Here is a 46547-nt window from a genome sequence, read left to right as displayed (position 1 = left end):
CATACATTACTCACCCGTCCGCCGCTCGTCAGCGAGAAGCAAGCTTCCCCTGTTACCGCTCGACTTGCATGTGTTAGGCCTGCCGCCAGCGTTCAATCTGAGCCATGATCAAACTCTTCAATTAAAAGTGTTTGATGCTCAAAGAATTAAACTGTTAAAACAATCCGCTTCTGTTCGGCTAACTTTGTCGGCTGCGTTTCAACTCTCCTCGCCGTACCTAAGTACTGTCTCGGAAATTTTCAACTGGCCTTCGCGTTATCCTTCCACAATCGAATTGTTATTTGTTAATAGATATAAATATCAATTAACGTGTTAGTCACTCTTCAAGACTTTAACTTCAAATAATACATTTTTGATAGTGTCTTGTGAGTGCCCACACAGATTGTCTGATAAATTGTTAAAGAGCGCTGCAACTCATCTTTCGATGTCGACACTAAATTCTGTGAATCAGGTCGTTGTTGCGAGGAGCCGTATAATACGTTTTCCTCATGGAGAGTCAAGCTTTTTTTTCGCTTATCTTTTCAGATTCTCTCGCTGCCGTTTCAGTGTTCATCGCGCTTTGCGTTGTCTTGTTCCCGGTCAGTGGATGCGCATTATAGGGAGTCAGAGAATTCTAGCAAGTGTTTTTTTGAAAAACTTTTTCAACCGCTGACTTATTACCCAAAACGCCTATTTTTTGATTCTTTTTAAAGCTTCTGGTAGCTCTGCGATGCTATTTATAACAATATCCGCACTCGAAATTGCTTCATCAGTTATTTTTTGACCACTTTTAACCAGTACAGTCGTACCGACATGTGCTGCTTTCCCTGCTTGTATATCAGCAAGTTTATCGCCAACCATAATAGAGGCAGCCATATCGATATCTAAAACTGATTGTGCATCTAGTAACATACCCGGTTTTGGCTTACGGCAATTACACTCTTCTCGGTATTCTTCTATTGTTGCTTCAGGATGATGAGGACAAAAATAAATTCCATCAAGTTCTACGTCTCTATCTGCCAGCGACCAATCCATCCATTCCGTTAATTGCATAAATTGATCTTCAGTATAAACACCACGACCAATGCCTGATTGATTAGTGACTACAACGAGTGCATAACCCATTTTTTTCAATTCAGCCATAGCTTCAATAGCACCTTCGATAAATTGAAAGTCATCTATTTTATGCACATAGCCGTGATCGATATTAATTGTACCGTCTCTATCTAAGAAAATTGCTGGTATACCTTTACTCACCTGTTTGCTCCTCTAACTTGAATGTTTTTTAGTATCTCACGAAAAGAAAATAAATGAGAATAGAATAAATAGATCAAACTTTATTGACTTAGACGTCTAGACGCCTTAACATCCAAGTATATTAGATACACTATCTAAATAACTATTTTGGTAAAAGTCAGAAAACATAAATGATAAAGCTCTCAAATATAAATAAAGTTTTCCAGCAAGGAAGCCGTAACATTCAGGCGCTAACGAATATTAGCCTGCATGTACCTGCTGGTCAGATATATGGCGTCATTGGTGCATCAGGGGCTGGAAAGAGTACGCTCATTCGTTGTGTAAACATGCTTGAACGTCCAACATCAGGCCAAGTGATTGTAGATGGTCAAGATTTGACTGCACTACCTGAAAAATCAATAACAAGAGCGCGTCGCGGTATTGGCATGATTTTCCAACACTTTAACTTATTATCATCACGTACTGTTTTCGATAATATTGCACTACCTCTTGAGTTGGACAATACACCTAAAAATAAAATTAAAGAGCGTGTTAATGAATTACTTGAACTGGTTGGCTTGACTGATAAAAAAGACGCATATCCAGCAAACCTTTCAGGGGGACAAAAACAACGTGTTGCTATTGCTCGCGCACTTGCGAACTCCCCTAAAGTTTTACTCTGTGACGAAGCAACCAGTGCATTAGATCCTGCAACTACTCGTTCTATCCTTGAGTTGCTTAAAGATATTAATCGTAGATTAGGATTAACTATTTTACTTATCACTCATGAAATGGATGTTGTAAAACGTATTTGTGATCAAGTTGCAGTCATCAGTGATGGTCAATTAATTGAGCAAGATAAAGTCAGCGCAGTTTTCTCCCATCCGAAAACGCCTATTGCTCAAGCATTTATTAAATCAACTTTAGTTATTGATATTCCTGATGACTATAAAGAGCGTCTGAAAAATGAACCAGCTCAAGATTTATCACCATTATTAAAACTTGAGTTCACAGGCCAATCTGTTGACGCACCTTTAATTTCAATGGTGGTTCGTAAATTTGACATTGATATTAATATATTAAGCTCGCAAATTGATTACGCAGGTGGTGTCAAATTCGGCGTGATGTTAGCAGAATTACACGGCGTTAATGGTGGAATTGAATCCACAATTGAATTTTTAAAAGAACACCATGTAAAAGTAGAGGTTTTAGGGTATGTCTGAGGGAATGATTGCACTGCTTATATCAGGAACGATTGATACGATTATCATGACCATCGTTTCTGCCATTTTAGGCTTCATTATGGGTGTACCTACTGGTGTTTTGCTATTTATTACACGTCGTGGGCAAGTGATGGAAAATACGCTTCTTTATAGTGTCATTTCATCTGTAGTGAATATTTTCCGTTCCATTCCATTTATTATTTTATTAGTTTGGATAAGCCCATTTACCAAATTTCTTGTTGGGTCAGCTATTGGAATAGAAGGTGCGATAGTCCCGTTGACTGTTGGTGCAATTCCTTTTATAGCACGCATGGTAGAAAATGCATTATTAGAAGTTCCAAGTGGCCTAATTGAAGCTTCAAGAGCAATGGGTGCAACCCCATTACAAATTATTAGAAAGGTTTTATTACCTGAATCATTACCTGGGATCATTAACGCAGCAACGATTACCTTAATTATGTTAGTCGGCTATTCCGCAATGGGTGGTGCTGTTGGTTCAGGTGGTTTAGGACAAATTGCAATGCAGTACGGCTACTACACTTATAATCCAATGATTATGAATACCGTTCTTGTGTTGTTAATTATCTTAGTATTCATCATTCAATTTAGTGGTGAATATTTAATGAAGAAAGTGTCACATAGATAGTCTGTAAAAATAGCAGCGCCGTTAGGGTGCTATAAATGAAAGTGTTTATAGGGGTCAATTATGTCTATCAAGTTAAAATCTATTGCAGTAGTCGGCGCGCTATTAGGCTCATTAGTTCTTGTTGGCTGTGGCGAAAAAGAAAAAGATCCAAATAGTATTAAAGTCGGTGTGATTATGGGCAAAGAGTTAGAAGTTGCTGAAGTTGCACAAAAAGTCGCTAAAGAAAAATATGGCTTAAATGTTGAGTTAGTTGCATTTAATGATTTTGTTTTACCAAACGAAGCTTTAAGTAAAGGTGATATTGATGCGAATGCATTCCAACATAAACCTTATCTTGAACAACAAATTAAAGACCGTAACTATAAATTAGTGCCAGTAGGTAATACGTTTATTTACCCAATTGCAGCTTACTCTAAACAAATTAAATCTGTTGATGAACTAGCTGATGGAGCACAAGTCGCTCTACCAAATGACCCAACTAATTTAGGCCGTTCTTTATTACTGCTGCAACAGCAAGGCTTAATTAAATTAAAAGATGGCACAGGTTTGATGCCAACTGTTTTGGATGTTGTTGAAAATCCAAAAGGCTTAAAATTTGTTGAGTTAGAAGCACCACAACTACCTCGTTCACTTGATGACCAAAAAATCGCATTGGCAATCATCAATACCACTTGGGCAAGTAGTGCAACACCAAAATTGACTCCAGCAAAAGATGGTTTATTTGTTGAAGATAAAGATTCACCTTATGTAAACGTTATTGTTGCTCGTGAAGATAATAAAGATAGCGAGAATGTGAAGAAGTTTATTCAAGCATATCAATCAAATGAAGTAGCAAGTAAAGCAAATGAAGTCTTTGATGGTGGTGCAGTTAAAGGCTGGTAATCTTTTATATTGGTAAAAAACTGTTTAATATACTAGATGGCTTCGTGCCATCTAGTATTTTTTGTAATATAGATAAACTACATATAGCGAAGAAATTTTATAAACATATAAGAAAGGTATAATTTATGAGACTGTTATTGCTCACCTTAGCAGCTTTTGTTTTAGCTGGGTGTGGAATTAATCAATACACGAGTCCAGGGCAAAATAAAGGTTTCTCTAGTATGAAATTGTCTAAACCAGTGCCTAGCGTTACTAAAGCAGACACAGCCAATGTAAAACTAATGAATAGCCCTGAGGAATTGTTAGGAATGCCCTTTAAAGATTTAGGGGTTGTCTCAGGTGAATCATGCAGAGAAAGTGTTCAAAGCCCACCAGCAAACCTTAATTCAGCAAAAACAAGTATGCTAACTCAAGCAGCCTACATTGCTGCTGATGCCGTGCTATTACACCAGTGTCAAACCATGACTTCGCCAGGCTGTTATCAAGCAACAATCTGCGAAGGTAGTGCACTACAAATTGTTGAATAATCAAAAATGCAATCTTTCCAATTTAATGCCATTGGGCATATAGAGTCACCATATAAGGAAAAGTTTGCCATTCCACGCCAACCTGGACTTGTTCCAGGTGGCTCTGGACGACTACATTTACACCCTCCTTTCAATGACCAAAACGCAATCAGGGGATTAACCCAATTTAGTCATATTTGGGTATTATTTGTTTTCCATCAAACCATGGAAGGGGGTTGGAAACCTTTAGTTCGCCCGCCAAGACTTGGTGGTAATGAAAAGCTTGGCGTATTTGCAACACGTTCAACTTTTAGACCTAACCCAATTGGTATGTCGCTTGTTGAACTCAAGGGTGTTATTACAAAAAATAATCAAGTCATCTTAGAGCTTGGTAGCCTTGATCTTGTTGATGGAACGCCAGTCATTGATATTAAACCGTACTTGCCTTTTGCTGAGGCAATTACAACGGCTGAAGCTGGATATGCGCAAGATGCCCCATCAGATAACATGCACGTTATTTTTAGTTCTCAAGCACAAAAAGAGCTGCAAATATATCAAAATGAATATCCTGGGCTTGCGCAATTTATCGAACAAGTGTTAATGCAAGACCCTCGTCCTGCTTATAAAAAACAATCAACTGAAATTCGTGATTATGCAGTTCATCTACTCGATTTTAATGTTCGTTGGCGCGTCATTGATAGCGTGACTGAAGTATTCTCCATCGAACGTAATGAAAAAAACATTTAACCCCTTTTGACAATTCACCGTCACTGGTAGACTAGCTCTCTATAATGCTGCATAGCAGCCATAATTTATTTGGTAAGCACGCCGCCTACCAAAATTTGTTGTTCTAATGGAACCTATACAATGCGTACTAGCAAATATCTGCTCTCAACTCTAAAAGAGACCCCTGCGGATGCAGAAGTTATCAGTCATAAACTGATGCTGCGTGCAGGAATGATCCGTAAACTTGCTTCTGGTCTTTATGACTGGCTACCCACAGGTGTGCGTGTTCTGCGTAAAGTAGAAAATATCGTTCGTGAAGAAATGGAAAATGCAGGCGCTATTGAGGTGTCATTACCTGTCGTGCAACCTGCTGACTTATGGCAAGAGAGTGGACGTTGGGAGCAATATGGTCCTGAATTACTGCGTTTTGCTGATCGTGGAGAACGCCCTTTCGTTCTTGGCCCTACCCATGAAGAAGTCATTACAGATTTAGTTCGAAATGAAATTACGTCTTATAAACAGCTTCCTTTGAATCTGTTTCAAATCCAAACTAAGTTTCGTGATGAAGTTCGCCCACGTTTTGGTGTAATGCGTTCACGTGAATTTATTATGAAAGATGCATATTCCTTTCATATAAATCAAGAATCACTACAAGAAACTTACGATGAAATGTATGCGGCTTATAGCAAAATTTTCACCCGTATTGGCTTTGATTTCCGTGCAGTTTTAGCAGATACCGGCTCTATTGGCGGCAGTGCCTCTCATGAATTCCAAGTTCTTGCACAAAGTGGTGAAGATGATGTTGTTTTCTCAACAGAGTCTGATTTTGCGGCGAATATTGAATTTGCAGAAGCCGTTGCTCCAGCGATTGAGCGTGCAGCACCAACTGAAGAAATGCGTCTTATCGACACGCCAAATGCAAAAACGATTGCTGAACTGGTAGAACAATTCCAGTTACCGATAGAAAAAACAGTTAAAACACTGATTGTTCATGCAAAAGAAGATTCGGGTCATACATTAGTTGCATTGTTAATTCGTGGCGACCACGAACTTAATGAAATCAAGGCTGAGAAACATCCTTTAGTTGCCAGCCCACTGGAATTTGCAACTGAAGAAGAGATCAAAAAAGCCGTTAATGCAGGCCCAGGTTCTTTAGGCCCAATCAATATGCCATTACCTATCGTCATTGACCGTAGTGTCGCTGTAATGAGTGATTTTGGGGCCGGTGCTAATATTGATGGTAAACACTATTTTGGTATCAACTGGCAACGTGACCTAACATTACCTAGTACTTTTGATTTACGTAATGTGGTTGAAGGTGATGCTAGCCCAGATGGCAAAGGAACATTGCTCATTAAACGTGGTATTGAAGTTGGTCATATATTCCAACTTGGAACAAAATATTCCGAGGCTATGAAAGCGTCAGTGCAAAACGAAGAAGGCCACAACCAAATCGTTACTATGGGTTGTTATGGTATCGGTGTAACACGTATTGTTGCTGCCGCTATCGAACAAAGCCATGATGAGCGCGGAATTATTTGGCCAGATGCCATTGCACCATTCCAAGTAGCTATTTTACCGATGAATATGCATAAATCATATCGCGTTAAAGAAGTTGCTGAGAAAATGTACGCAGATCTAAAAGCACAAGGTATTGATGTGATTTTTGATGATAGGAAAGAGCGTCCAGGCGTGATGTTTGCTGACATGGAACTGATTGGTGTCCCATATACTATTGTTATTGGTGACCGTAATTTAGATAACAATCAGATTGAATACAAAGCTCGCCGTAGTGATGATAAAGAACTCGTTGGTCTTGATAATGTAGTGACTTTCCTAAAAGGAAAACTGGCCTCGTGCCTGAAAAAGTAACTGATTAACGATCTAAATTAATAAAATTAAAAAAGCCCGAACTCAAGATAATTGATAATATTTATCATCTATTAGAGTTTGGGCTTATTATTAAAGATCTAAATACGAACCAAGTTTAAAACCACGTTCTAAAATTTGAGCATTTAGCGCTGCTGACGTTAACACATCTAGTTCAATTAACCGCTGATAAGCATAATTACTTTTCAATAACGCATTATCAATATATGCAGGATGGCTCATCACTTCAATTGAACTATCTCCACGTTGTTTTGACTCATCAAGTATCTTAAGAAATAAAGATTCTGTAATTTCATCGCCATAAAAATCACTACTAAAATAATCCGTACTCGTGACCGAATAAGACATTGGTGGCCAATTTTTTTCTAATTGGCGATCAACCCGCAGGGCAATGCCTTTTTCTTGTGCAAAATTAACAACAATAGGAAAAATACCCGCGAGCATATGAACGTGGTGATGACTATCAATATGACTTGGTTTTCGACCAAACACTTGTACAAAATAATCATATTGACGATGTAATTCTTGCTCAATTTCGTCTAATGCTAATTCACTCGAATCTATCTCCCATAGCCACTTACCTAACATTCCCTCGCGGGTTAATGATGGTATCGATGATAATGGCGTTCCAGCAGTTAATACAAAATGCATACCAACTGCTAGCGTAGGATATTCATGGCTTAATTTAGCCGCATGGAATATACCAGGCATATTCATCATCGCACTTGTCGAATGAACAATACCATTTCGATGAGACTCAATAATGCCATAATTAACTGCCTGACATAGCCCAAAATCATCGGCATTAACAATCAATAACGATGTCATTATTATTTCCTTCTATTTACCCAGATAACTAGCTTTACCGCTAATAATCGTATTTACTTTTCTTGCTCAAGCTGCTTTATTGCTTTTTCAAATTTAGGAAGATGCTTTTTATGTGCAATTACCAACTCTTTTGCTATTTGACGAGCATCTTTGTCTGAATGTATTAAAGGATTAAGGTTCATTGCTAATAAAATATCATTAAAGTCGCCATTAGTTGCAGCGCGACTTGTCGCAATTTCAAAACCTTTGATAGTGTAAATAAGCCCAAGCACTTTATCATCAAAATGTGTGATTCTAGTGTGTGGTGTCGCACCATTACGCCCTAAAGTACAGGTCATTTCTACAGTCCAGTCTGCTGGAATATTATCAATATTACCTAGATGCGGAATATTTACATAATGTTCAGTATTTTTGTCATTGTAAATTGCATTAATAACTTCACAAGCAGCATCTGAATAATAAGCCCCACCTCGTAATTCTAACTCTTTTGGTTTCACATCTAGCGAAGGATTTTTATAAAGCTCAAATAACTGGTGCTCTATTTTTTGTACAATTTGAGCCCTTGCTCCACCTTTGTAATACTCACCAAGCTCAATCGCCAACATTTCTTTAGGTTTAAAATAATATAATAAATATGAGCATGGTATTAAATTTAATGAACGGATCAGCCCTTCATCAAAGGCTAAATCTGTAATATTTTTAACCGAGTTAGCACTTAATGTTCCCGATGCAATTCCATCTAATAACTCATTAAAACGTGATTTGCCATTAACAATAACGTCTTTAATAAAAACCATATGGTTTAAACCAAATAAGTCGATTGATAATTCGTCTTTATCCGTTAAATTCAGTACATCTGTAATAAACATTTTCATACCAATTGGAATATTACATACCCCAATAAAACGTTTGAAATTTGTATGTCGATAAACGGCTTCTGTGACCATACCAGCTGGATTAGTAAAGTTAATGATCCATGCGTTAGGACATATTTCTTCAACATCTTTTATAATGTCAAAAATAACAGGGATCGTACGTAGTCCTTTAAAAAGGCCACCAGCACCATTAGTTTCTTGCCCTAAATAACCATACTTTAATGGTATTGACTCATCGATTTCTCGCGCTTTTAATTGGCCAACTCGTAACTGAGTTGTCACAAAATCAGCATCTTTCAGCGCTTCTTTACGATCCAGTGTTTTATACACTTTTAATGGAATGTTAGCGTGCTTAACCATTCGCTGACAAAGGTCAAAGATAATATCTAACTTCTCTTTTCCCTCTTCGACATCAACAAGCCATAATTCAGTTATTGGAAGTTCATGATAACGCTTAATGAAACCCTCTAATAGCTCAGGAGTATAACTACTACCACCACCTATAGTAACAATTTTCAATTTTTTAGTCATATTAACTCCATATAACCTTGTATTTTAAGTATAGAAAAGCACACCATTTCTAATTAAAAATGGTTGTGCTCAAAAAATGTAGCTAATTAAAGCTAATTACATCAGTGAATATTTAACCGCCGACACGTTGTTCAACGCTAAAAAGATTTTTTCGGTAATCGCTTGGAGTTAATGATGTTGACTCTTTAAATTTCTTCACGAATAAGCTTGGGCTACTATATCCAGATTCAAAAGCAATATCTGTAATTGTATAATTTGTTATTTCTAATTGTTTTTTTGCAAAATTGATTCGAATATCATTAATAAGTTGCATTGGCGTTTTTCCATAAAAACGTTTAGTAACTCGAGTTAGATACTCTTGAGATTTACCCGTAATTGTAATCATGTTTTGTAATGCACTTTCGCTAAACATAGCAATATCATGCATTTCTTCCAATGTCGTTTTAAGCCACATAGGTGCATCATCTTGCAGGCTTTTTTCACGATAATGACGCAATCTGTTGACCACATTAAATGTCACTAACTCGACAAATTCATTAAATTCACTATCACGAAAGTTTAGTGATGCGATTACTGACTCAATATAAGCCATAAATTCATTTTTTAATTGATACCCTTGAGAGGCAACAAAGCAACTAGGAAGTAATGACAAATAATGTTTGTCAAAAAATGACTTACTTATTCCAACATTTAATACTCGCGTTGCACCAAACTCATAAGAGCTCATATGATTAGAGCCAATTGGTAAAAAAACAAAATCGCCTCTTTCCAATAGAACCCGTTTACCATTAATTATTTGATAGCAGCGTCCAGTTAAAACAATCATATATTCATAATAATCATGTTGATGTAACCCAGTGGCACTTTCAATCTTATTATAAATAACGACATGAAAGGTTTTATTATTAAAAAGCTCACGTTCTTGAACTAATTTAATATCCGCAGCAATGTCTGTTCTATTCATTAATATCTGCATTATAATCTCCTTTCTATCGGTTTGCTTTTTATCTGTTCAACCTTTTAACTATTTATTTTTCCATGAAGCTCAATTAACTCAGTAATTAACTCACGAGCTAACATCGCATTCATTAAATGGTCTTGAGCATGAACAAGCACTAGGCTAACTTTTACTCGCCCTTCACCCATATCGTCTTCAATTAGTTTTGTTTGTACTTTATGTGCTTCATTCAAAGCAGAATGAGATTGCTCCATTAAACTTTTAGCTGTAGCAAAATCACCTTCTTTGGCTTTTTTTAGTGCAGTATAAGCAAGACTTCTAGCTTGCCCAGCATTAATAATTAACCCCATAACAACTTCTTCTAACTCACTTACTGTATCGTCTTGAATATCATCTAATTCAAACATAACTTTATCTCTTTCATAATGGAAAAATATCTTTGTCATATGCAAGTTGCATGGTGATCTACTACATTTCATCACTCAAACTAACTTCGTTTATCACTAACATGCAACTTAACTTATTTTTTGATTAATTCCTCTAGCTTTAAAATTTCAATGAATTAGCAATATCTTCTTCACTTTCTTCTTCATCAATCGTGTTCTGTGCCTTATTCGAGATGACAACAAATGGTAAGTAAACTAGTACCGCAACACCAAGGTTAAACAAAGCAAGCAATAGAGCGGCAACGCTACCATTAGTGTTAAAGAATGCAGCTAGTCCTGTTGGCATTGTCCAAGGTGCAATATTTGTGATCGGCGGGATAATCCCTAAGTAATAAGCGGCGACCATAATTCCTGCGAGTAAAGGTTGAATAAGAAGAAATGGGATAAACATTACAGGGTTCATGATAATCGGCAGTCCAAAAATAATAGGCTCATTAATTTGGAATATACCCGCGGGTAGTGCCAACTTAGCAACTTGACGATGATCAGCACGTCGTGATGCAATAAAGATAGCAATAATTAACCCAAGCGTTGCCCCTGTACCCCCTAAGAATACGTAAGAATCCAACATAGGCTTAGCCCACATATGGAATGACTTACCCGCAGCGATTGCGGCATCTACCGAACCGTATTCAGCATATAAGGAGACGTTTTCTAATGCCCATGGCGTCATAATACCGCTATCAAGTGCCGTTAATGCCAACGAACCATGAATACCAAAAAACCATAATAGTGATGTGAATACCACATATGCCCAGCCGACAACGTTACCCATTGAGGCGAGTGGTGTTGAAACTGAATCCATGATTATTTGGTGAAAGTTAGTACTAATACCACTCAATGACCATGAAATTATCCCCATAATAGATAGGATAATAAAACCAGGAATTAATGCAGAGAATGAACGAGCAACTGAAGGAGGAACGCTATCAGGTAATTTAATGACCCAGTTACGACGCACTATGAAGGTAAACATTTCGGCCACAACTAATCCCAAAATAATACCTGAAATAATATTTGCACCACCAAGCCAATTAGCACCAACAGCATAAGCACCATTAACTTCATAAGGCGTTACGGTCATAAATGAAGCTATAGCAAGCAGACCTGCAGCGAGTGGATCAACCTTGCGTTCTTCAGCTAATGCCATCGCAATAAAAAAAGGTGTCATCAATGACATAATACCGAGGGTTCCGTTATAGACATTCCCCCCAATTCCTTTAAATCCATTAATTGTTTCTATCGTACTCGGTTCTAATCGAACCCCCATAGAATAGAAAAACGACCCGACATCAAAGCTAAGAAAAACGTTATTAATAAGAACAAACATTGCCCCAACTAAAGTCAGTGGCATAATACGAATAAAACCATTCTTTATTGCATTAACATGAGGCTGCTTTCCCAATCTTACCGCGAATGGGAGGAGTGCCTTTTCAAGCGAATTTATTGCGAGACTCATAAGAATACCCTCAATTTTTGAGTGTGCTCCATTTTCTAGTGACAACCCTGTAGTGATAGTCTCATAGTGATGGAGTCATTATTTAGTAGAGGTAGTAAGTAGCTCTCTAAGTTTAATTTGTCGTTTTATTTTTAATTGCTGCAACTGCGGCTTTTAATACACCAAGACCATCAACTTTCCCATACAATAACGAGTCGATAACCACAACAGGTTTACTCGGTAATAACTTTTGAATATCGTCTAACATCCAAGCAATTTGAGGTCCCAGTAACACTAAATCCGCATCAATACCTTTTTCAGCGGCCAAACTTTCTGGGAAGGCCTCAATATTGACTGGAACATCATATTTTTCTGCCTGAATTCTCATTTTGTTAACTAATAGAGAAGTAGACATTCCAGCAGAACAAAATAAGTAGATATTTTTCTTGTTCATTCTTTATCCTTAAGCAGTTCTAATTATTTTTTGGTTTCTTCTGTAATTTATAAATTTTTTTATAGACTTATGTTTTTTTGTCTTAAGCACATAAAGCCACTAAATTACTTCTAGTTGAAGGCAGTATACGTACATTCCCTATTTTTCGATATTTCATTGTTATCTATAATTGTCTCTCATTGACCTATCGCCATGACCCTCTTCACATTTATGCAAATATTTCGCGTCAATTAAAAAGTTATACTGATATCAAAAGCACATCTTTTTTGAAATAAGTAAAAAAATCAGAGTATTTTCATGAATTTTAATTATTTAAACGACAAAAAGGCCCAATGATATAAGCATTGGGCCTTTAAAATTTAGGAGAGTAAGGTTAGATCATTAAATTATTGGCAAGCAGCACTCTTATCAAATTTAGCTTTTCCGGTTGGAATAAGTGCTGAGTCAAACTGACCATCTTCCATAGAAGGGCGTACTGAATAATAACCTTCCACCTCAACGTATACAGGTGTGCCACCTTCTACACCTGTTTCACTATAGCCTTTTTCGAGTTCAATACCTGATACGGAATATTGACGGCCAGACTCACATTCAGTAAATACTGCCGCATCCGCCATGTAACGGTATTGCCCCACTTTTTTGCTTGGTGTGACTTGATTTAAGGTATAATTCATCTGTGTTTCAATAGGATTGCCTTCCAAATCAAGTAAAGTGACCGATTTACCATCTGCTGCTTTAGCAAAATAAGTTAGGTCATTTTTTTCATTCGTTAAGCGTAATTTTTCACCGTCCACATCCCATTTACCTGCATCATGGAATGCACGATTACCTTCTTTTGTACCCATATAAATCAACTGCTCGACGTAACTGCCATCTTGGTTAACTAACAGAGTTGCCTCAATACCAGAACAGTCTGCACAAGGGATAACGCCAGTATATGCATTATCAATTTGTGCTGTATTTGGATTTTTCGCTGCACTTTGACAACCAGCTAATGTAACTGTACCGACCGCCATTAAGACTAATAATAGTGACTTATTCATTATAATTCCCTTGTGAACATTCATGTTTAACTCTTTAACTAATAACAACATCGTATCATCTCGGGCAGCAAAAAGATGGGGCACATAAGATAATTAGGACATTACTGATAAAATACGTCATTCATTAATTTAATGAATAAGAATTGTCTTTTTCATCTAGCGCCGATTATAGTTATTAAAATTACTATGCTATTATCGTATTAAGCATGTTTTTGCTTGATACAAAATGTTCAAGGCGGCAATAACCGCCACTAACACAGTGGTGAGGGAATATGTCTACAGATACTGAATATCAACCTATCAATTGTGATGATTACGAATATCTAGAAATCGCATGCCAACGCCAGTTGAAGTTACAGATTAAACTTAATGGCGGAGAGAATATTGAAGGGCAAGCCAGTGATTTGCTTCTGCGTAAAAAAGTAGAATACCTGATTGTTGAAACACATGATGGCACAATGGAGCTACGTTTGGATTGTATTAATACCTTCAGTCATCCTGAAATCGGCACGATAATTGTCGACCACTCTCACTAATACTCGCAGTTGAGTTCTTCTATGCCCCTTATGATGGTCACAGTCATAAGGGGTTTCTCATTCTAGTCATTACAACGGTATTTGAAATTCATCATTTTTTTGCCAATCAATCGCAATACCGAGTTGTTCTTCGCCAATATAACCCGCTGGCGTCACAAAGCATCCTACCGCTGTAATTAACTCATCATTATAATAAACCAAAGGTGTCCGCTCACGCATCCAAGGTGCAATACCTAATTCCTGCCATATTTTTTTACTATTTCGAGAATGAGTACGGCCTACAATGTTAATAATTCCTTGTAAACCAAAGCGCACTGTCACTTTTTCATGTTGATATGGTGGACGGATTTGTCCCTGCCCTTGCATAATATAGAGCTTACCAAGGGATTCAGGCAAAATGAAACTTTCTGGATAATTCCAATCATATTGTTTATTCGCTAACGAACTAATACGCCTGACGATCCACAAAGCGCTTTGATAACGTCTTATTTCAACATTTCCTAACCGACAAATAGGCTCCGCATCTTGACGTGCTAATGCGACTTCCTGCCAAATACGCTGTAATTGGTTAAAAGGTGGCATCGGTAATTGATGTAAACCTATCCAACGACGAATTAACGCATTTCTTTTTGCGATTGAGCAATCATGCAAACTATCAATAAATAAGCCACCACGATAATCCATCATTTCATCGAGAATATCTTGCAATAGCTCATCAAGTAACGATTCTTGCTCGGCGCACAAAGAAGCGCTACGCGCTATCGCACTCGGGAAATGTGGCCAACGAGCTGATAATAATGGCATTATACGTAATCGAAGATAATTTCGATCATATTTATCGTCTTGATTACTGTCGTCTTCAACCCAACGTAATTGATTGTCTTGAACATAGTGTTCTAAATTAACACGAGCAATCGACAATAAAGGGCGCAGTAAATACGTTGTGCCGGCTGTTATAGCAAAAGGTAATAATTCAGGCATGGATGATAATCCTGCCGGGCCACTTCCACGTTTAAGCGCTAACATAAACGTCTCCGCTTGGTCATCTAAATGCTGCGCTGTAACAATAATTTCATCATCGAGTAACTCGTCTCGATAAGCTTGATAACGAGCCTCTCGTGCTGCGGCTTCCAATCCATTGTTGGCAGGATCAACCAAAACATGGCAACAAATAAAAGGGATATCCCATTGTTGACATAATAAAGCACAATGAGCCTCCCAAGAATCTGCTTTAATATTCAAACCGTGGTGGACATGAATTGCTCGAATTTGTAGTGATGGATGGCAAGTTTTTTTTATTTGATAAAGGGCATGTAGTAGGACAGTTGAATCAATACCACCGCTGAATCCAACGAGTATTTTTTTAAAATCGCCAATTTTACTGAATACCTGCTCAATAATGAGCTGTGATTGCTTATCCATTACTTGTCCTTACCCACTAATTTTTCTATTTTTTACCAAAACCAACACATAAAATCCCAGAGATGATCACTAATACTATTCCAATAATATATGCCATCTCAAAAGGGTCACTTAAAATTAAAACTAACCAAATCACCGATAATACTGGAGATAAGAAAACTATTGATGCAATTTTTGCCGAGTGACCTGTATTCATCGCCTTAAACCATAAAATATAGGATACTCCATTGATCAAGACACCGTTAATTATTGTAGGCCACAGCGATGCTTCTGACGGGAGTTGTATTTCGCTAAATAAAAATAATAAAGCCAGTGAAGTTAACGTAGAAAAAATAAATAACCAGACAGTACTAATATAAGGATCGATAGAATATCGGCGAGAAAATACAGACATCAAAGCAAAACAACATGCACCACTAAATACCAGTAAAAGAGCCGTTGGGTTTTCCACTTGTAGCTGAGTAATTTGTCCTTTAGTAAACGTGATGATAACAGCAATAAAACCAATCACCACGCCTATAATCTGCCGTCCTGCTAATTTGTCTTTTAATAAAAAAACCGATAATAAAATAATCACTAAAGGCCAACTATATTGAATAACAAGCACTGCAATGCCATTTTCAATAGAATAGCCATAGTATAAAAGTAGATAAAATAGACAATCAAGAACACCGAGAACAAATACTTTGATTAAAATATCAACAGAAAGAATGAATAATTTAGTTGGTTTATAGCCAGCAAGCAAAGCAACAAATATGACCGAAATTGCTGAAATGAGATTAGACCAAAATAAAAATTGAAAGCTATCCATACCATCTTGTCCAAAACGCGACACAATAGGGATAAAGCTCCATATTAGTACGCACACTAATGCATAGATCAAATAATTATATTGGCGCATTGCCAGCCCTTCTGCATGTGATTGCAAGCAAATAAAAAACGGGAGCTGGTAAAACCATACTCCCGTTTTTTAGTAGAATTAATTATTAAAAATCAGCAATAACCATAGTCCATCAGACGTTGGTAACGACGATTTTTTAATGCTTCTTTATCAAATTCATCAAGTGCATCAAGATCTTCAACAAGACGTGCTTTGAGTGATTCTGCAATAGCATCATAATTACGATGTGCTCCACCTAATGGCTCAGGCACAACATTATCTATTAATTTCAACTCTTTAAGGCGTGGTGCGGTAATTCCCATCGCTTCGGCCGCTAATGGGGCTTTATCTGCACTTTTCCATAAAATAGAAGCACAACCTTCTGGTGAGATAACAGAATAAGTACTGTATTGCAGCATATTCACTTTATCACCAACACCAATAGCTAAAGCGCCACCAGATCCACCTTCACCAATAACAGTACAGATAACAGGAACGGATAGGCGTGACATTTCACGTAGATTACGTGCAATCGCTTCAGATTGACCGCGTTCTTCTGCACCAACACCTGGATATGCGCCTGGTGTGTCGATGAAAGTAATAATAGGGAGATTAAAACGTTCTGCAAGTTCCATCAGGCGCAGTGCCTTACGATAACCTTCTGGTGCAGGCATACCAAAGTTACGACGGATTTTTTCTTTTGTTTCACGCCCTTTTTGATGACCAATAATCATGACTGGACGGCCATCTAAACGAGCCATTCCCCCCACGATAGCTTTATCATCAGCGTATGCACGGTCCCCTGCTAATTCCTGAAAATCAGTAAATATACGTGGAATATAATCCAAAGTATAAGGACGACGTGGATGTCGAGCGAGCTTAGCAATTTGCCATGCTCCCAGATCAGAGAAGATTTTACGTGTTAGCTCAACACTTTTTTCACGTAAACGTGCAACCTCTTCATCCAGGTTGATTTCTAAATTGTTATCTTGACGACTAACTGCAGTTAGGGAATCAATTTTCGCCTCTAATTCAGCAATTGGCTGTTCAAAATCAAGAAAATCCAGACTCATAATATTCCTATTTTAGTCAAATTCTAATTCTACCTGCTCATTACCCAGCAGAGTTCGAAGAGCGTTCAGAAGGGGATCCACGGGTGTCACACGCCAAACAACGCCAAATTTAAGTTTGGCTCTGGCATCATCCTTCTGATAATACAAATGAACTGGGATCGTTCCTGAACGGTGAGGTTCAAGAGTGCTGCGAAGCCGGTTCAACAATTGATCGTTAATTTGTTTATCTGACAGTGATATCGCAAGTCCGCGTGCGTATTTTTCTCTTGCTTCACCAAGATCCATTAATTCACGCACTGTCATTTTATTACCACCGTTAAAATCATCAAAGCTGACCTGACCGGTGACTATCAGGATATTATCTTTTTCCAGCATATGTTGGTATTTATCTAACGCATCAGAAAATAGCATAATATCCAAACGACCGGAACGATCATCAAGTGTACAGATACCAATTCTATTTCCACGTTTAGTTGTAATGACTTTAGCTGAAAGTACTAAACCTACCACAGTTGTCATTTGACCACGAGGGGTAGGGTTCACATCTTTTAATCTAAGGCCATTAGTGTAGCGTTCAATCTCACTTAAGTAGCGTGTTATTGGATGCCCTGTTAAATAAAGCCCTAATGTTTCTCTTTCACCTTCAAGTACAACTTGCTCTGGCCATTTAGGCACGCTTGCATATGAGCTTTCAACTTGTTCCGGTGCATCAGCAAGAACACCGAACATATCTGCTTGCCCAATAGCTTCCGCTTTCGCATGTTGATCAGCAGCTTTTAATGCATCTTCCAAGGAAGACATCAGCGCTGCACGATGCGGTCCTAAATGATCAAATGCACCCGCCATGATCAGTTTTTCCATCATACGGCGGTTAATTTTTTTAATGTCAACACGAGCACAAAGATCGAAAATCTCTTTGAAGATCCCACCTTCTTGGCGAGCCTCAACGATGGCCTCTATCGGCCCTTCTCCAACCCCTTTAATTGCGCCAATGCCGTAAACTATCTCACCTTCATCATTCACATGGAAGTGATATAAACCACTATTAATATCTGGCGGTAATACCTTTAGTCCCATCCGCCAGCATTCATCAACCAAACCAACAACTTTTTCTGTATTATCCATATCCGCAGTCATTACCGCAGCCATGAATTCAGCAGGATAGTGAGCTTTTAGCCACAAGGTTTGATATGAAACCAATGCATAAGCAGCGGAGTGAGATTTATTAAATCCATAACCGGCAAATTTCTCTACCAAGTCAAAGATTTTCATCGAAAGCTCACCATCAACCCCATTTTTGATAGAACCATCTTCAAAAACAGAACGCTGCTTAGCCATCTCCTCAGGTTTCTTTTTACCCATAGCACGACGCAACATATCTGCGCCGCCGAGTGTGTATCCAGCAAGTACCTGAGCAATTTGCATAACCTGTTCTTGGTATAAAATAATACCATAAGTTGGCTCTAGAACAGGTTTTAATGATTCATGTTGCCATTCGACATCAGGATAAGATATTTCTTCACGACCATGTTTACGGTCAATAAAGTTATCCACCATGCCTGATTGCAGCGGCCCTGGGCGAAAAAGTGCCACAAGGGCTATCATGTCTTCAAAGCTATCAGGCCGCAGGCGCTTAATCAGATCTTTCATACCGCGGGACTCTAACTGGAATACCGCCGTTGTTTCTGAACGCTGTAGCATATCGAAGCTTTTTTGATCCTGTAAAGGAATAGCTGCAATATCAATAGGTTCTAAATTTTTCTTACTACGCCGCGCGTTGATCATTTCCAACGCCCAGTTGATAATCGTGAGTGTACGCAAACCCAAGAAGTCAAATTTTACTAAACCAGCATACTCAACATCATTTTTATCAAATTGAGTAACTGGGTTTTTGCCTTCCGCATCACAATAAAGTGGAGCAAAATCAGTAATTTTTGTTGGTGCGATAACCACACCACCCGCATGTTTACCTGCGTTTCGCGTAACACCTTCCAGTTTACGCGCCATATCTATCAGCGCTCGAACTTCTTCATCTGCTTCATAAACTTCAGGAAGCTGAGGCTCAGCTTCAAATGCTTTTTCCAGTGTCATACCTGGATCAAGAGGGATCAGCTTTGAAATTCGGTCAACGAAACCATAAGGATGCCCAAGAACTCGTCCTACATCACGAATAACTGCTTTTGCGGCCATGGTACCAAATGTAATTATTTGTGATACCGCATCACGTCCATACATTTGAGCGACATGATCAATAACTAGGTCGCGTTTCTCCATACAGAAGTCAACGTCAAAATCGGGCATTGAAACACGTTCTGGGTTGAGAAATCGCTCAAACAGTAGGTCAAATTCTAATGGATCAAGATCCGTAATTTTTAATGCATAAGCGACGAGCGAACCCGCGCCAGAACCACGCCCTGGGCCTACAGGAACGCCATTATCTTTCGACCACTGGATAAATTCCATAACAATAAGAAAGTAACCAGGGAAACCCATTTGATTAATGACATTTAATTCAATTTCTAGACGTTCATCATATTCTTTACGTCTTTCAGCTCTAACTTTTTCATCAGGAAAAAGAAATTCAAGGCGTTCTTCTAAGCCTTTTTGTGAGCACATGACTAAAAAGTCTTCAGTCTTCATTTCCCCCGTAGGGAATTGTGGCAAAAAGTACTCACCAAGACGAATAGTTACATTACAGCGCTTAGCAATCTCTACACTATTTTCTAGTGCTTCAGGGATGTCAGCAAATAGCTCGCACATCTCTTCTTCAGTACGTAAGTATTGCTGAGGACTATAATTTTTAGGCCTTTTAGGATCAACTAACGTAAAACCATCATGAATTGCAACACGAATTTCATGTGCATCAAAGTCGCTACTTTCAAGAAAACACACTTCATTCGTCGCAACAACTGGCAAACCTTTTTTGGCGGCTAGCTCAACAGCAGCATGTAAATAGCTTTCTTCGTCTGATCGGCCTGTTCTTATTAATTCTAAATAGTAGCTATTAGGAAAATGTGCTTCATAAAATTCGAGGCATTCATCAACTAGAGCTTGATTACCTCGTAGTAAGCACTGGCCTACATCACCTTTACGTCCGCCTGAAAGTAGAATTAAACCTTCTTTATGTTTCGCTAACCAATCACGCTGTATTGTTGGGCCAATAGCACCATAACCTTTTTGATAAGCTTCAGAAATAAGAAGTGTAAGATTTTGATAACCTTCATTATTCCTAGCAAGCACTGTTAAGTGAGAAATCTCATCACCTAATAGCTCACTTTCAACATAAAAATCTGCACCAATAATAGGTTTAACACCTGCACTATGGGCTGCAGCATAAAATCGAACTAAACCACAAAGGTTAGTAAAGTCAGTAATTGCAAATGCAGGCATCCCCATTGCAGCTACTTTTTTGACTAATGGGCTGGTTTTAGCCAACCCATCTATCATAGAGTAGTCACTATGAACACGTAAGTGAATAAAACGAGGAGAAACCATCAACCTGATACCTACCCTTTCATTGCCAAAACAAGTCGCACAGGGGCGAAGCTTTTACGATGAAACTCAGTTGCCCCATGCAACGTCAGTTTTTCTAAATGATAAGCTGTCGGATAGCCTTTATGCTTTGCGAATCCATACTCAGGAAAAACTTTGTCAAGTTCAACCATCTCTCTATCTCTTATCACTTTAGCTAAAATAGATGCAGCACTAATTTCTTGTACTAAGCTGTCACCCTTCACTACCGCTTGCGAAGGCATCGGCAATTTAGGACAGCGATTACCATCGATTAAAACAAAATCAGGTGTGATTGATAATCCTGCAACTGCTCGTTGCATGGCTAACATAGTCGCATGCAATATATTGATATTATCAATTTCTTCTGGCTCTGCACGAGCAATGCTCCAACAAAGGGCTTTTTCTTGGATTTCAACAAATAACTTTTCACGTTTTTTTTCTGTGAGCTTTTTTGAATCTGCTAATCCAAGAATAGGATTATTAGGATCAAGGATAACAGCAGCAGTGACTACCGCACCAACTAAAGGCCCACGGCCGACTTCATCTACGCCAGCAATTAAGTTGGCTTTAGGGTATATAAAATCCATTATTTCCTAACCAAATCTAATACTGCATCCGCAGCTTGTTTATCTGCATCACAACGGATCAGTTCATGCAGTTGTAAAAAAGTTTGTTTTAATTTTTCCACCGGCTCCCCCCCCTCTAATAATGGGGTAAGCTGCTGAGCTAATTGTTCAGGTTGGCATTCATCCTGTAATAGCTCTTTCACAATTTCAGTACCCGCTAATAAGTTAGGTAGCGAAACATAAGGCGTTTTAACTAATCGTTTTGCTAACCAAAAAGTAAAGGGTTTCATACGGTAACCCACAACCATTGGACATTTAGTTAACATACACTCGAGTGCCGCCGTACCAGACGCTAATAACGTCGCATCCGCAGACATCATCGCATCACGCGCTTGACCGTCTAAAATATGAACATTGAGTTCAGGGGCAACTTCCTGCCAAACAGCATTAAATTGTTCACGCCGCTTTTCATTCACCAAAGGCACCACAATGTGTAAATCAGTAAAGTGCTGATGCAAAATCTTAGCTGTTTTTAAAAAATCAGCACTTAGCATTTCAACTTCAGAATGACGGCTTCCCGGTAACAAGGCTAAACATTTCGTAGATTCAGGAATATTAAGACGCGCCCTTGCCGCTTGTTTATCAGGATGAAGCGGTATTGCATCCGCCATCGTATGTCCAATAAAACGACATGGAACATTAAAACGGTCATAGAACGCTTTTTCAAAGGGAAGAAAGGCAAGTACTAAGTTAGTTGCACGGCCAATTTTAAACACGCGCTTCTGACGCCACGCCCATACAGATGGGCTAACGTAATGAATGGTTTTGATACCTTTAGACTTTAATCTTCCTTCAAGCGTAATATTAAAATCAGGGGCATCAATACCAACAAAAATATCGGGCTGTAATTGAGTGAATCGCTTGGTTAAATCTTTACGAATAGTCAGGAGACGAGGTAAACGACCAAGTACCTCAACAATTCCCATCACAGCAAGCTCTTCCATCTCGTACCAAGCTTCACAGCCTTCTGCTTGCATAAGAGGTCCTGCGACACCGACAAAACGCGCATTCGGTACCTGTTCTTTCAGTGCACGGATAAGCCCTGCACCTAAAATATCACCAGATGTTTCTCCGGCAACAAGGCCAATAGTAAGTGGGCGGTTGTTATTCACCGAAATTCGCTCCTTAATAAAGGCCTAATATCATTCCTATCTATAAAAATAGATATTAACGAATAATACCACGTTTAGACTGTGCTGATTCTTCTAAGAAATCACTGAACACTTGTACATGCGAATTATTTTTCGCCATTCCAGCAATTTCTTCGCGCGCTTCCTCTAAAGATTTACCTGAGCGATATAACGTTTTATAAGCGTTACGAATAGCATGTAGGGATTCTTTATCAAAACCGCGACGTTTTAATCCTTCGAGGTTCAAGCCAAATGGTGTTGCGTGGTTACCTTGCGCAATCACATAAGGAGGAACATCTTGTGCAACACCAGAACAGCCGCCAACCATGACGTGAGCGCCGATTTGACAAAATTGATGAACTGCGGTCATACCACCAATAATTGCAAAGTCTCCCAAAGTGACATGTCCACCGAGAGTACCATTATTTGCAATAATACAACGATTACCAATTAAGCAGTCATGCGCAATATGCACATTAACCATCAATAAGTTATCATCGCCCACTTTAGTTAAGCCGCCACCCTGTGTAGTTCCACGGTGAATAGTGACGCTTTCTCTAATACGGTTTCTATCACCAATCTCAACACGAGTTGGCTCGCCTTGATATTTTAGATCTTGGTTTATTTCACCAATAGAGGCAAACTGAAATACCACGTTGTCACGACCAATTTTAGTATGTCCGTTAATAACAATGTGAGATTTCAGTTCAGTGCCTTCGCCAATTTCAACGTCAGCTCCAATATAGCAAAAAGGGCCGATGTGAACATTGGCGCCAATAATAGCGCCATCTTCGACAACAGATGAAGGGTGGATATAAGCAGTTTTATCAATCATATCAGACCTCGCGACGACGGGCGCACATCATTTCTGCTTCGCAGGCTATTTCTCCATCAACTTTTGCAACACCTTTAAAACGCGCAACACCACGACGCTCTTTAATGAACTCGACTTCCAGGATCATTTGATCTCCTGGTAAAACAGGGCGTTTAAAACGCGCATTATCTATTGCTGCAAAATAATACAATTCACCCGGTTCTAATTTGCCCGAGCTTTTGAATGCTAAGATACCGGTAGCTTGCGCCATCGCTTCTAAAATTAACACACCCGGAAAAATCGGTTTGCTAGGGAAATGCCCTTGGAAAAACGGCTCGTTGAAAGAGACATTCTTTACTGCACGTAAAGATTTGCCTGCGTCAAAATCCAATACACGGTCAACCAAAAGAAACGGGTAACGGTGTGGAAGTAGTTCTAAGATTTCTTCTATATTCAGAGTATGATTATCACTCATCGAAATACTCTTCCTGTCTATTAATAAGATTTAATTAATGAATCGGCCTGCTTCAACCTCGAAACAAGGTCAACTGGCAGGCCGGAAAAACGTAACTCAGATAACTATTTTAGCCTGAATTACAAAATGTTTACTGTTTTTTTTGATTTTGGCTATCTAACTCACGCTCAATCGTTTTCAATCGCTTATTCATCTCATTGATATTTAAGACTAAAGCGGCTGTTTTACGCCAAGCTTTATTAGGCTGTAAAGGGATGCCTGAAGAGTATACTCCGGGTTCAGTAATTGGTCTCATGACCATACCCATTCCAGTTACCGTTACTTTATCACAAATTTCCATGTGACCATTGATAACGCTTGCTCCGCCAATCATACAGTAGCGACCGATTTTTAAGCTACCGGCCATAATAACACCACCAGCAACAGCTGTATTATCGCCAATTGTCACATTATGTGCAATTTGACACTGGTTATCTATGATAACACCATTACCAATAACTGTATTATCTAATGCACCACGGTCAATCGTTGTACTCGCACCGATTTCGACACGTGAGCCAATGATCACTGTACCTAACTGCGGTATTTTGATCCAATTACCACGATCATTTGCATAACCAAAGCCATCAGAACCAATAACTGTACCAGATTGGATCAAGCATTGAGTGCCAATCTCTACGTTGTGATATATGGTGACGTTTGCCCAAAGGCGAGTTTCAGCACCAATCTGCGTATTTTTACCAATAAAACAACCCGCGCCAATCACTACGTTATCGCCCAGAATTACGCCCGTTTCAATAACGGCATTAGCGCCAATCGATACATTTTCGCCTAATTGAACATCATCAGCAATAACTGCGGATGCATGGATATTTTCAGCCGGACTCGGCGTTGTATCCATAATTTGAGCCATACGAGCATATGCAAGATAAGGGTTATCAACCACAAGAGCTGCAACCTTACAAACATCAAGATCTTTTGCTGTGAGTACAACCGCTGCGGCCTGACACTCAGTGAGTTTGTCGCTATAACGGCTATCAGATAGAAAAGTAATCTGCTGATTATTTGCTGAATGCATCGGAGCAATACCGGTGATGACAATATCGCCATCACCGTGTAACTGCGCATTCAACTGCTGAGCAAGGTCAGCCAATCGAATTGAGGACATCTATTATTTAACCTGTTTTTGAACCTGACTTGTGATGTCAATGCTATCTTTTGCATATGCAACTGCATTTGCGTCAATAACAACATCATAGCCTTCTTTAGCGGCAACAGATTTAATGGAATCCTGAATACGAGTCAAAATTTTATTACGCTCTTCACCTTGACGACGACGGTTGTCTTCTTCAAATTTTTGAGCTTTTTCAGCAAATTGGTCACGTTTAGTCATGAGTTCAGCTTCAAGCTTCTCGCGTTCGCTTTGCTTCATAGTAGCACCGTCACGACGTAGTTTTTCTACGCGTGTTTGCAAATCTTTTTCTAAACTTTGCAATTCTGTACCACGACTTTTGAACTCACTTTCAAGCTGTTTAGCAACGGCTTCACGAGCAGGCATATTTTGGAAAATTTCGCCTACATTTACGATAGCAATTTTTTCAGCATAAGCACCTGCAGACATTGCTAAAGCAATACTCACACCCGCTGCACACAACAATTTTTTCACACTAAACTCCTTAACCCATATTTATGGCTGGAAATTTTGGTTGCCCTCACTTAATTGTGAGGGCTTTCTTAGGAAGACACTAGATAGATATTACCAAGTTCTACCAATATTAAATTGGAACTGCTCTGATTTGTCGCCTTCGTAATCCTTGATAGGTTGCGCATAGGAGAAAACCAGTGGTCCAAGTGGAGACATCCATTGTAAAGCAACACCCGCTGAAGCGCGGAGATTTGTCGCTTTACCGTAGTCAGGCATTCCTGCACGCCACTTAGCATCAATACTATTCCAGTTAGTATCCCACACAGTACCCGCATCGACAAAGAGCGATGTACGAACTGCGTTCGCATATTTCTCGTCAATAAATGGTGTTGGTGTGATCAACTCAAATGACGCGGTGTACATAGCATTACCACCGACAGCATCACTTGATGGACTTCCTGGTTCTGGTGCAACATTACCACCCGTGTTTTTCAGATAAACCGCTTTCGGTCCGATATTATTCGAACGGAAACCACGAATAGTACTTGAACCACCCGCATAGAAGTTTTCATAGAATGGCATTTGCTTACTGCCGATACCATCACCATAACCCGCTTGCGCACGACCTAAAACAACCCAAGTTTCATCTTCATTGATTGGATAATAATGAGCCGTATCAAAACGCAGTTTATAGTATTCGTTATCAGAACCTGGAACTGTGACTTTCGCTGATACGTTGGTTTTGTTACCCGACGTTGGGAAGAAACCACGGTTCAGTGAGTTATAGGTCCAACCCGCATTCACAGTAAAGTCATCGGCATCAAAGCTTTCTTTATTACGACCAGTTTCATTGATTGGTGGTTTATCCCCCATAGAATAGAGGTAATCCCACATCGCAGCTTGTGGACGCATATCAGACAAGTCATTATGAACATAACCCGCACCTAAACGGAATGAGTTATTTTCATTGAATGGGAAGCTTAAGAAGCTATCTAAACCATAAGTTTTGTTGGTATAACCAGATAGATCGGCATCTTTTGCACTAAAGTCGTTATAGAAAATACGACCACCTAAACTTACACCATTTACGGTAAAGTAAGGATCAGTGAAAGAAAATTCAACGTTAGTTGAGTAATCATTTTTACTCGCGTTGATACCGACAGCATTACCCGTACCCATCCAGTTATCTTGCGATACGCCGACTTGGAAACTTACACCGCTTTCAGTACCAAAACCAACCCCGAAGTTCATTGAACCGGTATTTCGTTCTTTAACTTTATAGACAACATCAACTTGGTCAGGGCTACCCGGAACACGTTGTGTTTCTACATCAACTGTTTCGAAGAAACCAGTACGATTAAGACGCTCTTTACCTAGCTCAACTAGATCGTTGCCTAGCCAAGCACCTTCCATTTGACGCATTTCACGACGTAAAACGGTATCTTTGCTGGTGTCATTACCTTGGAATCGAATTTCACGAACATAGAATCGATTTCCAGCATCAACATTTAAATGCAGTTTGACCGTTTTATCTTCATCATTAATTTCAGGCTGAGTCATTACACGTGGATAAGCATAACCATAGCGACCAAATAACTCTTTTATTTTGTTTTCCATTTGCGTCACTTGCGCACCGTTATAAAGTTCACCCGGTGTAATTGTGATTAGCTCTTGGATATCCGCTAAATGCTCTGCCGTATTACCATTAATTTCAACGCCAGAAATTTTGTACTGGTCGCCTTCAGTAATGTTAATTGTAATGTAAATATCTTTTTTGTCAGGTGTCAGGCTAACTTGAGTTGAATCAATATTGAAGCGAGCATAACCGCGATCAAGATAAAAACTGCGCAGTGTTTCTAAGTCACCAGCAAGTTTTTGTTTCTGATATTTTTGGTCTGCAGCAAAGTTCCACCATGGAACATCATCACGTAACTGAATTTTATTAACCAGTTCTGCCGTCGTGTAATTTTTGTTACCCACGATATTAATCTGCTGAATTTTTGCAGATACACCTTCGGAGAAAACAAATTTTAAATCAACACGGTTGCGCGGTAATGGTGTCACAACAGCTTTTACAGTCGCGTTGTATTTACCAACGCTGTAGTAAAAGTCTTCTAGACCCTTTTCAATATTCGCAATAGTCGTACGGTCAAGAGCTTCACCGACACGAATATTAGATGCTTCCAAGTTCTGCTTCAGCATGTCATCTTTTACAGATTTATTACCGGTAAAAGTGATACTTGCGATGGTTGGCCGCTCTTTAACTTGAACGATCAGCGTGTTTCCATCACGCAGGACTCTAACATCTTCGAAGTTACCTGTTGAGAATAGGGAACGGATAGAACGACTAATATCTTCAGTATCAATCGAATCACCCACCCTAACAGGCATGTTCAATAATGCTGCACCAACGGCGACGCGTTGTAGACCTTCGAAACGAATGTCTTTAACTACGAATCCGTCTGAACCGTATGCAGTGGCGCTGCCGAGAAGCAGCGACGCTATGAGCAACTTTTTCATCGCCATCGTTGTTAGCGTATTCCTTACTGGTCCCCAGCTAATAAAAATTAGAAGCGAGAGAAATCATTAAAAAGTGCAAGTCCCATTAACAGAATCAATGCCATTGCACCTATCCGGAAACTAAAGTCTTGTACTCGCTCAGACACTGGACTTCCTTTAATTTTTTCAATTAACAAGAAGAGCAAATGTCCCCCATCTAAAACAGGCAATGGAAACAGATTGATGATACCTAAATTTACGCTAATAAGCGCAATAAACATCAAATAATATACCAAGCCTGACTCGGCTGATACCCCCGCACCTTTCGCGATAGATATCGGACCGCTCAAGTTATTGAGTTTGACATCCCCAACAACCAGTTTACCCATCATATTGACAGTTAGTTTCATCAACTGCCATGTTTTATCACTTGCTTGATAAAACGCAGCGAATGGTCCGTATTGCTGTACCATTCTATATTCTTCTGCTAACGGTAACACTGAAAGTTCAACACCCGCAAATCCAATTTTCTCTCCACCTTGTCCATTTTGGCTATCAGGTGTAAGCACAAGCGAAATAAGTTGCTGGTTTCTTTCTACATCTAATTTTAAAAGTGTCCCGGGATTGCTACGAATAATTCGCGTCACTGGGTCCCAAAGACCTAGTTTTTCCCCGTTTACACTGACAATTCTATCACCAGGCATTAAACCTGCACGATCGCCTGCTAAACCCGGTGTTACTTTTTGTATAACAGGATCAATTCTCGCAGAGACAGGCATGATACCAATCGAAAGTATCGGGTCTTGCTTTTCGGGATCAAATTGCCACGCAGTTAAATCAACTGTTTCCGTAATTGGCTCATTATATCCTTGAGGCAAAACTTGTGCAGTAAATTCACGATCGCCAATTTTGCCCACTAGCGCTAAACGAACTGAATTCCAATCAGGCGTTTCGATACCATCAATCGATTTTAGTTCCATTTTAGGCGTAAAATTTGCTGCCGCTGCAATTGAGCCCGGTTTTACATCTTCAATAATCGGGCGAACTGATGGAACCCCAATCATAAAGACTATCCAGTAGACAACAATAGCAAGCAAAAAGTTCGCAATCGGACCTGCACTAATAATTGCAGCTCGTTGCCCCACCGTTTTATTGTTGAATGCCAAATGACGACGTTCAGGTGCTACATCCCCTGCCCGTTCGTCTAACATTTTCACATAACCACCGAGTGGTATTAACGCTAAAACAAACTCGGTACCATGGCGGTCAACCTTGCGCCATAGTGTTTTGCCAAACCCGATAGAAAATCGTTCAACATAAACACCACAACGCCTGGCAATCCAAAAATGCCCAAATTCATGTACAGTTATCAATACCCCAATGGCAATGATAAATGCAGCTAAACTCCAAATAAATCCCATTTATAATCCTAAAGACCAAAACCGTTAAAAACTAACAAATTTAGCCCTGCAAAAACTGGAATTGCGGCTGTTAGACTATCAATTCGGTCAAGAATTCCACCATGACCCGGAATTAAATGGCTACTATCTTTAATTCCTGACTGGCGCTTAAACATACTTTCAGTTAAGTCACCAAACACAGAAACAATAACCACAATAATTGATGTCACCAGTAAATAGTCAGGCATCACTGGGATCGGTGCAAATGCACTAAACAGCCACGAGATAATACCAGCAGTAATCAATCCACCAATTAAGCCTTCCCATGTTTTTCCAGGCGAAACTTTAGGGGCTAATTTATTACGTCCCATCGTACGGCCGAAAGCATAAGCGCCAGAGTCTGCGCCCCAAACTAACAACATGACATATAATAGCCACCAAGCCCCAAAGAAGGTATCGCTATGATAACCAATCGTTCTGAGCACCATCATGCCGCAATAAAAAGGAACAATGGTTAATACACCAAATAACAGGCGTACGATGACCGATTTACCCCATGACGCGGAAGCTGGATAAGTAATGACTAATAAAATAGCAACAACCCACCATACGAGCCCTGCCCATAACCCATAATAAATTACCGGTTCACTAGCCAGTTCAACGATGTTAGGTAAAGAAAATTGAATCGCAAGCAGTATAGCGGCAAACACGACAGCTAGCCCGATACGCTTTGCTTGTGAATACCAGCCCGCAAATTGCGCCCATTCCCAAGCACCTAATGCACAAACCGCAATCACCACATAACCAAAATTCACAGGGGAAAGCAAAAATAATGCCGCAATAACTATAGGTATTAGTATTATTGCTGTTAGTAAACGATATTTCAGCACATCTTTCTCCCTTTATTTAACCAACTCGTCATCTGATTCAGCCCCACCATAACGACGTTCGCGCTTACTAAAAGCATCAACTGCATCTTGAAACACCATTTCATCAAAATCTGGCCATAAAACGTTGGTGAAATAAAATTCCGCATATGCGACCTGCCATAATAAAAAATTACTAATCCGATGTTCGCCACCGGTTCTAATCACTAAATCTACATTTTCTTGATCATTCATGCAGACATAATCGTTAATGGTTTCTTCATTAACATCGTCAATAGCGATATCACCATTACTGACTTTCTCAAATATTTGTCTAACACTATTGGCAATATCCCAACGCCCACCATAGTTCGCTGCAATATTTAATCTTAATCCCGTATTGTTCTGTGTCAGCGCCTCTGCTTTATCAATTCTTTTTCTAAGGCGTTCACTAAAGCGATTAATATCACCAATAACTTTTAATTTAACATTGTTTTTATGCAAGTTTTTAACTTCATTATCCAACGCAAAAACAAATAGCTCCATTAACGAACTGACTTCTTTTTCTGGTCTTCTCCAGTTCTCACTGCTAAACGCATAAAGAGTTAATGAGCTAATTTTATTTTTTACTGCAAAACGAACAGAGTTACGCACAGATTCAACACCTGCTTTATGACCTGTAATTCTGAGTTTGCCTCTCTGCTTTGCCCATCGCCCATTACCATCCATAATGATAGCGACATGCTTAGGAATCATCGATTCAGCGAGATTTTCACCACTAGAGTTCATTAAATGTTAATCCTTGTGTGTATAACTTTGAGAATCCAACTCAATAATAACCTTTATTATTAAATATGCTGATAAGACACATCCTTAAATTCTCAGATAACTACTGGTATTGTCTTTGTTTTTTGAACCCATCACATATTAAAGATATATCATGGGTATCAGCAACTAAATAAATCACATACTAAGATTAAAATTCTTGCGAAATTGACTTTCCAGCTTCACGACGAGCCCATGCATCGATTTCTAAGACCTCCTCAATCGAGACTGGTTCAGAAAAAACATGTTTTTCCATGGTCTTGTGGTTAATTTTTGCGATATCCGTAAAGCGGATCTTACCTTCAAGGAAAGCTTCTACCGTTATTTCATTTGCGCCATTAAGAACCGTTGTCGCAGCTTGTCCTTCATGACATGCGTCAATAGCAAGTTTTAAGCAAGGATAGCGTTGGAAATCAGGTTGAACAAAGGTTAGTGACGATAAAGTTGCAAAATCAAGTGGCTTAGCACCTGACATTATACGCTGTGGATATGCCATACTATACGATATCGGCGTGCGCATATCAGGTGTACCCAGCTGTGCAATAACACTGCCATCTCTATAACGCACCATTGAGTGAATCACGGATTGAGGATGAACAATCACTTCCATTTGATCTTGCGTGGCATTGAAGAAATAACAAGCCTCAATATATTCTAATCCTTTATTCATCATTGTTGCTGAATCAACGGAAATTTTACGTCCCATCGACCAATTTGGATGATTACAAGCCTCATCAGGTGTGACATTAGCAAAATGTGAAAGTGGAGTATCTCTAAATGGGCCACCAGAACCCGTTAAAATAATACTCGAAATACCTGATGCCGATAAATCAGCAAAACCTAAATTAAGTTGAATCACTTCAGGCAAGCTTTGAAAGATCGCATTATGCTCGCTATCAATAGGGAAGACTGTTGCATTATGCTCACGAATAGCATTAAAGAATAAACGACCACTGGTAATAAGAGATTCTTTATTCGCTAATAATATTCTTTTTCCTTTACGGATCGCCGCAAGCGTTGGCAATAATCCAGCAACACCCGTAATAGCTGACATGACTTGGTCAGCGTCATCGAGCCCAGCAAGTTCAATTGTGGCCTCTTTACCCGATAAAACTTCGGTTTTACAATTATTTTCAGATAGAATCCTACGCAATGATTGAGCTGATGACTCATCAGCCATCGACGCATATTTAGGATTAAATTCAATACATTGGCTTGCCATTTCAGCAACATTTTTCCCTGCCACGAGAGCAAGAACTTGAAATTTATCAGGATTTTGTCGAACAACAGAAAGAGTGCTGGTACCAATTGAGCCGGTCGAACCGAGGATTGTCAGACGTTTCATAGTAGTCGGGTACTCTGTATTAATTCAATACTGAGATTATATCAGCTTAAAGATAAGAATGGATTCTTTAATAGGTATGAAAAATAATAAAGCCATCCAAAATATACAGATTAACTGTATACCTAGATGGCTTCATTACTAATGATGGATTAGAAATCCATCAATTCCGTTTCTTTTTGCGCTAATGCTTCATCAACTTTCTTGATATAACCATCAGTCAATTTTTGGATATCATCTTGTGAACGACGTTCGTCATCTTCACTGATTTCTTTATCTTTGAGTAAAGCTTTAACTTTATCGTTAGCATCACGGCGAATGTTGCGAACGGCAATACGACCTTGTTCAGCTTCACCACGAACAACTTTGATTAGATCTTTACGACGTTCTTCTGTTAATGCAGGCAGAGGTACTCGAATAACAGTACCAGCAGAAGATGGATTCAGACCTAAATCTGAAGACATAATCGCTTTTTCAATTGCCGGAGACATTGAACGGTCAAAGACTGAAATTGCTAATGTACGTGAATCTTCTACAGTCACGTTAGCCAGTTGGCGTAATGGTGTTGAAGAACCATAATAGTCAACCATAATACCATCAAGCAGGCTAGGAGATGCACGACCTGTACGGATTTTACTAATTTGGCTTTTTAGTGCTTCAACGCTCTTTTCCATACGGTCTTGAGCATCTTTTTGGATTTCGTTAATCACGTTTTCAACCCTTAAGAACTAGTTATTAAAGGCCGCAATGCAGCCTCGCTTAAATTGTCTGAATTTACATTAGATAATACATTTAAACTCAGGTCATGTCTCTGAGTATTAACGGTGAGAAATCAGAGTCCCTTCATTTTCGCCCATCACAACGCGACGTAACGCACCTGGCTTATTCATATTGAAAACACGAATTGGTAAGTTATGGTCACGTGCTAAAGTAAATGCTGCTAAGTCCATTACTTTCAATTCACGTTCCAGAACTTCTTGATAATCTAAATTTTCATAAAGAACAGCATCAGGATCTTTTGCAGGATCTGCAGAATAAACACCATCAACTTTTGTTGCTTTCAATACAACATCAGCTTCGATTTCAATACCACGCAAACAAGCTGCTGAGTCTGTTGTAAAGAATGGATTACCTGTTCCCGCTGAAAAAATAACCACACGGCCATGACGCAGTAGGCTAATAGCTTCAGCCCAGCTATAGTTATCACAAACACCGTTAAGTGGAATTGCAGACATCAGCCTTACATTCACATAAGCACGATGCAAAGCGTCTCGCATAGCAAGCCCATTCATGACGGTTGCTAGCATACCCATATGGTCACCAACAACGCGATTCATACCAGCTTCTGCCAAGCCGGCTCCGCGAAACAGGTTACCACCACCAATAACTACACCGACCTGTATTCCCAGTTCTATGAGTTCTTTGATTTCCTGAGCCATACGATCTAAAACGCTAGCATCGATACCAAAACCTTCTGCACCTTGTAAGGCTTCGCCACTTAATTTGAGCAGAATACGCTGATAAACGGGTTTCGCATTAGTTGCCATGGTGTTCTGTCCTACACAGATAATTTATTGGGGTAACGCACATAGAATTATAGACTCTATATGCCTTGATTTTGACTTAGACTGAATATAGCAGTCATATACTCAGAATAATTCAAAGTACATGTTGCTGAATGTAATCAACAACCAGATAACTTGAAGTATGACGAGTATTAAAGAAAGGCCGCCAATTGGCGGCCCTTATATTGCTTACTTGCTCATTGCAGCAACTTCTGCTGCAAAGTCAGTTTCAACTTTTTCAATGCCTTCGCCAACTTCAAAACGAATGAAGCCAGTAACAGTAGCATTTTTCTCTTTCAGCAGGTCACCAACAGATTTGCTTGGCTCCATAACGAAAGGCTGGCCAGTCAGAGAGATTTCGCCAGTAAATTTGTTCATGCGACCGATAACCATTTTTTCAGCGATTTCGCGTGGTTTACCAGATTGCATAGCGATGTCTAACTGAATTTGTTGCTCATGAGCAACAACGTCAGCTGGAACGTTGTCTGGAGTCAGATATTCTGGTTTGCTTGCTGCAATGTGCATAGCGATGTGTTTCAGTAATTCTTCATCTGCGCCTTCAGCCGCAACTAGAACACCGATACGAGCGCCGTGCAGGTAATTACCTACATTTGCGCCTTCCAAAATAGCGACACGGCGAATATTGATATTTTCACCGATTTTAGCAACTAAGTTAGCACGAGCTTCTTCAAATTTTGCTTTCAGTGCATCGATATCAGCACTTTTATCAGCAACAACAGATGCCATTACTTCTTTACCGAATGCTAAGAAACCTGCATCTTTAGCAACGAAGTCAGTTTCACAGTTCAGTTCAACTAATGCACCAGTTTTGCCATCAGCAAATACTTCTGCAAGGATAACGCCTTCAGCAGCTACACGGCCTGCTTTCTTAGCAGCTTTAGCCTGACCTGATTTACGCATGTTGTCGATTGCTAATTCAATATCACCATTAGCTTCAACTAGTGCTTTTTTACATTCCATCATACCTGCGCCAGTACGCTCGCGCAGTTCTTTTACCAATGCCGCGGTAATTCCAGACATGTGATTTCTTCCTCGATATACCTTACGGGAGCATTCCCCACAAGGATAGTTCTGATTCACAGAAACAAAAGGGGCCTAATTAGGCCCCTTCTAACCAATATATAGCAATACCTGGTTAATAAGGGCTTTTACCTTATTATTCAGCTTCTACTAAGCTTTCTTCTGCTTGAACAGCCAGATCTTGTGAACGACCTTCATGAACGGTGTTTGCTACAGCGCCCAGATACAGCTTAATTGCACGGATCGCATCATCGTTACCAGGGATAATGAAATCAATACCGTCTGGATCAGAGTTTGTATCAACGATAGCAAATACTGGGATACCCAGATTGTTTGCTTCTTTGATAGCAATGTGTTCGTGGTCTGCATCGATAACGAACAGAGCGTCAGGTAAGCCGCCCATGTTTTTGATACCGCCTAAGCTGTTTTCTAACTTACCAAGTTCACGAGTACGCATTAGCGCTTCTTTCTTGGTCAGTTTGTCGAAAGTGCCATCTTGAGATTGAATTTCTAAATCTTTCAGACGTTTGATTGACTGACGAACTGTTTTCCAGTTAGTCAACATTCCGCCTAACCAACGATGGTTAACGAAATACTGGTCGCAGCTGTTAGCAGCTTCTTGAACGGCTTCGCTTGCAGCACGTTTAGTACCAACAAACAAAATTTTGCCTTTACGAGAAGAGATTTTAGTCAACTCAGCCAAAGCTTCGTTAAACATTGGAACAGTCTTTTCCAGGTTGATGATATGTACTTTGTTACGCGCACCAAAGATGAAAGGTTTCATTTTTGGGTTCCAGTAACGAGTCTGGTGACCAAAGTGAACGCCCGCTTGTAGCATATCGCGCATGGAAACAGTTGCCATTTAATACCTCTGTATTTAAGTAATTGGGGTTATGCCTCCACGAATCCCATACTACCGACTCCAAAGCTGCGTAGAAACGCATAGGAGCACCCCGGTGCATGTGTCGATTCGTGTGTGTTATTTACACAATTGAGTTTAGTTTACGCATACCCATTTTAATCATTTACAATTCACACTTATGTCAAAATCAACACAAACCAAAAAGTAAGAAGAAAAATATGGATTGCCGGCGCGCTTTATACCATAAAACGGAAGAATAAGCTAACTTTTGTTGTTTTTTAAATTGTAAAAATAACGCATTCATTGACGTGTTTTCCAGTAAATCCTTTCATCTGCAAGAGGTTCACCAGATTTTTATTTTTGCAATTTGTGCGATTAAAGGCTCAAATTGAACAAGGCTCTGAAGCTGATTCACGTATCCTTACTCCATATTCTATGTGGCATCTAGTTCTGTGCTAGTTGGCAGAAAATGCGGTGGCTGTTACCATTAGTATCATTAATGGTGAATAAGCGGTACTAGCCGCTCATTTTCAAATCTTTTTATCAAATTGTCATAATCTTGTTATTGACATAAGTGGACCGAACTCATGGCTATTATTATCAAAACTGAAGAAGATATTCAGAAAATGCGAGTTGCTGGGCGACTAGCGGCTGAAGTGTTAGAAATGATTGCTCCGCATGTTGTGCCTGGGGTGAGTACCGGTGAGCTAGACCGCCTCTGTCATCAGCATATTGTTGAAACGCAACAAGCTATTCCCGCGTGTCTGAACTACCACGGATTTCCAAAATCTGTTTGTATTTCCATCAATGATGTTATCTGCCACGGTATTCCGAGCGATGATAAAATTCTAAAAGAGGGTGACGTTGTTAATATCGATGTTACCGTTATTAAAGATGGTTTTCATGGCGATACCTCAAAAATGTTTATTGTTGGAAAACCAACGATTCAAGGCGAACGTCTTTGTAAAATTACCCAAGATAGCCTGTATTTAGCATTGCGCATGGTGAAACCTGGTATTCGTCTACGTACTTTGGGTAAAGCTATTCAAGAGTTTGTCGAAAAACATGATCTTTCCGTGGTACGTGAATACTGCGGCCATGGTATTGGCGTCGGCTTCCATGAAGAACCACAAGTCTTGCATTACGATGCAGATGATGGAGGCGTTGTGCTACAAAAAGGGATGGCATTTACGATTGAGCCTATGGTGAATACTGGTGATTACCGTATCCGCACAATGAAAGATGGTTGGACCGTCAAAACTAAAGATAGAGGTTGGTCAGCACAATACGAACACACATTAGTTGTGACTGATAATGGTTGTGAAATCCTCACATTGCGCAAAGAAGAAGAGCCATTCATTTCAGCAGTTCTCGTTAATGTGTAATTAGCCCTTAATCAGTAAATTATTTTCTCTCGGATACCCCTTCTTCGGGGTATCTTTCACTGTTCATCTTTATTCAAACACCGTAAGCTGATAAAAGTTTCTGTAGCGCTTATCAACACGGAAAGAAAATGATGACAGTATCTTCTAAAACATATCTATCGCCTCATTTATTTCAACCCTCTGACCTTGAGCTATCAACGTTAAGATTGCATGTTGAAGACTTTAATAATTGGTTAGAAGTAGCCTTTAATCATGGTCAATCCGTGGTGGATTTAGTTCATGTCCGTAGTGATTACCTTGATGCGCTATTAACAAGATTATGGCAAGAATATCAATTTGATAAACGTCCAAATATGTCCTTAATCGCAGTAGGCGGCTATGGCCGGCATGAACTGCATCCGTTATCGGACATTGATATTTTAGTGCTAAGTAAAGAGCCTCTTGCCGAAGAAATTGCTACCAAAATTGGGCAATTTATTACGTTGCTTTGGGATTTGCGCTTCGATATTGGTCATAGTGTTCGTTCATTGGCAGAATGCATTAAAGCAGGAAATGATGACTTAACCGTGGCGACTAACCTAATTGAGTCTAGATTAATTTGTGGTGATATCGCCTTATTTTTACAACTACAAAAAACTATTTTCAGTGATGACTTTTGGCCATCAACCACTTTTTTTGCCGCCAAAATTGAAGAACAGCACGAACGCCATCAACGCTACCACAGCACCAGCTACAACTTAGAACCAGATATTAAAAGTAGCCCTGGAGGCTTGCGCGATGTGCATACTTTACTGTGGATAGGCCGCCGCCACTTTGGTGCCACTACAGTTGATGAAATGGTGAGTTTTGGATTTCTAACTGAAGAAGAACATCATGAACTTAAAGAATGTTTAACCTTTCTATGGAAGATCCGCTTTGCCTTACACTTAGTGGTTAAACGTTACGATAATCGACTGTTGTTTGATCGACAATTTAGTGTTGCTCGCTTACTGGGTTATGAAGGTGATAAAAATCAACCTGTTGAACGGATGATGAAAGATTTCTATCGTGTAACTCGTCGAGTCAGAGAGCTCAATCAAATGCTATTACAGCTATTTGATGAAGCTATTTTAACGTTAAATCCGAATGAAAAACCACGCCCCATTGATACACAATTCCAACTTCGCGGATCATTAATTGATGTGATTGATGAAGCATTATTTGTCAAAGAACCCGCCACCATCTTAAAAATGTTTTACCAAATGGCTCGGTATCCAAACATTACTGGTATTTATTCGACTACATTACGTCAATTACGATTTGCTAGACGGAATCTCGCCACTCCTCTATGTGAAAACCCTGAAGCACGAAAGTTATTTTTGAAAATATTACGACACCCTCGCGCAATTAAAGGGGCCTTTGTTCCCATGCATTTACACAGTGTTTTAAGCGCCTATACACCACTGTGGAGCAATATTGTCGGCCAAATGCAGTTTGACCTATTCCATGCTTATACTGTTGATGAGCATACTATTCGTGTCCTTCAGAAAATTGACAGTTTTACGTTAGAAGAAAATCGCCGCGATCACCCACTTTGTGTCAGTGTTTATCCAAAGTTACTGCAACCCGAAATTTTACGTCTAGCAGCGATGTTCCATGATATTGCAAAAGGTCGCTCTGGCGATCATTCAGATCTTGGCGCTGAATTTGTCTATAGTTTTGCACTACAACATGATTTTTCAATAAAAGAAGCGGAACTTGCTGCTTGGCTAGTGAAAAGCCACCTTTTGATGTCTGTCACCGCACAGCGAAGAGATATTCAAGACCCTGATATAATCAAACAATTTGCACTAGAAGTTAAATCGGTGTCACGTCTAAATTATTTAATGTGCCTAACTGTTGCCGATATTTGCGCCACCAACAGCACATTATGGAATAGTTGGAAACAAAGTCTTATTCGAGAACTTTTTCTATTGACTGAACATCAATTAAATCAAGGAATGCAAAGCACGCCAGACTTACGTGAACGTATTCGTCATCATCGTTATCAGGCTTTATCATTACTACGCCAATCATCTATTGATGAAGAGAAACTAAATGCATTATGGTCTCGTTGCCATGCAGATTATTTCTTACGACACACACCGTCACAACTCGCTTGGCACGCCAGTAATTTATTGAAACACGATTTAACGCATCCATTAGTTTTGATTAGTACTCAATCAAAACATGGTGGCACCGAAATATTTATCTGGTGCCCTGATAAACCACACTTATTTGCCGCTGTCGCCAGCGAACTTGATAGACGTAATTTAAGCATTCATAGCGCTCAAATTTTCACCAACAAAGACAATATGGCAATGGATACGTTTGTCGTACTTGAGCCAAATGGCGCCGCCTTATCGAAAGATAGATATGAGCAGATCCGTAAAACGCTACTGCTCGCCATTCAACAACCTGAAATTTTGCCACCTAAGCCGCGGATGATCCCTGCAAAATTACGTCATTTTACCGTACCGACAAAAGTTAATTTTCTACACTCTACGAATGAACGTCGTAGCTATATGGAATTATTCGCACTTGATCAACCAGGTTTACTGGCCAAAATTGGGCATATTTTTGCACAAATGGAAATTTCATTGTACGGCGCGCGGATCACTACAATTGGCGAAAAAGTTGAAGATTTTTTTGTCCTTGCAGATAAAAATCACAAAGCGCTCAGTAAAAATATGCAACAAGAGTTATCAGAAAGGTTGACAGATGCCCTTAAATCGAAGGATAAAATATAACATCCATTACATTTATCTGTGGTGGATATAACATTTTTTTCGTTATCCAAGGAGAAATAAACTCAATGCAGCATTTACAAGCGATCATTGAACAGGCGTTTGAAGACAGAGCGACTATCACACCGAATACCGTCTCTGCGCCAGTAAGACAAGCCGTAATGGACACTATAGCATTACTCGATAGCGGCAAACTCCGCGTTGCAGAGAAAATTGCAGGCGTTTGGGTTACCCATCAATGGCTAAAAAAAGCCGTTTTACTCTCATTTCGTATTCATGACAACCAAGTCATTGAGGGTGCAGAAAGTCGCTATTTCGACAAAGTCCCTATGAAATTTGCAGATTATGATAAAGCGCGTTTCGAAAAAGAGGGATTCCGAGTTGTTCCTCCCGCGGCGGTTCGCCAAGGTGCCTATATTGCTAAAAACTGTGTATTGATGCCTTCTTATGTGAATATTGGTGCTTATGTAGACGAAGGGAGTATGGTCGATACATGGGCAACCGTCGGATCATGTGCACAAATTGGTAAAAATGTTCACTTATCTGGTGGCGTCGGTATTGGCGGTGTTCTTGAACCTTTACAAGCCAATCCAACCATTATTGAAGACAATTGCTTTATCGGTGCTCGTTCTGAAGTTGTAGAAGGCGTTATCGTTGAAGAAGGGTCTGTCATTTCAATGGGCGTATATCTCGGTCAAAGCACTAAAATTTATGACCGTGAAACGGGTGAAATTTTTTATGGTCGCGTACCCGCAGGCTCTGTTGTCGTTTCTGGCAACCTTCCCTCTAAAGATGGTCGTTATAGTCTCTACTGCGCTGTTATCGTTAAAAAAGTGGATGAAAAAACCCGTGGTAAAGTTGGTATCAATGAGCTATTACGAAGCATTGATGAATAACTTTCCATTAGGTGACAGAGTAGCTTCCTAACACTCTCCCCTTCCAATTAGATGATAGACCTCTTTTTCTTGTAAGGAGAGGTTTGTCAATTTCAATAAATCGCGCATAATATGACCGTGGCTTTAGCTGGTTGCCATTAATAAAACTGTATTATTTTATTTTTCGCCATAATAATGATGTGATGTGCGCAGATATTTTCATCTATTCTATTTAATATTATATAGTTAATAGAAATACTGTTTATCATTTAAACAGACCCACCACATCCTTGAGAAGCGAGAAATAGACCGATATTGTTATAACCGGCCCATACTCTCATATTTATTCATCGACTCTGTCTCCTACGGCTAAGTGAGTTTACATGTACGATAATTTGAAAAGTTTAGGTATCAGCAACCCTCAAGACATCGACCGCTATACCCTGCGCCAAGAAGCAAATAACGATATTTTGAAAATTTATTTTCGCAAAGACAAAGGCGAGTTTTTTGCTAAAAGCGTGAAATTTAAATATCCACGCCAGCGCAAAACAATTGCTGCGACAGATGGCAGTAATAATTTTAAAGAAATCAACGAAATCAATACTAATCTTCGTTATGCTATTGAAGAGCTCGATCAAATCTGTCAGACCGATAAATCTGAACTCGATTTAAAACATAAAATTCTTGATGACTTACGCCATTTAGAACATGTTGTCTCTAATAAAATTGCCGAAATTGAAGCAGATCTTGAAAAATTAACACGTAAATAATTCAAAAATCGCTTTAAAATTGCCGAATAAATGACTGCACCGTGATATCTACATTAACTGTACTTTAGTTTTTAAGATGGTTTCTAAGATAGTTTACCGGTGCAGATCTTCAGATAAGTTCACTCCAAGCTTGAATCCACGCTTTAGCAAACTCTTCAGGCGTATCCACCTCTGTTGCATCAATGAATAACACATCACCAATACGTGTACCAGATTGTTCTGTCAGTAACTCGTCAAAATGCTTAGCTGCTCCACAGAAGCTTTCATAGCTACTATCGCCAAGCGCAATAATGCCGTAACGTAAATCAGGTTGGTAACCGAGTACATCTTTAATTTCATAAAAAAGTGGCGCTATGGTATCGGGGAAATCACCCTGTCCTGTAGAAGACGTGACAATTAAAGCAATATTATTATCTGAATTATAAGATTGCCAATCATCCAATGTAGGCTCATCAAAAATAACAATTTCATGCCCTTGTTGCGCTAAAATATCCTGCGCAGCTTCAGCGACAGCCAATGAATTACCATAGACAGTGCCAACAAAAATACCAATTTTAGACATAACCGTTCCTCAATTTACGTGCTTAATTTATGTAAAAATTAACTCGCCTGATTTACTGCATCAAAACCTAGTTTTGTCGCAACATCCAACCATCCAAATTGCTCAATCAGTGATAGCCATTGAGTATCCCAATTTGCAATAAGCGTTATTTTTTGCGCTGTTATCGGGTGAATTAAAACTAATTGGCTCGCATGTAGCATTAATCGTGCAACTGAAAAATGTTCGGTTACCCCACGATTTTGCCGCAAATCACCATGTTTACTATCACCAATGATAGGATGGCGAATATGTGACATATGTCGTCTTAATTGATGTTTTCGCCCCGTTTCAGGTTTCAACTCTAACAAGCTAAAGCGGGCAGTATCATAACGGCCAATAGCAACCGCACACTCAACTGTTTCAATCGGCTTACAGTGCGTCACACACTCTTGTAATACGGGTTCTCTTGTTGCTCGCTTATCAGCAATTTTATCCAACTCTTCAAGCAACGGATAATCTATTTTTTGTTCCTCAGTAACATAACCCCGTACGATGGCATGATAGGTTTTCTCAATTTGATGATTCTCAAATTGCTCAGATAGCAGCCTTGCAACCTCACTTGATAGTGCAAAAAGTAGAACACCTGAAGTTGGTTTATCCAAACGATGAATGGGATAAACATACTGCCCTATTTGGTCGCGAAGAGTCTGCATCACAAAAACGGTTTCTTGACTATCTATCCAGCTACGATGTACCAACATGCCTGCGGGTTTATTAATGGCAATAATATATTCATCATGGTAAATAATTTCTAACATTTATAACTTACCCATTGGCGTAAACTGAAATAAATTATCAAGTTCGCGTAAATGTTCAAAAAGCGCAATGAAATCACCATTGCAGTCATCCTTATAAACTTCCTCGAAATAAGGCGCGATAGAAAAATTACTGGGTAAAGCGGCACCTTTTTCTATCAACTCATACAGTCGTGGGATCAAAATCCATTGAAGCCACTCCAACGCTTCCATCGTATCAATAGAAAATGGCTCAGTACTTTCAAATGCCTCTGCGTTTGGCGGTAATTCACACCAAAATGATTTGGCTTTCATTTCATCTTCTACATGACGCAATTTTTCAACAATGTGTTGCTCGATATTCATACTAAAACCTATTTAACGGTGATAACCCAAAATATACTGTATTTTTTTCTACAATTCTGTCGAAAACATGGTGCTGATAACGATAAAAAGCAAGTTCTACTACTAACATGGCACCCTTTTTTAAATTACTCCGATTAATTTGCACAATACATTTAGAATAATTAAGTTTCGTTTATGATTTGTTGTTGTAACCACCTTTATCATCGAATGTTTTTCAAATTGATACTTGTGTATTACTAACACAGAAGAAATGGTTTATTTATGGGATTACTAAAGCAGTGGCGTAAAGAAAATAATATATGGAAATCCTTTAGCAATAGTTACGTTCAATTAAAGCGACGTATTCGCATCGCTAAACTGCCTTCACAACAATATCAGCAATATCAATTTATGTGTGAAAATTACCATAGTGCTCAATTATCAAGCACAATAAGTAATGTTCCTCATTTTATTGAACGCCCAATTAATAAATACCTACACAAAGCTTGGAGTGGTAAACAAAAGCTACTTACTGCAAGCCATACATTGAATTTGATAGAAAATACTTTTACCCCTAGTGCCATTGAGGCGATGTTCTCAGATAAGCGTGAAGGCCTTAAAGTTGCCGATATAGAACTTAAATCAGGCGATCTCGCGCAATTAAGACTGATTTACTCCGAATATCCTCGAGAAGGTGACTTAACTTTAAATTTACGCAATGAAACCGGTGATGAAATTTATTTAATGAGTTTTTCATTCGGGCCCCAAGGACAATTATATGTCTGCTCTCTACAAGGCCCCTCAACTGAGCAAAGTGTTGAACAAGTTAAATCTATTACCAAACAAATGCATGGAATGAGACCTAAAAATTTATTAATGTCAGCAATTTATGCAGTCGCTGCTTATTTCAACATTACATCGATTTTGGGAATATCAAATAATAGCCATATTAAAAGCCAACATTTAAAATCAAGTTATGACAATTTTTGGCAAGAATGTGGTGCAATATTGACGCCTAAAGGTTGGTATCAACTTCCGCTTCAAGAACCAGTACGAGATATTGAATTAGTTAAAAGCCAGCGCCGAGCTGAATTTCGTCGACGTGAAGCATTAAGAGAGGCTATGTTCCAGAATATAATAAATTCCCTCACTCAATATTCAGTTAATACGAATACATCAGAAAAATTAGCAAGTTAAATACAATTATTACTGTATATAATCAATACCGCATAATCAAAAATTAAATTATCGATAAAAAAATAAAGTGCCGTTAACGAAAAAAGCCAGCCAATAAAAACATTGACTGGCTCATCTCGAGTTTAAACACGTTTTACAGCATCCTGCAAAAACGACTCCCTGTCGTCTGACATCCTGTCAAATAAAAACAATTTAATAGACAAAATAAGTCTAATTAGTCATCCATAACTTTGTTTTTACTTATAAAAAGCTAAACAATCTACCCTGTCTAGCCACATAAGAATGTATTAAATCTATTAATGAAACAACCTAGTAGAGAAAACTAAAATTCATTACAAATCATAGTGATATTGGGTATCTATAGTAACGTCATGAAATCAAAAGTGAAATAATTATCATTTCACTTAAATTAAAAATATTTAAGATATTGCTTAACCCAATTGTAGGCAAATGCTTACACATCTTCGTATCTGATATCTTACCTTTGTGGCTCAATTATCGGTAAAAGTGCATTTATAAAACTAGCAAGATTAGGAGCAAGTACTCTTCTTTCTTTACTTCCAAATTTTTCTAAAATAATTTCGCCACTTAAATTGCACATAGAGATCATTTCAATTTCAGAATCCAAAGTTGCAATAAATAATGTTGGTGGCAGTTTTAAACGCTTTTGAGTCACTAAATGACCAATTAAATTTTCTTGTAAACGAATAAAATCGTCTTCATTCCATACTTGAACCAAACTAAGCTCTAACTCTGCAAATCTCGCTTTCATATCACCCGCAAGTTGAGTGGTATAAAAATCATGAATATCATCCTGTAAACTAATATCAAGTGCAGTGGCAACCTTTTGAAGACTCTTATTTTCTAGCGGAAAAGGTTGAGGTTCCCAATAAACCCAATTCTCACCTGTACGTGCGATACAGGGTGAGGGAATACCATATAAATCAACAGATGCTGGAGGTAAACCTGTTTGCTCCAACCATTGAGACATATATAACTGAGTAAAATTGTTAAGTGATTCAGAAATTATTGTATTCATAATTATGTATTATTTAGACCAAATTGAATTGAAAGACGTCAATAGGGTTGATAAATGATATTATCACAGCAGATTAACCGTAAAAAATGTGCTTGTTACGCCCTTTTCCTGCTTTGAGCCTCATTTTAGTTTATGAAGTATAAGGATCAATATGTCACACTACCAGAACAATCCAGCTCTCGACAATTTAACTCTCGGTAAAAAAACCGCCTACATTGATCAATACGATCCAACGTTATTACAAGCGGTTCCTCGTAGCTTAAATAGAGAGCCTTTAGCAATTCGAAATGATGCTCTGCCATTTCAAGGGGCTGATATCTGGACACTGTATGAACTTTCATGGCTCAACCCTAAAGGTCTACCTCAAGTCGCAATAGGCTCTATTAGTGTAAATGCAAATAGTGACAACCTTATTGAATCTAAAAGTTTTAAACTCTATCTCAACAGTTTTAACCAAACCAAATTTGAAACGTGGGAAAATGTGCGAAGCGTTTTGCAAAGTGATTTAAGTTACTGTGCTAACGGCGAGGTTAGCGTTACACTCCATAAGCTAGATGATTTTTCACAACAAACTATTCATCAATTTAATGGTATCTGTATAGATGAACAAGATATTGATATCGATAATTATGAATTCAGCCGCCATTATTTAGCTGATTGT

At 39.0% G+C, this 46547-nt stretch carries 44 protein-coding genes and 1 rRNA gene (1 of these 45 running past the window's edge); 13 read left to right on the top strand and 32 right to left on the bottom strand.

What is annotated here, in order from left to right; all coding sequences use genetic code 11:
• Both AAZR93_RS12580 and gmhB read right to left on the bottom strand, forming a co-directional pair.
• A 16S ribosomal RNA gene (locus tag AAZR93_RS12580) occupies positions 1–124 on the bottom strand; the annotation flags it as partial.
• 545 nt (positions 125–669) lie between these two features.
• Positions 670–1236, bottom strand: a complete 567-nt coding sequence (gene gmhB, locus AAZR93_RS12575; RefSeq protein ID WP_434719980.1) for a D-glycero-beta-D-manno-heptose 1,7-bisphosphate 7-phosphatase — start codon at positions 1234–1236, stop codon at positions 670–672.
• A 170-nt stretch (positions 1237–1406) separates the two neighbouring features.
• Between gmhB and metN the strand changes: the two genes are divergently transcribed.
• The 6 genes from metN to proS all read left to right on the top strand — a co-directional run bounded on the left by metN (position 1407) and on the right by proS (position 7070).
• Positions 1407–2438, top strand: a complete 1032-nt coding sequence (gene metN, locus AAZR93_RS12570; protein WP_336430536.1) for a methionine ABC transporter ATP-binding protein MetN — start codon at positions 1407–1409, stop codon at positions 2436–2438.
• On the top strand, positions 2431–3084 hold the full coding sequence (gene metI, locus AAZR93_RS12565; RefSeq protein WP_294106945.1) for a methionine ABC transporter permease MetI: 654 nt from the start codon (positions 2431–2433) through the stop codon (positions 3082–3084). Before metN ends, metI begins: the two co-directional genes overlap by 8 nt.
• Before the next feature lie 60 nt (positions 3085–3144).
• Entirely contained in the window at positions 3145–3966 is an 822-nt protein-coding gene (locus AAZR93_RS12560) for a MetQ/NlpA family lipoprotein (protein ID WP_294106943.1), read from the top strand.
• A 125-nt stretch (positions 3967–4091) separates the two neighbouring features.
• Positions 4092–4493, top strand: a complete 402-nt coding sequence (gene rcsF, locus AAZR93_RS12555; protein WP_294106941.1) for an Rcs stress response system protein RcsF — start codon at positions 4092–4094, stop codon at positions 4491–4493.
• A 6-nt stretch (positions 4494–4499) separates the two neighbouring features.
• On the top strand, positions 4500–5219 hold the full coding sequence (tsaA, locus tag AAZR93_RS12550) for a tRNA (N6-threonylcarbamoyladenosine(37)-N6)-methyltransferase TrmO (protein WP_294106939.1): 720 nt from the start codon (positions 4500–4502) through the stop codon (positions 5217–5219).
• A 120-nt stretch (positions 5220–5339) separates the two neighbouring features.
• Entirely contained in the window at positions 5340–7070 is a 1731-nt protein-coding gene (proS, locus tag AAZR93_RS12545) for a proline--tRNA ligase (protein WP_434719979.1), read from the top strand.
• Between the two features lie 90 nt (positions 7071–7160).
• On the opposite strand, the gene chbG is transcribed toward proS, so the two are convergent.
• The 7 genes from chbG to nlpE form a co-directional block, all read right to left on the bottom strand.
• Positions 7161–7916: a chitin disaccharide deacetylase gene (chbG, locus tag AAZR93_RS12540; protein ID WP_434719978.1), complete on the bottom strand. Its 756-nt coding sequence runs from the start codon at positions 7914–7916 to the stop codon at positions 7161–7163.
• A 53-nt stretch (positions 7917–7969) separates the two neighbouring features.
• Complete coding sequence (locus tag AAZR93_RS12535; protein WP_434719977.1) at positions 7970–9322, bottom strand: 6-phospho-beta-glucosidase; 1353 nt, start codon at positions 9320–9322, stop codon at positions 7970–7972.
• A gap of 112 nt (positions 9323–9434) precedes the next feature.
• Positions 9435–10298 (bottom strand): transcriptional regulator ChbR, encoded by an 864-nt coding sequence (gene chbR, locus AAZR93_RS12530; RefSeq protein ID WP_434719976.1) that lies wholly within the window; start codon positions 10296–10298, stop codon positions 9435–9437.
• 44 nt (positions 10299–10342) lie between these two features.
• The gene (gene chbA, locus AAZR93_RS12525; protein ID WP_294106930.1) at positions 10343–10687 is read right to left on the bottom strand and encodes a PTS N,N'-diacetylchitobiose transporter subunit IIA; all 345 of its coding nucleotides are present in this window, start codon (positions 10685–10687) and stop codon (positions 10343–10345) included.
• 139 nt (positions 10688–10826) lie between these two features.
• Entirely contained in the window at positions 10827–12185 is a 1359-nt protein-coding gene (gene chbC / locus AAZR93_RS12520; protein WP_294106929.1) for a PTS N,N'-diacetylchitobiose transporter subunit IIC, read from the bottom strand.
• A 112-nt stretch (positions 12186–12297) separates the two neighbouring features.
• Positions 12298–12618: a PTS sugar transporter subunit IIB gene (locus AAZR93_RS12515; protein WP_434719975.1), complete on the bottom strand. Its 321-nt coding sequence runs from the start codon at positions 12616–12618 to the stop codon at positions 12298–12300.
• A gap of 386 nt (positions 12619–13004) precedes the next feature.
• Positions 13005–13661: an envelope stress response activation lipoprotein NlpE gene (nlpE, locus tag AAZR93_RS12510; protein ID WP_434719974.1), complete on the bottom strand. Its 657-nt coding sequence runs from the start codon at positions 13659–13661 to the stop codon at positions 13005–13007.
• 272 nt (positions 13662–13933) lie between these two features.
• On the opposite strand from nlpE, the gene rof reads away from it, so the two are divergent.
• Positions 13934–14197: a Rho-binding antiterminator gene (rof, locus tag AAZR93_RS12505; protein ID WP_294106924.1), complete on the top strand. Its 264-nt coding sequence runs from the start codon at positions 13934–13936 to the stop codon at positions 14195–14197.
• Positions 14198–14266: 69 nt separating this feature from the next.
• On the opposite strand, the gene tilS is transcribed toward rof, so the two are convergent.
• From tilS to rpsB, 19 genes are all read right to left on the bottom strand, one after another.
• Entirely contained in the window at positions 14267–15619 is a 1353-nt protein-coding gene (gene tilS, locus AAZR93_RS12500) for a tRNA lysidine(34) synthetase TilS (RefSeq protein WP_434719973.1), read from the bottom strand.
• Between the two features lie 25 nt (positions 15620–15644).
• Positions 15645–16520 carry a DMT family transporter gene (locus tag AAZR93_RS12495; RefSeq protein WP_434719972.1) on the bottom strand — a complete coding sequence of 292 codons (876 nt, stop codon included), beginning with the start codon at positions 16518–16520 and terminating at the stop codon, positions 15645–15647.
• Between the two features lie 92 nt (positions 16521–16612).
• Positions 16613–17572: an acetyl-CoA carboxylase carboxyl transferase subunit alpha gene (gene accA, locus AAZR93_RS12490; protein WP_336430525.1), complete on the bottom strand. Its 960-nt coding sequence runs from the start codon at positions 17570–17572 to the stop codon at positions 16613–16615.
• A 12-nt stretch (positions 17573–17584) separates the two neighbouring features.
• Positions 17585–21067 (bottom strand): DNA polymerase III subunit alpha, encoded by a 3483-nt coding sequence (gene dnaE / locus AAZR93_RS12485; protein ID WP_434719971.1) that lies wholly within the window; start codon positions 21065–21067, stop codon positions 17585–17587.
• An 11-nt stretch (positions 21068–21078) separates the two neighbouring features.
• On the bottom strand, positions 21079–21672 hold the full coding sequence (gene rnhB / locus AAZR93_RS12480; RefSeq protein WP_294106919.1) for a ribonuclease HII: 594 nt from the start codon (positions 21670–21672) through the stop codon (positions 21079–21081).
• Positions 21672–22823: a lipid-A-disaccharide synthase gene (lpxB, locus tag AAZR93_RS12475; RefSeq protein WP_434719970.1), complete on the bottom strand. Its 1152-nt coding sequence runs from the start codon at positions 22821–22823 to the stop codon at positions 21672–21674. The genes rnhB and lpxB overlap by 1 nt, the downstream gene beginning before the upstream one ends.
• A 55-nt stretch (positions 22824–22878) precedes the next feature.
• Complete coding sequence (gene lpxA, locus AAZR93_RS12470; protein ID WP_434719969.1) at positions 22879–23676, bottom strand: acyl-ACP--UDP-N-acetylglucosamine O-acyltransferase; 798 nt, start codon at positions 23674–23676, stop codon at positions 22879–22881.
• Between the two features lies 1 nt (position 23677).
• Positions 23678–24130, bottom strand: coding sequence for a 3-hydroxyacyl-ACP dehydratase FabZ (gene fabZ, locus AAZR93_RS12465; protein WP_336430522.1), 453 nt, complete (start codon positions 24128–24130; stop codon positions 23678–23680).
• A 130-nt stretch (positions 24131–24260) separates the two neighbouring features.
• Entirely contained in the window at positions 24261–25298 is a 1038-nt protein-coding gene (gene lpxD / locus AAZR93_RS12460) for a UDP-3-O-(3-hydroxymyristoyl)glucosamine N-acyltransferase (RefSeq protein WP_294106911.1), read from the bottom strand.
• A 3-nt stretch (positions 25299–25301) separates the two neighbouring features.
• A complete protein-coding gene (gene skp, locus AAZR93_RS12455) occupies positions 25302–25796 on the bottom strand; it encodes a molecular chaperone Skp (RefSeq protein ID WP_294106909.1) in 495 nt (164 codons plus the stop codon).
• Between the two features lie 90 nt (positions 25797–25886).
• Positions 25887–28301 (bottom strand): outer membrane protein assembly factor BamA, encoded by a 2415-nt coding sequence (bamA, locus tag AAZR93_RS12450; RefSeq protein WP_434719968.1) that lies wholly within the window; start codon positions 28299–28301, stop codon positions 25887–25889.
• Between the two features lie 41 nt (positions 28302–28342).
• Entirely contained in the window at positions 28343–29695 is a 1353-nt protein-coding gene (gene rseP / locus AAZR93_RS12445) for a sigma E protease regulator RseP (RefSeq protein WP_294106906.1), read from the bottom strand.
• Between the two features lie 8 nt (positions 29696–29703).
• On the bottom strand, positions 29704–30564 hold the full coding sequence (gene cdsA, locus AAZR93_RS12440; protein ID WP_434719967.1) for a phosphatidate cytidylyltransferase: 861 nt from the start codon (positions 30562–30564) through the stop codon (positions 29704–29706).
• A gap of 12 nt (positions 30565–30576) precedes the next feature.
• The gene (gene uppS / locus AAZR93_RS12435) at positions 30577–31329 is read right to left on the bottom strand and encodes a polyprenyl diphosphate synthase (RefSeq protein ID WP_294106899.1); all 753 of its coding nucleotides are present in this window, start codon (positions 31327–31329) and stop codon (positions 30577–30579) included.
• A gap of 187 nt (positions 31330–31516) precedes the next feature.
• Positions 31517–32710 (bottom strand): 1-deoxy-D-xylulose-5-phosphate reductoisomerase, encoded by a 1194-nt coding sequence (gene ispC / locus AAZR93_RS12430; RefSeq protein ID WP_434719966.1) that lies wholly within the window; start codon positions 32708–32710, stop codon positions 31517–31519.
• Positions 32711–32859: 149 nt separating this feature from the next.
• The gene (frr, locus tag AAZR93_RS12425) at positions 32860–33417 is read right to left on the bottom strand and encodes a ribosome recycling factor (RefSeq protein ID WP_294106895.1); all 558 of its coding nucleotides are present in this window, start codon (positions 33415–33417) and stop codon (positions 32860–32862) included.
• A 108-nt stretch (positions 33418–33525) separates the two neighbouring features.
• Positions 33526–34254, bottom strand: a complete 729-nt coding sequence (gene pyrH, locus AAZR93_RS12420) for a UMP kinase (RefSeq protein ID WP_294106893.1) — start codon at positions 34252–34254, stop codon at positions 33526–33528.
• A gap of 207 nt (positions 34255–34461) precedes the next feature.
• Entirely contained in the window at positions 34462–35313 is an 852-nt protein-coding gene (tsf, locus tag AAZR93_RS12415) for a translation elongation factor Ts (RefSeq protein ID WP_294106891.1), read from the bottom strand.
• A gap of 136 nt (positions 35314–35449) precedes the next feature.
• Complete coding sequence (gene rpsB, locus AAZR93_RS12410) at positions 35450–36175, bottom strand: 30S ribosomal protein S2 (RefSeq protein WP_294106889.1); 726 nt, start codon at positions 36173–36175, stop codon at positions 35450–35452.
• A gap of 587 nt (positions 36176–36762) precedes the next feature.
• Between rpsB and map the strand changes: the two genes are divergently transcribed.
• The 4 genes from map (at position 36763) to AAZR93_RS12390 (ending at position 41970) form a co-directional block, all read left to right on the top strand.
• A complete protein-coding gene (gene map, locus AAZR93_RS12405; protein WP_294106888.1) occupies positions 36763–37560 on the top strand; it encodes a type I methionyl aminopeptidase in 798 nt (265 codons plus the stop codon).
• A 128-nt stretch (positions 37561–37688) separates the two neighbouring features.
• Positions 37689–40328, top strand: a complete 2640-nt coding sequence (gene glnD / locus AAZR93_RS12400) for a bifunctional uridylyltransferase/uridylyl-removing protein GlnD (protein ID WP_434719965.1) — start codon at positions 37689–37691, stop codon at positions 40326–40328.
• 65 nt (positions 40329–40393) lie between these two features.
• Positions 40394–41221 (top strand): 2,3,4,5-tetrahydropyridine-2,6-dicarboxylate N-succinyltransferase, encoded by an 828-nt coding sequence (dapD, locus tag AAZR93_RS12395; RefSeq protein ID WP_434719964.1) that lies wholly within the window; start codon positions 40394–40396, stop codon positions 41219–41221.
• Between the two features lie 362 nt (positions 41222–41583).
• Complete coding sequence (locus tag AAZR93_RS12390) at positions 41584–41970, top strand: DUF3461 family protein (RefSeq protein WP_294106882.1); 387 nt, start codon at positions 41584–41586, stop codon at positions 41968–41970.
• Between the two features lie 109 nt (positions 41971–42079).
• On the opposite strand, the gene AAZR93_RS12385 is transcribed toward AAZR93_RS12390, so the two are convergent.
• The 3 genes from AAZR93_RS12385 to AAZR93_RS12375 are packed head-to-tail and all read right to left on the bottom strand — an operon-like array spanning position 42080 to position 43671.
• Positions 42080–42532 (bottom strand): flavodoxin, encoded by a 453-nt coding sequence (locus tag AAZR93_RS12385; protein WP_336430517.1) that lies wholly within the window; start codon positions 42530–42532, stop codon positions 42080–42082.
• Between the two features lie 38 nt (positions 42533–42570).
• Positions 42571–43329: a tRNA pseudouridine(65) synthase TruC gene (gene truC / locus AAZR93_RS12380; RefSeq protein WP_294106878.1), complete on the bottom strand. Its 759-nt coding sequence runs from the start codon at positions 43327–43329 to the stop codon at positions 42571–42573.
• On the bottom strand, positions 43330–43671 hold the full coding sequence (locus tag AAZR93_RS12375; protein ID WP_434719963.1) for a YqcC family protein: 342 nt from the start codon (positions 43669–43671) through the stop codon (positions 43330–43332).
• Positions 43672–43932: 261 nt separating this feature from the next.
• On the opposite strand from AAZR93_RS12375, the gene AAZR93_RS12370 reads away from it, so the two are divergent.
• On the top strand, positions 43933–44847 hold the full coding sequence (locus AAZR93_RS12370) for a DUF535 family protein (RefSeq protein WP_434719962.1): 915 nt from the start codon (positions 43933–43935) through the stop codon (positions 44845–44847).
• Between the two features lie 478 nt (positions 44848–45325).
• On the opposite strand, the gene syd is transcribed toward AAZR93_RS12370, so the two are convergent.
• A complete protein-coding gene (syd, locus tag AAZR93_RS12365) occupies positions 45326–45886 on the bottom strand; it encodes a SecY-interacting protein (protein ID WP_434719961.1) in 561 nt (186 codons plus the stop codon).
• 151 nt (positions 45887–46037) lie between these two features.
• On the opposite strand from syd, the gene queF reads away from it, so the two are divergent.
• On the top strand, positions 46038–46547 hold the 5' portion of the coding sequence (queF, locus tag AAZR93_RS12360; protein WP_294106871.1) for an NADPH-dependent 7-cyano-7-deazaguanine reductase QueF. The gene runs 336 nt beyond the window's last position; the window shows 510 of its 846 coding nt (coding positions 1–510); the start codon lies at positions 46038–46040; the stop codon falls past the right edge of the window.

It is taken from the genome of Providencia sp. Je.9.19, from assembly GCF_051129765.1.
GTDB lineage: Bacteria > Pseudomonadota > Gammaproteobacteria > Enterobacterales > Enterobacteriaceae > Providencia.
Note: the sequence above shows the minus strand (reverse complement) of the source record. Positions and strands in the feature narration are given on the sequence as shown.

Bases quoted from the DNA above. Each gene is read 5' to 3' on its own strand.
- metN (WP_336430536.1), top strand. From the start codon at position 1,407: ATGATAAAGCTCTCAAATATAAATAAAGTTTTCCAGCAAGGAAGCCGT.
- metI (WP_294106945.1), top strand. From the start codon at position 2,431: ATGTCTGAGGGAATGATTGCACTGCTTATATCAGGAACGATTGATACG.
- AAZR93_RS12560 (WP_294106943.1), top strand. From the start codon at position 3,145: ATGTCTATCAAGTTAAAATCTATTGCAGTAGTCGGCGCGCTATTAGGC.
- rcsF (WP_294106941.1), top strand. From the start codon at position 4,092: ATGAGACTGTTATTGCTCACCTTAGCAGCTTTTGTTTTAGCTGGGTGT.
- tsaA (WP_294106939.1), top strand. From the start codon at position 4,500: ATGCAATCTTTCCAATTTAATGCCATTGGGCATATAGAGTCACCATAT.
- proS (WP_434719979.1), top strand. From the start codon at position 5,340: ATGCGTACTAGCAAATATCTGCTCTCAACTCTAAAAGAGACCCCTGCG.
- chbG (WP_434719978.1), bottom strand. From the start codon at position 7,916: ATGACATCGTTATTGATTGTTAATGCCGATGATTTTGGGCTATGTCAG.
- AAZR93_RS12535 (WP_434719977.1), bottom strand. From the start codon at position 9,322: ATGACTAAAAAATTGAAAATTGTTACTATAGGTGGTGGTAGTAGTTAT.
- chbR (WP_434719976.1), bottom strand. From the start codon at position 10,298: ATGCAGATATTAATGAATAGAACAGACATTGCTGCGGATATTAAATTA.
- chbA (WP_294106930.1), bottom strand. From the start codon at position 10,687: ATGTTTGAATTAGATGATATTCAAGACGATACAGTAAGTGAGTTAGAA.
- chbC (WP_294106929.1), bottom strand. From the start codon at position 12,185: ATGAGTCTCGCAATAAATTCGCTTGAAAAGGCACTCCTCCCATTCGCG.
- AAZR93_RS12515 (WP_434719975.1), bottom strand. From the start codon at position 12,618: ATGAACAAGAAAAATATCTACTTATTTTGTTCTGCTGGAATGTCTACT.
- nlpE (WP_434719974.1), bottom strand. From the start codon at position 13,661: ATGAATAAGTCACTATTATTAGTCTTAATGGCGGTCGGTACAGTTACA.
- rof (WP_294106924.1), top strand. From the start codon at position 13,934: ATGTCTACAGATACTGAATATCAACCTATCAATTGTGATGATTACGAA.
- tilS (WP_434719973.1), bottom strand. From the start codon at position 15,619: ATGGATAAGCAATCACAGCTCATTATTGAGCAGGTATTCAGTAAAATT.
- AAZR93_RS12495 (WP_434719972.1), bottom strand. From the start codon at position 16,520: ATGCGCCAATATAATTATTTGATCTATGCATTAGTGTGCGTACTAATA.
- accA (WP_336430525.1), bottom strand. From the start codon at position 17,572: ATGAGTCTGGATTTTCTTGATTTTGAACAGCCAATTGCTGAATTAGAG.
- dnaE (WP_434719971.1), bottom strand. From the start codon at position 21,067: ATGGTTTCTCCTCGTTTTATTCACTTACGTGTTCATAGTGACTACTCT.
- rnhB (WP_294106919.1), bottom strand. From the start codon at position 21,672: ATGGATTTTATATACCCTAAAGCCAACTTAATTGCTGGCGTAGATGAA.
- lpxA (WP_434719969.1), bottom strand. From the start codon at position 23,676: ATGATTGATAAAACTGCTTATATCCACCCTTCATCTGTTGTCGAAGAT.
- fabZ (WP_336430522.1), bottom strand. From the start codon at position 24,130: ATGAGTGATAATCATACTCTGAATATAGAAGAAATCTTAGAACTACTT.
- lpxD (WP_294106911.1), bottom strand. From the start codon at position 25,298: ATGTCCTCAATTCGATTGGCTGACCTTGCTCAGCAGTTGAATGCGCAG.
- bamA (WP_434719968.1), bottom strand. From the start codon at position 28,301: ATGGCGATGAAAAAGTTGCTCATAGCGTCGCTGCTTCTCGGCAGCGCC.
- rseP (WP_294106906.1), bottom strand. From the start codon at position 29,695: ATGGGATTTATTTGGAGTTTAGCTGCATTTATCATTGCCATTGGGGTA.
- uppS (WP_294106899.1), bottom strand. From the start codon at position 31,329: ATGAACTCTAGTGGTGAAAATCTCGCTGAATCGATGATTCCTAAGCAT.
- ispC (WP_434719966.1), bottom strand. From the start codon at position 32,710: ATGAAACGTCTGACAATCCTCGGTTCGACCGGCTCAATTGGTACCAGC.
- pyrH (WP_294106893.1), bottom strand. From the start codon at position 34,254: ATGGCAACTAATGCGAAACCCGTTTATCAGCGTATTCTGCTCAAATTA.
- tsf (WP_294106891.1), bottom strand. From the start codon at position 35,313: ATGTCTGGAATTACCGCGGCATTGGTAAAAGAACTGCGCGAGCGTACT.
- rpsB (WP_294106889.1), bottom strand. From the start codon at position 36,175: ATGGCAACTGTTTCCATGCGCGATATGCTACAAGCGGGCGTTCACTTT.
- map (WP_294106888.1), top strand. From the start codon at position 36,763: ATGGCTATTATTATCAAAACTGAAGAAGATATTCAGAAAATGCGAGTT.
- glnD (WP_434719965.1), top strand. From the start codon at position 37,689: ATGATGACAGTATCTTCTAAAACATATCTATCGCCTCATTTATTTCAA.
- dapD (WP_434719964.1), top strand. From the start codon at position 40,394: ATGCAGCATTTACAAGCGATCATTGAACAGGCGTTTGAAGACAGAGCG.
- AAZR93_RS12390 (WP_294106882.1), top strand. From the start codon at position 41,584: ATGTACGATAATTTGAAAAGTTTAGGTATCAGCAACCCTCAAGACATC.
- AAZR93_RS12385 (WP_336430517.1), bottom strand. From the start codon at position 42,532: ATGTCTAAAATTGGTATTTTTGTTGGCACTGTCTATGGTAATTCATTG.
- truC (WP_294106878.1), bottom strand. From the start codon at position 43,329: ATGTTAGAAATTATTTACCATGATGAATATATTATTGCCATTAATAAA.
- AAZR93_RS12375 (WP_434719963.1), bottom strand. From the start codon at position 43,671: ATGAATATCGAGCAACACATTGTTGAAAAATTGCGTCATGTAGAAGAT.
- AAZR93_RS12370 (WP_434719962.1), top strand. From the start codon at position 43,933: ATGGGATTACTAAAGCAGTGGCGTAAAGAAAATAATATATGGAAATCC.
- syd (WP_434719961.1), bottom strand. From the start codon at position 45,886: ATGAATACAATAATTTCTGAATCACTTAACAATTTTACTCAGTTATAT.